The sequence below is a fragment of the Amycolatopsis sp. VS8301801F10 genome, assembly GCF_046195355.1.
Lineage (GTDB): Bacteria > Actinomycetota > Actinomycetes > Mycobacteriales > Pseudonocardiaceae > Amycolatopsis.
The window spans coordinates 2,487,358-2,543,443 of record NZ_CP176065.1 but is presented as its reverse complement, the minus strand read 5'-3'; the positions used below and the strand labels follow the sequence as shown (position 1 = coordinate 2,543,443).

Here is a 56,086-nt window from a genome sequence, read left to right as displayed (position 1 = left end):
GCTACGGCCTGCACGACCTGCAGGAAGCCGGGTTCATCCCCGGACTGACCACGCTCGCCTTCGACGCGTCGAGCACGCTGCCGGAGACCTCCTGGTACGGCGCGCTGCTCAAGGGGATCTTCAACTATTCGCAGCAAACCACTGTGCTGCAAGCGATCGCGTGGGTCGCCTACGTGGCGATCGTGCTGCCGCTGTTCCTCAAGCCCGCCCGCAAGAACAAGACCGAAGCGGCTCCGGCCGCTCCGGCCGCCGCCAAGGAGTGACCGTGCCCCAGTTCCGCAAAACCTCGACGGCTGTGCTCACCGGCCTCGGCGCCCTCGTGGCGCTGACCGCCTGCGACAGCACGAATTCCGCGTCCGGACCGTCGGGCGCGGCCTCGGGCGGGCCGATCAAGGTCGAGGCGTCCGACACCGCCTGTTCGGTTTCGGCGACGACCGCGGCCGCGGGCAACCTGACCTTCGAGATCGCCAACAAGGGCAGCAAGGTCACCGAGTTCTACCTCTACGCCGAGGGCGACCGGATCATGGGCGAGGTCGAGAACATCGCGCCGGGACTGAACCGGCGGCTCATCGTCGAGGTCCCGGCCGCGGGCAAGTACCAGACCGCGTGCAAGCCGGGCATGGTCGGCAACGGCATCCGCGGCGACTTCACCGTCACCGGCGGCGCGCAGAGCCAGAACAGCGCCAGCGCGCAGAAAGCCGCGGCCACCAAGAGCTACGCGACCTACGTCGAGAACAACAGCTCGGCGCTGGAGACCGAAACCGCGAAGTTCGTCGCCGCGGTCAAGGCGGGCAAGGTCGACGAGGCGAAGGCCGAATACGCCCGCACCCGCGTGTTCTACGAGCGGATCGAGCCGGTCGCGGAGAAGTTCGGCGACCTCGACCCGGCCATCGACGCGCGCGAGGCCGACCTCGAACCCGGCCAGCAGTTCACCGGTTTCCACCGGCTGGAGAAAGACCTGTGGAGCACCGGCCTGAAGCCGGACAGCCCGCAGATCGCGGACAAGCTGCTCACCGACGTGAAGGCGCTGGTCGCCAAGGCGAAGACGCTGCAGCTGAGCGTGCTGGACCTGGCCAACGGCGCGAAGGGCCTGATGGACGAGGTCGCCACCGGCAAGATCACCGGCGAGGAGGAGACCTTCTCGCACACCGACCTGTGGGACTTCCAGGCCAACCTCGACGGTTCCAAGGGCGCGATCGCGGCGCTGCGGCCGATCATCCAGGAGCGCGACGCCGCCCTCGTGTCCACTTTGGACAAGGAGTTCGCGAACGTGCAGGGACTGCTGGACAAGACCCGCTCCGGGGACGGTTTCAAGTACTACAACGAACTCTCCCAGGACCAGATCAAGGCGTTCGCCTCGGCGGTCGACGCGCTGAGCGAGCCGCTGAGCAAGGTCGCGGAGGTTGTCGCCAAGTGACCGAGGAGGGGACGCGGGTTTCCCGCCGGAAGCTGTTCGGGCTGGCCGGCGCGGGAGTGGCGCTGGCCGGCGCGGGCGCGGCGGCCGGGGTCGGCATCGACCGGCTCGGCGGCGCCCCCGCCTCGGCCGCGGCGTCCACTGTGGACTTCCACGGCGAGCATCAGGCCGGGATCGTCACGCCGACGCAGCAGAACCTGCATTTCGCCGCGCTCGACGTGACCACGAAGGACGTCAACAAGCTCCGCGAACTGCTGCGCACCTGGACGGCCGCGGCCCGGCGGATGACCGCGGGCCAGGACGTCGGCCCGAACGGCGCGCTCGGCGGCTCCGCGCAGGCCCCGCCGGACGACACCGGCGAGGCGCTCGACCTGCCTCCCTCCGACCTGACCCTGACGATCGGCTTCGGCCCCTCGCTCTTCGACGACCGGTTCGGCCTCGCCGCGAAGCGCCCGCCGCAGCTGATCGACCTTCCGGCGTTCCCGAAGGACAAACTCGACCCGGCCCGCAGCGGCGGCGACCTGTGCATCCAGGCCTGCGCGAACGATCCGCAGGTGGCGGTGCACGCGGTGCGCAACCTGGTGCGGCTGGGCTTCGGCGTCACCGAGGTGCGCTGGTCGCAGCTCGGATTCGGGCGCAGTTCGTCGACGTCGCGCTCGCAGCAGACGCCGCGCAACCTGTTCGGGTTCAAGGACGGCACCAACAACATCAAGGCCGAGGACACCGAGGTGCTCCGCGACCAGGTGTGGGCGCAGGCCGGCGACGGGCAGGCGTGGATGGCGGGCGGCACGTACCTGGTGGCGCGCCGGATCCGGATGCACATCGAAACCTGGGACCGCGAAACCCTCGCCGGGCAGGAAAAGATTGTCGGGCGCACCAAGGGAACCGGCGCGCCGCTCGGGCAGACCGGCGAGTTCGACCAGGTCGACCTGCAGGTCGGCGGCGAGGGCGGAGCCCCGCTGATCGCCGAGGACGCGCACATCCGGCTGGCCTCGCGCCAGACGCGCAAGGGCGTGCAGATCCTGCGCCGCGGCTACAACTTCGTCGACGGCTCGGACGGGGTGGGCCACCTCGAAGCCGGATTGTTCTTCCTGGCGTTCAACCGGGACACGCGCACGCAGTACGTCCCGATGCAGCAGGTGCTGTCCTCGAAGGACGCCATGATGGAGTACCTGCAGCACACCGGTTCCGCGCACTTCGCGATTCCGCCGGGCCTCACCCCGACGAGCAACTGGGGTGACGGGCTCTTCGCCTGACCAGTACAAACCTCCCCGCCCCGCCACTGCGTGGGACCGGTTGCCGGCGCCTTCCGGGCAAGCGACGGTGACCGCGTTCATCCGCGCGAGGTGAGGAGTTCGGTCGTGGTCGCAGTGGCACAGCCGCGGTTCGGGGTATGGGCGGTCGTCTACGGGTCGTGGGGCCCGTTCGATCATCCGGACGACCCGGTGGACGCCAGCTGGGAACGCAACCGGCGGCTGATCGTCGAGGCCGACCGGCTCGGGTTCGATTCGACGCTCATCGCGCAGCACGTGGTGAACCCGTTCGGCGACGAACTGGACCAGCTGGAGACGTGGACGTCCGCGGCGGCGCTCGCCGCGCTCACCGAGCGGATCGAGATCATCGCGGCGATCAAGCCGTATCTCGTGCATCCGGTGGTGCTGGCGAAGCAGGCGCTGCAGATCCAGGAGATCAGCGGTGGCCGGTTCGGGCTGAACCTGGTCAACGCCTGGTACAAACCGGAACTGGCGCGGGCGGGCATTCCGTTCGCCGAGCACGACGAACGGTACGAGTACGGCCGCGAATGGATCAGCGTCGTGCGCGGACTGCTGGCCGGCGAGCGAGTTTCGTTCCAGGGCAAGCACTTCCAGGTCGACGGGTACCAGCTTCGGCCCGCCGGTTCGGCACCGACGGTGTACGTCGGCGGCGAATCGGACCCGGCGCGGGCGCTGGTCGCGGACAAGGCCGACGTGTGGTTCATCAACGGGCAGCCGAAGGAGAACGTCGCCGGTCTGATCGCGGACGTCGCCGCTCGCCCGCGGGCTGGCGCACCGGTCCGGTTTGGACTGTCCGCGTTCGTGGTGGCCCGCGAAACCGATGCGGAGGCGGAAGCGGAACTGGCGGCGTTGTGGGAACTGGCCGAGGCGGGCAAGGCGCGCTGGGAGGCGCTGGTCGCGGACGCCGATCCGAAGGCGGTGATGTTCCAGACCTTCGCGAAGTACCCGCACATCGGCACGAACGGCGGCACCGCGGCTGGCCTGGTCGGCAGCTACGACACCGTCGCCCAGCGCATCCGCGAGTGGGCTGACCTGGGAATCGAGACGTTTATGCTGCAATTTCAGCCCTTCGAAGCGGAGATGCGGCGGTTCGCCGAGCACGTGATCCCCCGCGTGCGCTTGACTTCAAGCAGGCTTGAACTTGCACGGTAGGTGCATGTTCACCGAAGCGGAACTCAAGTACCTGGCCGACCAGCCCCTCGCCCGGGTGGCCACCCAACAGCCGAATGGAACTCTGCAGGTCAGCCCGGTCGCGTTCGCCTGGAACCCGGAGACTCAGACGATCGACGTGACCGGGTACAACCTGACGAAAAGCCGGAAGTACCGCAACGTCGAGGCCAACGGCAACGTCGCCATCGTGATCGACGACCAGCCCTCGACGAAGCCGATGCGCGTCCGCTGCCTGGAGATCCGGGGCCGGGCGGAAGCCGTGCCGGACGCGTTCGAACCGGACGGCCACCTCGACGGCGCGGTCATCCGCATTCACCCGCACCGCATCATCAGCTTCGGCATCGACGACCCCGACCATGAACCGCTGGAGGTCAAGCCGAACAACCGGAACGTCTGAAGCCGCGCCGGTCCGCAGTCCCGCCCCTGCCCGGGGGAGGGGCGGGGCTGCGCCCGGCTTGCCGGTTCGCCGTATCATCGACGAGCACCCGCCACTGTGTACGCCGCCGTTCCGGCCACGAACACCAGCCCGGCTGTCCACCACGCCGCCGCCGAGTCCGCCGGTGCCATCGGCCAGGCCACGATGTCGTGGACCTGACCGGCGGTGCGCGGTACGAAGACCGCCGTCATCGCCCAGCCGAAGGGCAGCGTCCAGCCAAACTGGCCGCCGAACAGCGTGGCCGCCAGCCCGGTCAGGCCGAGCAGCCCGGCCGCGTTGCGCAGGACCCAGCCGGTATCCATCGGAGGATCGACAAATCCTTGTGCCGCAAGCATTGCCCCGTCGGCCACCGCACCGATCAGCAGCAGATGCGCCAGTCGCCGGGGCGGCCAGCGGAAGGAGGCCGTGCGGTCCAGGTCGATGTCCTGTCCGCTAAGACCCACGCCTGCCACCGCGACCGCGGCACCGAGGCTGATGGTCGCGAGGAACGTCGACCAGTTGTCGCCGATCAGTGGCGGGAAAGCGGCGGCGCAAAGCAACATCGCCGCCAACGACACCGCGAGATGGCGCGAACGCACGTACAGCACTGTCCACCGCATCAGCGCGCACCCTCCGTGAGGATCTTCAACGGGTCACCGGTGCAGGTCAGCTCCGCCTGGCGAGCGGCGGCCATCCGAGCGGTCTGCTCCGCCTCCGGCGCTGCCTTCAGGGCCGCCCACGCTGGGTCTGTTTGGGGCTGCAGCGGAGGCTGCCGACGCGAAGACGGCGGCGTGTACGAGCCAACCAGCCATTGCGCCATCACCCAACGTGCGGCGTCCTCCCGGTCGTTCTGCTCGCCGCCGTAGGACGCGGCGTGGCAGGGGGACGTTCCGGCGCCACTCAGCAGCGCCAGGGTGAGGCTCGAACCGCTCTTGTCCTGCAGCGCGTAGTCGTCCTGATTGATCAGCACCCGGGACGGGTCTCGCGGCCCGGCCCGGTTGGTCCGGAACGGCTCTGTCGACTCCTCGACGCGGGTTGGAGGGTGCGGCAGTTTTTCCAGTCGCCGCAAGGATTCCTTGCCTGGTCCGGCCACAGTGGACAGCCAGTCCTCGTGCAAGCGCGTGACGCACACCGGACCGTCGCAGACGAGCGCGGCGGCCATTTTGTCCTGGACGTCATTGTCCGTCGACCAGGCGGGAAAGAGCGGCAACGCCACCGCCAGCCCGGCCGCTACCGGGAGCAGCGCGAACACCTTGGCGCGCGTCGAACTGGCCAGCAGCAACAGGATTCCCGCGGCGGTGAGGCCGAGCAGCCAGCTCAGCTGGCCGAGTTCGACCGCGGGACTCGGCAGGTCGAACGGACCGTGCGGCTGCACTTGCCCGACGCCCAGCAGCACCATCGCGTTCGGCCCCACTCCGTTCATGCCCGACACCTGCGCGTAGAACCCGCCTGCCAGCGCGAGCACAGCGAGCACCGGAGGGGTGATCGGATACGGCAGCAACCGGCCAAGGCCGAGCCCCAGTGCCACGCCCGCGATTACGGACAGCACGCCGAGCACCAGTTGCATCACCCACGCCGTGGTGAACAGCCCGCCCTTCGCGATGACCTGCCCGACCCCGGCGGCGACGAGCACCAGATAGCCCACCACCGCGGCGAACCCGAGCGCGAGACCGAGCGTGGCGGCTCGCTGCCCGGCGGGTCGCGGGGTGGAGCCGAACAGTTCGCCGACCCCGGCACGGGCGTCCCGCATGCCCTGGATCGCCGCCGCTCCGACGATGATCGGCCACATCAGCACCAGCAGGTAGCGCGGCCACCGCACCGCGGTCAGCCACGTCGCGTTCCAGGCCGCGGAATCGTAGTTCCACGGGCCGCGCGAGAACACCAGCAAGCCAAGGCTCACCGCCAGGATCGCGATCGGCACCCAAGGCGCGATGGTGCGCCGGAGTTCGATCCGGAACACGCTCCTCACCACGACCCCTTCCCCTGCGCGTGGCCGAGCAGCGCCGAATAGCCGCGCTCGATCGGGCTGTCGCCGACGTCCGACTCGCTGCCCGCCGCGGCCAGATCAGCTGGCGTGCCTTGGAAAACCAGCTTCCCGGCGGCGAAGAGGACGACGTCCGAGCACGCCGCGGCGACGTCTTCGACCAGATGCGTGGACACGACGACACACGCGTCCCGGCCGATTTCCTGCAGCAGCTCGCGGAACCGCAGCCGCTGCGCCGGATCGAGCCCGGCGGTGGGTTCGTCGAGCAGCAGGAGCACCGGGTCGTTCACGATCGCCTGCGCGATGCCGACCCGGCGGATCATGCCGCCGGACAGCGTCTTCAGCTTGTCGTCGGCGCGTTCGGCGAGACCGACCCGCTCGATCGCGCGCTGCACCGCGCCCGGCACCTCCCGCTGGGGCATTTCCTTGAGCCACGCCAGATATTCGACGAACTCGCGGACGGTGAACCGCTTGTAGTACCCGAAACTCTGCGGCAGATAGCCGATCCGGCGGCGCAGGGCGCGCTGGTCAAGGTGCCCCCCGACCGGCGCTCCGAGCAGCGTCAGCTTGCCTTCCGTCGGCCGCAGCACGGTGGCCAGGGTGCGGATCAAGGTGGTCTTGCCCGCGCCGTTGGGCCCCAGCAGCCCGTGCACGCCCGTGCCGAGCGCGAGGTCGAGTCCGTCGACCGCCATCTTCTTGCGGCCGACCCGCACTTTCAGTCCCTGAGCCTGGATTTCCCAGGCATAGGCCGCCGGAGCGACCTCGGCGGCTTCCACAGCCCGCATCGGTGTCCCCTCTCGTTTCCGTCAGTGCTGTGCAGCAAGCTGCGTGAAGGTGTTCCGGCGAAGCACTACGAACAAGGTCGCGACCGCGGCCGCCGCCAGCCAGCCCGGCCAGGCGACATCCTCGAGCAGGACCGAGCCCCCGAACGCGACGCTCGGCACCACCAGCGCGCCGAGCCACACGCCGACCAGGATCGACGCCGCCCAGGCGACCCCGATGAACGTGCCGAGCGCGAGGGTCCCGGTGGTGAACGCGAGACTCGGCAGCAGCCCGAATCCCATCCGCGCGCCGACCAGCCAGCCGGCGGCGAGCAGCACCGCCAGCACCGGCACCACGACCGCCGTGGTCCGCCGCAGGATCAGCTCCAGCCCGGCCCGCGGCGTGGCCGCGGTGAGTTCGTACGAGGGATCCAGCCCGCGGGACCACGCCGCCGCCACCCCGAAGACCGGCAGCACCGGGGAAAGCAACTGCACGAACGACAGTTCCTCGCGCAGCGACCGGTCGAGGTAGACCGACAGCGCGCCGACCACGAGGACCATCAACAGCCACGGCACCATCACCGGGGTCGCCCAGCAGTGCAGCCACGCCGCGGCCCGGCGCGGCCTCGGCCGCGGTGCTTCGGCGAGGTTCGGTTCCAGCCCGGCCCACACGATGTCCAGCAGACCGGACACCTCGGCGGTGGACGCACCGGCGAGCCGCGCCCGGCAGTGCGAGCACTTCTCCAGGTGCCCTTCGATCGCCCATGCCTCGTCCCCCGGCAGTTCACGCCCGGCGACATAGCCGGCGAGCATCCGGTCGGATACGTGGTGCACGGCTTGACCTCCTTCCGACGGTCCTGGTTTCACGACAACGCCTCCCGCATCGCGATCCGCGCGCGGCGGGCCCGGGTTTTGACCGTGCCCTCCGGCAACCCCAGCAAAATCGCGGTCTCCCGCACCGACAATCCGTCGAGCACCATCGCTTGCAGAACCTCGCGCAGTTCGGGCGCGAGACTGCGCAAGGCGTCGCCCACCGAATCGCCGACCGTGCCCGCCAGCGCCTCCTCTTCGGCGGCGGGCGCGGACAGCGATTCGTGCACTCCGGGCGGCGGATGCGCGTGGTGTGCCCGCCGCCGGAACGCGTCGATGAGCCGCCGCACCGCGATCGTCCACACCCAGCCCACGGCGGAGCCGCCGGCGACGACGCCCGCGAACGAACCCGCGGCACGCCACACGGCGAGGTAGGTCTCCTGCATCACCTCCGCGACGATCTGGTCGTCGGAACAGCGGTGGCGCAGGCGAATCGCGAGCCACGGCGACGTGCGGCGGTAAAGCTCTTCGAACGCCGCACGGTCGCCGCGGGCGGTGCGCCGGAGGAGGCGTTCCTCGTCCGGCTCCCTGGGTGGCTTGTGCTTCACACCCGGCAAGACGCCACCTCCGCGCTTCTGGTTCTCCAAAACAAGTGATCTAGATCACAGTGGAACCGAAGCGATTCGGCTGCCGGGGCCATCGTGCCCGGGCGACGACGGGGGCACGGGCGGTTGGACGAGGTCTCCGTCGTTCGAGTGAGGACGGGTCAGCACGTCAACGCATGCAGGCGGCAGCGAATTACCAGCACGCGAAGAGCAGGCCGATTAGCAAGCAGCGCACCAAAAACGGCTCAAGCCGAAGGCCAGAACTTCCGCCAGCCCTCAGCCTCCAGCGTCGACGGTTCGACCCCGGCCTTCCGCGCCGCCGCCTCCGCCGCGCGAATGTCGCGGGCGAACTGCTTCGCCACTGCCCGCAGCTCGCCCTCGGGGTCCAACCCGCCCCGGCGAGCGGTGGCCGCCGTGCGGAAAAGCTGGGCCGGGGCCGAGGAATCCTGCGGGAACAGGTCCAGCGGGATCCCGGCGCGGCCGCTGCGCTGCCCCAGCTTCCCGGCCAGGGCGACCGCGGGCTGGCCGAGCGCGACGCCGTCCACAATGGACTTGCGTTGCTTCTCGGCCTGCTTCAGCTCTTCCCACTTCAGTTCCTGGTGCTCGGCCGAGGCGATCCGGGCCGCGTCGGAGAAGACGTTCGGATGGCGGCCGACCAGTTTGTCCACCAGGTCGCGGGCCACGTCGTCGATGGTGAAGGGGGCTCGGCCGTGTTCGGCGGCCACGCGGGCGTGGAACAAGACCTGCAGCAGGACGTCGCCGAGTTCCTCGCGCAGGGCCGCGCGGTCGTTGTCCTCGATGGCTTCCAGCAGTTCGTACGTTTCCTCGACCAGGTACTGGCGCAGGGATTCGTGCGTCTGCCGGGCGTCCCACGGGCAGCCGCCCGGCGAGCGCAGGCGGTCCATGACCTCGACCGCTTCGACAAGCGGCGGCACCGGGGTTTCGATCAGCCGCGCCCCGGCTGCGAGCATCGCGGCCGCGGTCGGTTCGGTGCGGGAAGCGGCGAGCAGCACGATGTCCGCGTAGGACTCGCCTACCGGCGGAACCCCGAACTGCGCGGGGTCGACGTCGGTCGCGGCGTACACCGCGCTAGTGCGAAGCAGGGGCAGGGCGGCCGCGGGCAGCGTCGCGCCCCGGACCAGGACTACGGTGCCGGTCACTGCTGCGCCGGAGCACCGCCGCGCAGAGGCACGGCCACGCCCGTGACCTCGGCCGCACTGGGGGCGAGGTTCATGCCGACCGCGTCCCACACGCCGTAGCGGGGGTTGATTTTGAAGTCCACGTTGCCAACATACGGCTGGAGCATCCGCACGCCGATCGCGCCCAGCTGAGCCGCGGTCGGCTGCTGGACCTGGTCGGTGGCGACCTTCGAATCCGTGGTCCGCTTCCGCACCACGGCGGTGACCCACCAGGTCGGCGCGCTCGCCGGGTTCGGCTGGAACGCGATGGCGGTGTTCGCGGGCACGCCGAACAGCACGGTCGCGGCGTCCTGCGGCGACGACAGCGCGGGGGCCTGCTGGCCGACGTTGCCCTGCGCGCCGCCCTGGATGTCGGCCTGGATCTTGTTCGGGTCGTTCGCGTATTCCTCGGCCTTGGCGATGGCCTGGCTGCGCGCGGCCTTCGGGTCGATCGACGGGGCCTGGCTCTGCGAGGTCGGCGCGCCGATGCTGGTGTAGTCGAAGTTCACCGACAGGGTGGGCAGGTACTTCAGCGCGATCCGCTGCTGCAGATACTGATCGGTGATCGCCTCGCGGTGGTCGCGCAGCCGCCAGACGAGCTGGGTGACGGCCGCGGACTGGTCCTGCGTGACGGACTCGGGCACCGGCGACGCGAGCGGATCTTGTTGCATGGCCTCGCTGACGGTGGCCTCGTCGACCGAGATGCCTTCCTTCTGCGCGGCCTTCACGACGACCTGATGCAGCAGCGTCTGCCGGACGATCTCGCGCCCGACGAGGTCAAGCTGGTGCCGCGAGGCGAGCTGCCGGGCGTACGGCTGCTCCTGCACGGCGCGGTCGAGCAGCGCCTGAACCTGGTCGATGGTGGTGACCTGACCGTCGACAACCGCGGCGGTGCCCACCTGACTGGGACCGGCGCCGCATCCGGCGAGAAGAAAAGCTCCGGCGAGAACGGCGCCCAGCGCACGGCGGCGCCCCATGATCCGCATCACAGGCCCTACCCTCTCACATGGCCTCGAAACGCAACACCATCGAGGCATTCAGCGGGCTATTGTCGACATATGGACTCTTGGTTGTCGATCGAAGTCCTCGACGGGGCCTTCGCGGCGAGCGCGTGGCAACGTGCTCACGGCGACCGCCTGACCGAGGCCGCGCTGACCAACGGCGCCGAACAGTGGGCGTGGCACGTCCACCGCTGGGGCGTGACGCTGGAGATCGAGTTTTCCTCGGAGGAGAAACGGGACCGCTTCCGGAACCTGCCCGCCGTGACCGCCGCTCTCGACGCGGTACCGGACCCGGAATACGGCCTGCTCGTGTATCCGGGCCGCGGCGGCGGGTCGGGAGCCCGGGTGCCGCGACGTCCCCGGCCGTCGCCGATGTCCGGGTGCGGGGCACTGCCCGCGCCGGAGGAGGAGGTGTCGCTGCGGCTGGCTACGGCGGAACCGCCGGGGGTTGAGGTTTGCTCGGCGAACTGAACCCGCGAAAAGCGAGCCGTAGCCAAGCGAAAGCGGCAGAACCCCGCCATCCAGACCGCCGCGAGCACCGTTCCACACGGCACCCGCGGCGGCTCAGACGAGGCCCGCCGCACCGCTCATACCGCCGCCGGGGTTTTCGTCAGTTGTGCCAGCAGCTTCGTGCACCAGTCGAGCAGTTCCTGGTCACGCAGCACCGGCGCGCCCATCCGGCCCCCTGCTGGGCCTTCGGTCGGCTTCGGCACCGACACCGTGTTGGTGATCGCCTTGTACACCGCCTTGGGGTACAAGCGTTTCAGCCGCACCAGCTGCGAGTCCATCAACGGCAGCGGCGCGAACCGGATCGTGTTGCCCTGCGCCGCGACCTCGGTGACGCCCGCGGCGCGGCAGGCGTGCCGGAACGCCGCGACCGCGAGCAGGCGGGTGACCGGGGCGGGCGGCTGGCCGTAGCGGTCGACCAGTTCCTCGCGCACCGCGTCGAGGGCCGCGGTGTCCGGGGCCGACGCGATCTTGCGGTATGCCTCGAGCCGCAGTCGTTCGCCGGGGACGTAGTCGTGCGGGATGTGTGCGTCCACTGGCAGGTCGACGCGGACTTCGGCCAGTTCCTCGTCCTCCGCCGGCTCCGCGCCCGCGTGCCGGCGGAACGCCTCGACCGCTTCGCCGACTAGGCGGACGTACAGGTCGAACCCGACGCCCGCGATGTGCCCGGACTGTTCCGCGCCGAGGATGTTGCCCGCGCCGCGGATTTCGAGGTCCTTCATCGCGACCGCCATGCCCGCGCCGAGTTCGGTGTTCTGCGCGATGGTGGCGAGCCGGTCGTGCGCGGTCTCGGTGAGCGGCGCTTCCGGCGGATACAGGAAGTACGCGTACCCGCGCTCGCGGCCACGCCCGACGCGGCCGCGCAGCTGGTGCAGCTGGGCGAGGCCGAGCATGTCGCCGCGTTCGACGATCAGGGTGTTGGCGTTGGAGATGTCCAGGCCGGTTTCGACGATGGTGGTGCAGACGAGGACGTCGTACTCGTTCTCCCAGAAGCCCTGGATGATCTTTTCGAGCTTGTCCTCGTTCATCTGCCCGTGCGCGGTGACGACGCGCGCCTCCGGCACCAGCTCGCGGATCCGTTTCGCCGCCTTCTCGATCGACGACACCCGGTTGTGCACGTAGAACACCTGGCCGTCGCGCAGCAGCTCGCGCCGGATCGCGGCGCCGACCTGTTTGTCGTCGTACGCGCCGACATAGGTCAGGATCGGGTGCCGGTCTTCCGGCGGGGTGAGGATGGTCGACATCTCGCGGATGCCCGCCAGCGACATCTCCAGCGTGCGCGGGATCGGCGTCGCCGACATGGTGAGCACGTCGACGTGCGTGCGCAGCGCCTTGATGTGTTCCTTGTGCTCCACGCCGAACCGCTGTTCCTCGTCGACGATCACGAGGCCGAGGTCCTTGTAGCGGATGCCGGTCTGCAGCAGCCGGTGCGTGCCGATGACGATGTCGACCTCGCCGTCGGCGAGCTGTTCGATGACCTGGTCCGATTCGGCCTTGTGCGTGAACCGGGAAAGGCCCTTGATGGTGACCGGGAACGACCGCATCCGTTCGGTGAAGGTGCTCAAGTGCTGCTGCGCGAGCAGCGTGGTCGGCACGAGCACGGCCACCTGTTTGCCGTCCTGCACCGCCTTGAACGCCGCGCGCACCGCGATCTCGGTCTTGCCGTAGCCGACGTCGCCGCAGATCACCCGGTCCATCGGGACGCCGCGCTCCATGTCCGCCTTGACCTCGTCGATGGCCGCGAGCTGGTCGTTGGTCTCGGTGAACGGGAACGCGTCCTCCAGCTCGGACTGCCACGGCGTGTCCGGGCCGAACGCGTGCCCGGGCGCGGCTTGCCGGGCGGCGTAGAGCTGCACCAGCTCCGCGGCGATCTCCTTGACCGCCTTTTTGGCGCGCGCCTTGGTGTTCTTCCAGTCCGAGCCGCCGAGCTTGTTGAGCGTCGGCAATTCGCCGCCGACGTAGCGGGACACCTCGTCGAGCTGGTCGGTGGGCACGAACAGCCTGTCCCCGGGCTGGCCGCGCTTGGAGGAGGCGTACTCCAGCAGCAGGTACTCGCGGGTCGCCCCGGCGACCGTGCGCTGCACCATCTCCACGAACCGGCCGATGCCGTGCTGGTCGTGCACCACGTAGTCGCCCGCCTTGAGCGCCAGCGGGTCGACCGCGCCGCGGCGGCGCGACGGCATCTTCGTGTTCAAGTCCTTTGTGGACGATCCAGCGGTGGCGCCGCGGCCGGTCAGGTCGGCCTCGGACAGCACCACGAGCGCGCGCTCCGGCGAGACGAAGCCCTCCGCGAGCCCGCCGCAGGTGACCGTGACGACCCCGGCCGGCGGCACGTCCGCGAGCACCTCGACGTGTTTCGCCGGGACCTCGGCCGCCACCAGCTGCTCGACCGCGCGGCTGGCCGTGCCCTGTCCGGCGACGACGAGCACGCCGGTGCCGCCGGACGCGAGGTGCGCGCGCAGGTCGGTCATCGCGCGTTCCAGCTCGCCCCGGTAGCCGGGCGCGGGCTCGATGCCGACGCGGTACACGTCCGGGTCTTCGCTGGTCAGCTGGGTGAGCGTCCACCACGGACGCTTCGTCTCCTGCGCGTGCGACGCGATCTCGGACAGCTCGCGGTACGCCGACGCGCCGAGGTCGATCGGGGCCTGCCCGCCCGCCGCCGCGGTGGTCCAGGAGGCTTCGAGGAACTCCTGCCCGGTGCGGACGAGGTCGGCCGCGCGGGCGCGGATCTTCTCCGGATCGGCCAGCAGCACGTGGCTGCCCCGCGGCATCGCGTCGGTGAGCAGGGCCAGCTCGCCCTCGCAGAGCACCGGGATGAGCGCCTCCATGCCCTCGACCGGTACGCCGCCGGACAGCTTCGTGAGCATTTCGGCCAGGTGCGCGTCGGCCTCGTACGTGGTGGCCAGCTCGGCCGCGCGCGCCTTGACGTCCGGGGTGAGCAGCAGCTCGCGGCACGGCGGCGCGGTAACCCGCTGGATCTCGCCGGGCAGCGAACGCTGGTCGGACACCGCGAACGCGCGGATCTCGCTGACCTCGTCGCCCCAGAACTCCACCCGGACCGGATGCTGCGCGGTGGGCCCGAACAGGTCGAGGATGCCGCCGCGGACCGCGAACTCGCCGCGTTTCTCGACCATGTCCACGCGCGTGTACGCCAGCTCGACCAGCCGTTCGAGCAGGCCCTCGAAGCTCTGCTCCTCGCCGACGACCAGGTCGATCGGCGCGAGCGAGCCGAGCCCGGGAGCCATCGGCTGGATGAGGCTGCGCACGGTCGCGACCACGACCCGCAACTGCTCGTCGCCGGTGTGCAGGCGGTGCAGCACTTCCAGCCGCCGTCCGACCGTGTCCGCGCGCGGCGACAGACGCTCGTGCGGCAGCGTCTCCCAGGACGGGAAATCCGCCACGCGCTCGGGGCCGAGCAGCGCGCCGAGCGAAGCGGTCAGCTCGTCGGCCTCGCGCCCGGTGGCGGTGACGGCCAGCACCGGACGGCCCGCGCCGCCGCGCTCGGGGTCTTCGGCCAGCGCGGCGGCCACGAGCTGCCGTACGGCGACAGCGCCTTGCAGTTCGAGCAGCGGGGCACCGGCGCGCTCGACAACACCGCGCAGCGCCGGGTCGGGAAGGATGGCTTGGAGGAGTCCGGACAGTACAGCGTCGGTCACCATCCCAGCCTACGTCGCGGCACCGACAAGTTTTCGCTCCCCGGCGATCACCTCCGCCAACAGGGGCAGTTGCCGCTCGACCGCGCCGGGTTCCAGGGAGCCGACGCGCAGCAGCACGTGTTCGGCTCCGGCCTCGGCGTAGCGGCGCACGGCCGCCGCGACCTCCGGGATCGATCCGGTGACGGTCGCCTGGATGGTGCTGATCTGCGCCAACGGCCGCTGGTAAGTCGCCTGCGCGTAGTCCTCCAGGACACGATGGCCGCGACGCGGGTCGGCATCGACGTAGACGGTCAAGAACAGCGAGGGGGTCACCGGGCGGTCGGCGGCGGCGCGGATCGTCGCGAGACCGGACGCGTAATCCGCCGGATCGGGTGGATACGGAAGCCAGCCGTCGTAACGGAGAGCGGTGCGGCGAAGCGCGGCCGGCGTCGCGCCGCCCAGCCAGATCGGCGGACCGCCGGGGCGCGCGGGCCGGACCGCCGGCGGCAGCCAGTCGTAGTGCAGGACCTTGCCGTGGAACGAGCGCGGCTGCCCGGTCCACAGCTCGCGCCAGAGCGCGACCACGTCGTCCAGATGCGAGAACCGCGTCCGGAAATCGACGCCGGCCAGCTCGAACTCCCGCTCGCTGAAGCCGGGGAAGCCCGCGCCGACGCCGACCGCCAGCCGTCCTTCGGAGATCAGGTCGACCGACGCGAGCGTCATCGCGGTCTGCACTGGATTGCGGTGCGCGGGCAGCAGCACGGCGGTTCCGACGGTGACCCGTTCGGTTGCCTGCGCGACCGCGGTGAGCAGGGTGAGCGGTTCGATCCGGGGGCGGGAAAGCGAGTCGCCGGCCCAGATCGAATCGAAGCCGAGCCGTTCGGCTTCGCGGGCCAATGCGACGAGGGCACGCGGGGTGCCGCCAGCTTCGAGCTGTGCCTGTCCGGCGGGAAGAAGAAGTCCGAATTCCACGCCGTCGACAATCCAGCGCGGCCCGGCGTCCCGGCAATTCCCTCCAGGGAATGGCCCGGCGTCCGGGCCCTCGGCCAGAATCGCTCAGGTGCCCGCTTCGTTCGCCGACGCCTTGCGCGACGCCCGCTCCCGCCGCCGGCTCAGCCAGCTCGACCTCGCGCTGAAAGCCGGGACGACGCAACGCCACGTCAGCTTCATGGAACGCGGCCGTTCGCTGCCCGGACGCGGCATGGTGGTGCGCGTCGCGGAGGCGCTCGGGCTGCCGCTGCGCGAGCGCAACGCCTTGCTGCTGACCGCCGGATACGCGCCGGTCTACCCGGAAACCCGGCTGGACGACCCCGCGCTGACGCCGGTGCTGGACTCGCTGCGCGCCCTGCTCGCCGGACACGAGCCGTACCCGGCGCTGGTCGTGAACCGCTACGGAGACCTGGTCGCGGCGAACGACAGTTTCGGCCTGCTCACCGAGGGCGTCGCCGAGGACCTGCTCGAACCGCCGGTCAACGTGCTGCGGCTGGCGTTGCACCCGCGCGGGCTGGCGCCGCGGATCCGGAATTTCGCCGACTGGGCGCAGCACGTGCTCGAACGCCCTCGCCAAGGTCTGGCGCAGGGTCCAGATCCCCGGCACCAGGCGTTGCTGGACGAACTCACCGGCTACCTGCCGTCGCCCGGCGAACCGTCCGGCGACCACCTCGGGTTCGCCGTGCCGCTGCAGTTGTCCAGCTCTGCGGGCGAATTGCGGCTGCTCACCGCGATCACGCACTTCGCCACCGCGGTCGACGTGACGGTCGCCGAGCTGAGCCTCGAAACCTTCCTGCCGGCCGACGCTTCGACTGCGGAGCTGCTCAAGGCGCGACCCACCCGGTGAGCTGACCCATCGTCAGCTCCACCCCTGCCCAGAGCACCGCCGCGCACAGGCTTCCGACGAAGAAGCGTCGGTACGACAGTCCGGCAGAACCGGCGACGCGGGGCACGAGAGTGCGTACGCCCGCGAGGCACCGCCCTAGGACGACTGCTGGCACGCCGTAACGCGCGATGGTCGCTTCGGCCTTGTCCCACTTCGCTTCGCCGATCCGCTGCCCTACGCGCGACCGTCGCAGCTTCGGACCCCACAGCCGGCCCTCCCAGTACGCGAGCTGGTCCCCCGCCAAAGCCGCCGCGACGCAGATTGCGAGAGCTGGCCACAGCTGTAAAGTCCCGCGCTGCACAAGGAAACCCATGAGCAGCAAGGTCGACAGCGTCGGCAGCACGATGCCAGGCAACAGCGCGGTCTCGGCCATGATCACCAACGCGCAGATCAAGTAGACGAGCGGCGCGGGAGCGTCAAGAAGCGGCTGAAGCAGGCTGTCCATAGCGGTCCAGTCCCGACCGCACGGGCAAAGCGGCGCGGTACACGTACGCCGGCGGCAGGTTCCGCCAAACGACACTGGTGCGTTCGACAACCGCGAAGCGGCTGCGCAGCAACCGTGCGAAGTGGCGCGCTGGCGGTGTCCAGGCGGTGTGCGCGTACGCGAAGGTGGTGAAGCGGCCTTGTGGAGACAGCACCTCGCAGACAGAGTTCAATACCGCCGCCTGTGGTGCAGCGTGCATAGCTGTCCACGGCAGACCGGAGACGACCACGTCGACCGGCATGGTCACGTACGCAGCGACGTGTTCTGCGGAGCCTTCCGCAATGTGCAGCGACGGAAAGCGTTCGCGTAGCTCTTGTACGAGATGCGGGTTGATTTCGACTGCGGTGAAGTGCGCGTCGCGCTGAAGCATGCGAAGCAGTACTTCGGTGAAGACACCCGTTCCCGGCCCTAGCTCCACGACGCTGTGCGCGCTCTCGACGCCCAGCCCGGCAGTCATCACTCCGGCCAGCCGTGCCGAGCTGGCCGCGATCGCGCCGGTACGCATCGGGTGCCGGAAGAACTCCCTGGTAATCGACATGTTTTCGACGGTAGGAAGCGGCCTGGTCATCGCGGATCGGCTCGGGCGGCGGGAAAAGTCGTCCGCTCGGAGGACCACAGCCATCCTCCGGAACGACGCGCGCGACGACGGCCGCGCGTTACGTTCGTTCGGTGCGTGGACTGGTGATGTGGGTACGCAAGCAGCATTGGTTGCTGGACTTGCCGCTGTACGCCGTCTTCGTCGCCTTCGGCCCCAACATCGCGGACCAGGACACGTGGCTGATCCGCATGCTCTCCATGCTGTTCCTGCTGCCGCTGTTGCTGCGTCGCCGCTACCCTCGCACAGTTGCGCTCCTGATCCTCATCGGCGTAGCTGTCGTCTACACCAACGAGATATGGGCCTACGACCGCGGCCGCAGCGACCTCGCGATGGCCGTCGTTCTGTACACGCTCGTAAAAGCCGGCGACAGATGGTTCATCGGCTTCGCGGTAGCTATCGCCGGGCTGGAAACGTTCTGGGGATTCACCTGGGGCACTCACACCCTGAACCCGACGCTCACCATCTTCGGCGCAGCGCCGCTGTTCCTGGCCGCATGGGCGCTCGGCGCGTTCTTCCGCACGAAGGAGCAACTCGCCGAAGAAGAGCGGTTAAGAGCGGAACTGGCAGCCTCCGAGGAACAAGCCCGCAGCCGCGCTTCAGTCGCCGAAGAGCGCACGCGGATCGCGCGCGAGCTTCACGACGTACTCGCACACAGCATGAGCGTGATCGTCCTGAACGCCGAAGGAGCGAAGCTCGCGCGCCATCACGACCCGGACGCTGTCGACCGTACGCTCGACACCATCAGCAAAACGGGCCGTTCCGCGCTCGCTGAACTACGGCGGCTGTTAGAAGTGATGCATGCTGGCGAACCCGCGCGCGCTCCGCAGCCGACGCTCGACCAGTTGCGCACGCTCGTCGCGCAATCCGGCCGCGACATCACCCTCGAAGTCAACGGCGACATCGCCGACCTTCCCGCCGGAGTCGCGCTTCAGGCGTACCGCATCGTCCAGGAGGCCTTGACCAACATGCTCAAACACGCGCCGGCCGACGCGAGCGGCCGGGTCCGGGTCACCTTCGCCGGTCCGGAAATCCACGTCGAAGTCACCAACTCCGGCGGACGGCAACCGGTCGCGGCGGGGCTTCCCGGGTCGGGACGCGGGCTCACCGGCATGGCCCAGCGCGTCGCGATGTACCACGGCAAGCTCGAAACCGGCACGCTGCCGGACGGCGGCTACCGCGTGTCGGCCACGCTGCGGACGGACGCCGCATGACGTCCGTGCTGATCTGCGACGACCAGGAACTGGTGCGCGTCGGGCTGCGGATGATCGTGGACAGCCAGCCCGACCTGGAGGTGGTCGCCGAGGCGGGCGACGGCGCGGAAGCCGTCGAACTCGCCCGCGCGCACCGGCCGGAGCTCGTGCTGATGGACGTCCGGATGCCGGTGCTCGACGGCGTCGCGGCCACCGCGCAGATCTGCGCCGAACTGCCGGACACCTCGGTTCTGGTGATCACGACGTTCGACCTCGACGAGTACGCCTACTCCGCGCTTCGCGCCGGGGCGAGCGGATTCCTGGTCAAGGACGCGCCGTCGGACGAGATGCTGGTGGCGATCCGCGGCGTGCTGCGCGGTGACGCGATGGTGTCGCCGTCGGTCACGAAACGCCTGCTCGACCGGTACCTCAGCGCCCATCGGACGCCGCTGGACGAGCAGAAACTGGAGACGCTGACCGAACGTGAGAAGGACGTGCTCGGCCTGATCGCGCGCGGATTGTCGAACACCGAGATCGCCGGGACGCTGTTCATCGGCGAGACGACGGTGAAGACGCACGTCGGGCGGTTGCTGAACAAGCTCGGGCTGCGGGACCGGGTTCACGCGGTCGTGTTCGCGTATGAGTCCGGATTGGTACGTCCCGGCGGCTGAACCGGGGCATGCTGGACCCATGCGTCTCGTCACGTTGGTCGCCGCCGTCCTGCTGCTCGCCGCCTGCTCGGCCGCGCCCGCGAAGTCCGAGCCCGGCCGGTTCACCGTGCACGAGGTCGCGGACGGCCTCGAGCACGGCTGGGACGTCGGCTTCCTTCCCGACGGTTCCCTGCTCGTGCCGCAGCGCCCCGGCAAGCTCGCGCTGGTCCGCGACGGCCGGACGACCGACGTGCGCGCCGATTTCTCCGACGTCCTGGTGCAGGGCGAAGGCGGCTTGATGGGCCTGGTCCTGGCGGCGGATTTCGCGACCTCGCGCGAGTTCACCACCTGCCAGACTCACCAGCAAAACGGCCGCGCGGTCGACGTCCGGCTCGTCACCTGGCGGCTCGCCGACGACGGCGCGAGCGCGGCGAAGGTGCGCGACCTGCTGACCGGCCTGCCGGTGAACCCGAGCGGACGGCATTCCGGCTGCCGCCCGACGCTCGCTCCCGACGGCGCGCTGCTCGTCGGCACCGGCGACACCGCCCGGTCCACCGTGGCCCAGGACCGGCACAGCCTCGGCGGCAAGGTGCTGCGGATCCACGCGAAGACCGGGGAACCGTTGCCGGACAACCCCTTCTCCGCGTCCGCCGACCCGAACGAGCGGCGGATCTACACCTACGGCCACCGCAACGTGCAGGGCGTCGCGATCCGGCCGGGCACCGGCCAGGTGGTCACCTCCGAACACGGACCGGCGTTCGACGACGAGGTGAATCTCCTGCGGCCGGGCGGGAACTACGGCTGGGATCCGTCGAAGGGCGGCGTCGATTCCAGCTACGACGAGAGCGTGCCGATGACCGACACCACCCGGTTCCCGGACGCGGTTCGTCCACTGTGGACCAGCGGGCAGGTCACCGAGGCGACCAGCGGCGACGCCTTCCTCACCGGCAAGCAATGGGGCGCGGACGAAGGCGCGCTGGTCGTGGTCGCGCTGAAGGGGCAGAAACTCCTGCTGCTGCACCTGGACGCGGCCGCGAAGGTCACCAGAGTCACGCTGCCCGCGGAATTCAACGACAAATTCGGCCGGTTGCGCGCGGCCCGGAGCGGACCGGACGGCTCGCTGTACGTGACGACTTCCAACGGCAGCAACGACAAAGTGCTGCGCGTGACCCCCGGCTGACCTCAGCCGACGTACGCGCCGCCGTTCACGTGCACGACCTGCCCAGTGACGTGCCCGGCCTCCGGGGACGCCAGAAACCGCACCACTTCGGCGACGTCGTCCGGTTTGCCCGCCCGTTTCGTCATCGTGTTCTCGATCAGCCATTCCCGGCGCTCGGCGGAAAGTTTCCCGCGGAAGAATTCGGTGTCCACGATCAGCCCCGGCGCGACGATGTTCGCGGTGATCCCGCGCGGCCCGAATTGCCGCGCGGTTTCGGTATTCCACACTTCCACCGCCGCCTTCGCCCAGCCGTACGATTCGGCTCCGGTGTGCCCGGCGATCGAACCGATGGTGACGATGCGGCCGTTGTCGGCCAGCCGGTCCTGCAGCGCCGTGGTCACGAACGCGGCGCTGAACAGGTTCGCCCGGAGGTTGGCCGTCCAAGCCGCGTCGAGCGCTTTGAGGCCTCCGTCGTCGGTACGCAGGAAATCCGTGTTGCCGCCAGCGTTGTTGACCAGCACGTCGACCCGTTCCGGCAGCTGGTCGAGCGCCGCCTCGACGTCCTCGGGATCACTCGCGTCGAAGCTCACCGCACGCGCGCCGAGCAGCGTCGCCGCCTCGGTGAGCACCTCCTCGCGCCGCCCGGTGATCGTGACCTGATCGCCCGCCCGGGCAAACGCCGCGGCGATCGCGTACCCGATTCCGGTACCGCCGCCGGTTACTACGACTTCCCGTTTCATCGCATGTCCTTTACTGCTAAAGTACCTCTCGTGAGCGACGGTACCGGCGGCGGCGAAAACCCGTCAAGCGACGAGGTGGACGAGATTCAGCGGGCGTGGCTGCGCGAGCGGCCGGGCACGCCGGTGTCGTCCATCGGCGTGATCACGCGGATCTGGCACATCGCGAAACTGCTCGAAGACGACCGGCGCGCGACCATGCTCGAACTCGGGATGGACGCCTCGACCCGCACCCTGCTCAGCACGCTGCGCCGGGCCGGGCCGCCGTACCGGCTCAGCGCGGGTGAACTCGCGAAACGCTGCCGGGTCAGCCCCGGCGCGATCTCCCAGCAAACCGCCCGCGCCGAACGCGACGGACACGTCCGCCGGGTCAAGTCCACTTCGGACCGTCGCGGGGTGTACGTCGAGCTGACCGAGGCCGGGCACGAGCTGATCGAGCGGACCGTCGGCGATCTGCTGGAACACGAGGAAACCCTGGTGTCGGCGTTGTCCCCGGAACAGCGCGAGCAGCTGGCCGATCTCCTGCGCATCCTGCTCGCGGACCTGGACCGGCGGGCGCGGCGGTAGGGTGGCGGACATGTCCACCATCGACAAAGTCGCCTGGCTGCACCTGGTCGACGGCAAGCTGCTCGCCGCGCGCTCGGCGGGCAAGGACACCTGGTACCTGCCCGGCGGGAAACGCGAGGAAGGCGAATCGGACGTCGAGACGCTGGTCCGGGAGATCGCCGAGGAACTGAGCGTGACGCTGGACCCGGCTTCCGCGCGGCCGGCCGGGACCTGGGAAGCGCAGGCGCACGGCAAAGCGGACGGCGTCGTGGTGCGGATGACCTGCTACACCGCCGAATACACCGGCGAATTGAAGCCGAGCAGCGAGATCGAATCGTTCGGCTGGCTCGCCCACGCCGACCGCGACCAGGTGTCGGCGACGGTCCAGCTGATCCTCGACGACCTGCACGCACAAGGAAAACTGGCCTGATGCTGCGGCTCGGAATCACGGTGCTCGGGGTCGCCGACGTCGAACGCGCGATGCGGTTCTGGTCCGAGGCGCTCGGGCTTGTCGAAGACCCGGAATGGGCGAGCGCGACGTGGCGGACGCTGGCCCACCCCGACGGCACGCACGCCCTCGGGTTGCTGCGCAGCGAATCGCCCGCCGAACCGCGGCCGCGGCTGCACCTGGACCTCTACACCGACACCGCGGACGAGCAACGGGCCGAGGTGGAACGGCTGATCGGGCTAGGCGCGAAACGGGTCGACTGGCCGCACTACCCGCCGGAACCGGACTTCGTGGTCCTCGCCGACCCGGACGACAACCTGTTCTGCGTCGTGGACCTGAGCAACGCGCCCTCCGGCGGCTGAAGACTCAGCCGAGCAGCCGCGGCTTGTTCTCCAGATGGGACAACCCGTTCCAGGCGAGATTCACCAAATGCGCGGCGACCTCGTCGCGCTTCGGCTTGCGCGCGTCCAGCCACCACTGCCCGGTCAGCGCGACCATGCCGACCAGCGCCTGCGCGTAAAGCGCGGACAGCTTCTCCTCGTACCCGCGCGCGGCGAACTGCTGCGCGAGGATGTGCTCGACCTGGCTCGCGATGTCGTTGAGGACAGTCGAGAACGTGCCGGTGGAACTGGCGACCGGGGAATCGCGGACGAGAATGCGGAAACCGTCGTGGGAATCCTCGACATAGCTCAGCAACGCGATGGCCGCCTGCTCCAGCATCACCCGCGGGTGTCCACCGTGGAGCGTCGAGACCATCCGGTCCAGCAGCAGCTGCGTCTCCCGGTCGACCACGACGGCGTAAATGCCTTCCTTGCCGCCGAAGTGCTCGTAAACCACCGGTTTGGACACGTTCGCCCGCGCGGCGATCTCCTCGACCGAGGTGCCGTCGAACCCCTTCTCGGCGAACAGGGCGCGCGCCACGTTGAGCAATTGCTGCCTGCGCTCGGTGCCGGTCATGCGCACCCGGGCGACCGGTGCGGCCGGCCGCGCGCCGGTGACCGCTGCTTCTCGCTTCGCCCGTCGTCTCCCCGCCATTCGCAGCAGGGTAGCGGGCCTCGCCCCGGCCGGCTCCAGGGAGCCGCCGGTCGAAACGAACGAACCCCGCCGCGGCGACGGGGTTCATTCGGCGGAACGGGCCGGGAAACCAAGCCCGGCAAGGGAAAACTACTTGGCCTGAGCGGCGATCCGGGCCAGCCGCTGCGGCGTCGGCCACCGCACGTCGTGCACCCAGCCGAACTTCTCGAAGATCCAGATCAGCCGCGCCGACATGTCGATCTGGCCGCGCTTCACGCCGTGCCGGGCCGAGGTCGGGTCGGCGTGGTGCAGGTTGTGCCAGGACTCGCCGAAGGAGAAGATCGCCAGCGGCCAGAAGTTCGCCGAACGGTCGCGGGCGGCGAACGGGCGCTCGCCGATCATGTGGCAGATCGAGTTGACCGACCAGGTCACGTGGTGCAGCACGCAGATCCGGACCAGGCCGGCCCAGAAGAACGCGGTCACCGCGCCCCACAGCGACCACGAGAGCAGGCCGCCCAGCAGCGCCGGGCCGAACAGGCTCACCAGCGACCACAGCCAGAACAGGTCGTCGACCTTGCGGATCGCCTTGTCCTTCACCAGATCCGGCGCGAACCGGCCCTGGTTGCTCTTGTCGCGCTCGAACAGCCAGCCCATGTGCGCGTGCCAGAACCCCTTGGCGATGGCCAGCGGAGAGGTGCCGTACGCCCACGGCGAGTGCGGGTCGCCGTCGCGGTCGGAGAACGCGTGGTGGCGCCGGTGGTCGGCCACCCAGGTGATCACCGGGCCCTGCAGCGCGATGCTGCCCGCGATCGCCATCGCCACGCGCAGCCACGGCTTGGCCTTGAACGAACCGTGGGTGAAGTGGCGGTGGTAGGCGACGGTGATGCCCAGCCCGCTGATCCCGTAGAACACGACGAACAGCGCGACGTCCAGCCAGGTCAGCCCCCAGCCCCAGGCGAACGGAACCGCGACCAGCAGCGCCACGATCGGCAGCAGCACCCCGAAGTACACCGACAGCTGGACCCCGATCGACCGCTGTCCTTCGATGATCGGCTTGGGCCCCTTCGGCGGGTCGCCCGCTGACTGAGAACGATCGAGGGTGGCCGTCATGCGCTCACTTCTTTCCTCTTACAACCCCTTGCCAAGGGTGCCCTTACCTACGGTGTCGTAAGTTACGGTACAGGAGGTTTCCGGCGCTGTGGAGGCCCGAAAAGTCCGATTGCCCAGTGCGCGGGACGGCTCTGTGACGCACGGCTCCCCCTCCTGGCGCCCCCGTCCTCGATCATCGCTATCCTGACCAGGACCGATCCGCCGTAGTGTAATCGGCAGCACTTCAGATTTTGGTTCTGACAGTTCAGGTTCGAATCCTGGCGGCGGAGCTGCACATCCGGCGAGGGCGATGGGAGTGGGGGCGGCTGAGCGAGCAACCGAGCGACCCCGGGGGCGCCCGTCGCCCGACCCTGGTCGAGATGTCGGACGCGTGGCTGGTCGGGCGCGCGCGGGAGCTCATCGCGGCCGTTCAGCGCCAGGAACACGAAAACCAGCTCGAGATCGTCAAGATCATGGACGAGCTGCTCGAAGAAACCCTCCGCCGGGGTGAACCCACCCTCGTCGCCCAGCTGCTGCGCGCCTCCGCCTTCGCCCGGCTCGTCACCCGCGGCCTCGCCGCCGAGGCCGAACCCCGGCTCGACGAGATGCTCGCGCACACCCGCCGGCACGGGCTGTCGCTGCTGCGCGCGGACGCGCACGCGCTGCGCGGACGCCGGCTCGTGCTCGCCGCGCAGGAGGACGCCGCGCTCACCGAGATCGCCCGCGCGCTCGCGATCCTCGACGATTCCACCATCCCGGACCGCCAGGTCGGCGTGCGCAACTGGAACCGCATGCAGTCGATGGCGCTCATCGACTGCTGGATCGTGCTCAACCAGCTCGGCGTCTACGAGGCCGCCGAAGAGGTGATCGGCCGCGCGCACCAGGCGATCCGGGAAAGCGCGAGCCCGCACGAGATCACCCTGCAGCTGATGAACCGGGTCAAGATGCTGCTCGGCTGGGGTCTTCGGCTCGAGCGGATCGAGCAGTACGACGAATCGGCGGAGAAGTTCCGCACCGCCGCGTCGATGGCGGTCGCCGCCGAGGGGCCGTTCGCCGAATCGCTGTTCCCGCGCAAGATCGGGGTGTCCGCGGTCGACCAAGTCGGCGTGCTAGCCGCCGCGCTCGCGCTGCACGATCCGTCCGCCGAGCACGTCGAACGGCTGCAGAGCATGCATCTCGGCCACCATTTCCCGCACGAGCAGGAACTGGTCGCGATCGCGCTGGCCCGGTGTCTCGACGCGGCCGGCCGCCGCTCCGACGCGCTGCGGGTGCTGCGCGAATCCCGCGACCTGCTGGCCGAGGACGTCTCGCAGCCGTCGATGCGGCTCACTCTCTCCCGCGAACTCGCCCGGCTCGACCCGGAAGCCGCGAGCCAGTCGCTGATCGACTACGCGACCGCGCTGGAAACCGAAATGTGGGCGCTGCGCGAATCGCAGATCGCCACGCTGAACGCGCGTCGCGAGCATGAACGGCTTTCCGCCGAGCACGGCGCGATCACCCAGCAGGCACTGCAGGATCCGCTCACCGGCCTGCCGAACCGCCGCGCGCTCGACGAACGGCTGCGCGCGCTGGCGTCGTCGGCGGACGCGCAGCCGCTCGCGGTCGCGCTGGTCGACCTCGACGGGTTCAAGGGTGTCAACGACAAGCAGTCGCACGCCGAGGGCGACAACGTTTTGCGTGTTGTGGCAAGTACTCTGCGCGACGCTTTGCGCGGCGACGACGTGGTGGCCCGCTACGGCGGCGACGAGTTCATCGTGCTGCTGCCCGGCGCGCCGGCGTCGGCGGCGAAAATGGCGCTCGGCCGCGCGGCCAAATCCGTCGCGACGCTGCCGCACCACCTTTCGCACGGGGTGACGCTGTCCATCGGGCTCGTGTCGCTGCGTCCGCAGGAGCGGGCCGAGCAGGTGCTCGCGCGCGCGGATGCGGCGATGTACGAAGCGAAACGCGGCGGCGGCAACCAGGTCGCGTCGGCCAATTCGATGGCAGGCGACGGCACCGGCGGCTGGCCTGGGGAAACCGCTCCGACCGACCCCGCGTGGAGCGCTGAGGACCCCACGTAGGATCGTTGGTGCTCGTCAACGCACCGGTGAATCGTTGGGAGACTCGTGAGCGGCCCGCTGAGCACGCTGATCCTCGCTGCGGGTGAGGGCACCCGCATGCGTTCCTCCACTCCTAAGGTGTTGCACCCGATCGCCGGAAGGCCGCTGGTGGAACACGCTGTGCGCGCCGCTGCCGGCCTCGAGCCGCAGCATCTGGTGGTCGTCATCGGGCACGGCCGCGACGCCGTGCGCGCCGAGCTCGAACGGGTCGGGCAGGCGCTCGGCCGCGAGGTCGCCACCGCCGTGCAGGAAGAGCAGAAGGGCACCGGGCACGCCGTTTCGTGCGCGCTGGCCGAGCTGCCGGAAGGACTCACCGGCACCGTCGTCGTCAGCTACGGCGACGTTCCGCTGCTGGACACCGAAACCCTCGAAGCACTGCGCGCCGAGCACGTCAAGACCGGCAACGCGGTCACCGTGCTCACCGCCGAGGTCGCCGACCCGACCGGCTACGGCCGCATCGTCCGTGGCGCCGACGGTTCGGTCAGCGCGATCGTCGAGCACAAGGACGCGACGCCGGAGCAGCGGGCGATCACCGAGATCAACTCCGGGGTTTACGCCTTCGACGCGGCCGTGCTGATCGACGGCCTGTCGCGGCTGTCCACCGACAACGCGCAGGGTGAGCTTTACCTCACCGACGTCCTCGGCATCGCGCGCGAGGACGGCAAGGGCGTCGGCGCGCTGGTGGTCGACGACCCGTGGGTGACCGAGGGCGTGAACGACCGGGTGCAGCTCTCGGTGCTCGGCGCCGAGTACAACCGCCGGATCGTGCGCCGCTGGCAGCGCGAAGGCGTCACGGTCACCGACCCGAACACGACCTGGATCGAGGCGGACGTCACGCTCTCCCGCGACGTGCTGATCGAGCCGAACACCCAGCTCAAGGGCCATTGCTCGGTCGGCGAGGGCTCCGTGGTGGGCCCGGACACCACCCTGACCGACGTGCGGATCGGAGCGGGCGCGTCGGTCGTCCGCGTGCACGGTTCGGGCTCTGAGCTGGGCGACGGCGTGAATGTCGGTCCGTACACGTACCTGCGGCCGGGCACGAAGCTCGGCGCGAAAGGCAAGCTGGGCGCGTTCGTGGAGACGAAGAACGCGCAAATCGGCACCGGAACGAAGGTGCCGCATCTCACGTACGTGGGCGACGCCATCGTCGGCGACCACAGCAACATCGGCTGTTCCAGTGTCTTCGTGAACTACGACGGGGTGAGCAAGCACCAGACCGTTGTCGGTTCGCATGTCCGGCTTGGGGCGGACAACACGCTGGTCGCGCCGGTGCGGATCGGGGACGGCGCTTACAGTGGAGCCGGTGCGGTGATCCGCGACGACGTTCCGCCTGGCTCCTTGGCGCTGTCGGCCGGTCCGCAGCGCACCATCGAAGGCTGGGCGGTCCGGCGCAGGCCGGGTACGCCCGCGGCGGAGGCGGCGGAAGCCGCGCTCGCCGCCCAGCAGCAGGACACCGTTGTGTCCGAGTCAGCAGCAGGAACCGACGGGGAGTCGCCAGCATGAGTCCGAAGTCAGGTACGCCGAAGAAGAATCTGATGCTCTTCTCCGGGCGTGCGCACCACGAGCTCGCGGAAGAGGTCGCCAAGCACCTCAACGTGACGATCACCCCGCAGACCGCGCACACGTTCGCCAACGGCGAGCTGTTCGTGCGGTTCGAGGAGTCGGTGCGCGGTACCGACGCGTTTGTGATCCAGGCGCACACCACGCCCATCAACGAGTACGTGATGGAGCAGCTGATCATGGTGGACGCGCTCAAGCGCGCGAGCGCCAAGCGGATCACCGTGGTCATGCCGTTCTATCCGTACGCCCGCCAGGACAAGAAGCACAAGGGCCGCGAGCCGATCTCGGCGCGGCTCATCGCGGACCTGTTCAAGACCGCGGGCGCGGACCGGATCATGACGGTCGACCTGCACACCGCGCAGATCCAGGGCTTCTTCGACGGCCCGGTCGACCACCTGATGGCGCAGACCGTGCTGGCCGACCACATCAAGGCGACCTACGGCGACGCGGACATCACGGTCGTTTCGCCGGACTCGGGCCGCGTGCGGCTGGCCGAGAAGTGGGCCCAGCAGCTCGGCGACCGGCCGATCGCGTTCATCCACAAGACCCGCGACCCGGACAAGCCGAACCAGGCCGTGGCCAACCGCGTGGTCGGCAAGGTCGAGGGCAAGCTCTGCGTGCTGATCGACGACATGATCGACACCGGCGGCACCATCGTGAAGGCCACCGAGGCCCTGCTCGAGGAGGGCGCGGCGGACGTGGTCATCGCGACCACGCACGGCATCCTCTCCGACCCGGCCACCGAGCGGCTCTCCCAGTGCAAGGCCCGCGAGGTCATCGTGACGAACTCGCTGCCGATCCCGGAGGAGAAGCACTTCCCGGGTCTGACGGTGCTGTCTATCGCCCCGATGCTCGCGGAAGCCATCCAACAGGTCTTCGAGGACGGCTCGGTCACCTCGCTCTTCGACGGCAACGCGTGACACGGACGGCATCAGCCTGACTGACGCAGTCACATCCGGGCTCTTGGCGGAAACGCCAGGGGCCCGGTTTGCTGTCGGGCTCAATCCCGGCGATCCGAGAGCGACGGGCGACGCCGCGGTACGTTCAGGCCAGCCGGGTTGGCCAGCCCAGGAAGTCGCGCTCCGGGCGCGACGCCTCATTTCAGCGGTGCCCACGAGGACCGGACAGTTTATGCCTGTCTTGAGGGCACCAATGATCCAAACACCACCTCCTGTCTAGTTGTGACGCTCGGTTGACACCGTTGTTGTGCGGGCCCTGACTGCCGCGCGGACCGGCCTCGTCCGGCACACCAGCGTGCCGACGGCTCACCCGCGTGGGTGAGGGGAGTGGGTGACGGACGTGGGGTGAGGGGTGCGGGGTGGGCTGGGTGCGGGGTGGGCTGAGTGAGAAGTGTGGGTGAGAGGAATGGGCGACGAACGGGGGTGAGGTGCGCGGGGGCGGGGTGAGTGCGCGGGGTGGGCCGGGTGCGCTGGGTGCAGGCCGCGAGGTGGGGAGCGTGGGATGAAGGGCACGAGGTGGCGAGCGCCGGGTGAAGGGCGCGGGGTGGGCCGGGTGCGCTGGGTGAGAAGCGTGGGTGAGAGGAGTGAGCTGAAAGCCGCAGGGTGACGGGCGCGAGGTGGCGAGCGTGGGAAGAAGGGCGCGGAGTGACGGGCGCAGCCCACCCCGCGCTCCGCCTAGCGACGCTCACCCGCCTCCCTCACGCCACACCGCTCATTTGTCACCCCGCACCCGTCACCCACGCCCTCCATCCACGCTTCTCACCCAACCCACCTCGCGCACCGCAAAGCGGCACTCAGGCGCCTCCCTTACGCCACACCGCTCACCCGCGCCCCACACCCCTCACCCTCACTTCTCGCCCAACCCACCTCACGCACCGTCAAGCGGCACTCACCTGCCTCCCGCACGCCGCACCCCTCACCCGAGCCCATCACCCACTCCCCTCACCCACAGTTCCCACTCAACCCACCTCGCGCACCGCCAAGCAGCACTCACCCGCCTTCCTCACGCCACACCGCTCACCCGAGCCCATCACCCACTCCCCTTCACCCACACTTCCCACCCAACCCACCCCACGCCCCGCCAAGCAGCACTCACCCGCCTCCCTCACGCCAAACCAGCTCACCCACCGTCCTCACGCAGCTCCCATATCCGAAGACAACCACCTCTCCGGCCGCATGTGGATCGCCATGTGCTCGCCCAGCTGTGTCCGCTCGAACTCCACATACCCGGCCACCTTGTCGGCGGGCAGATACCGCGACGCCATCTCCCACGTCAGCTCGGCGCTGCCCGGCCGGGTCCGCACGACCGGGCCCTCCACCGACACGTACCGCACCGTTGGTTCGACCCGTTGCACCATCAGGCTGAACCGTCCCGCCGCCTCGATCGCCTTTGCCTTGCGCGAGTTCGGTTCCGTGATCACCCACAGTTCGCCGCCCGGCGTGTACTGGTACCAGATCGGCACCGTGAGCGGTGCGCGGTCCGGGCGCTCGACCACGGAGAGCGCGCCGATGTGCGGTTCGGCCAGAAACTGTTCCCGTTCTTCCTTCGACAACACCATGCCCCCGAAGCTAACGAGGGGGTACGACAAAAACCGGGTTCCGCCGGCGGCGAAAATCCGTGCGTCACCCGTCCGGGACTGGATAGCGTCACGGCCATGGGGAACTTCGAATTCGGCGTCAGCCTGCGGCTCACGGCCACCGGCACCGAGTGGGGCCGAAAAATGCCGGCGGGCCGAGGAGCTCGGCTACGACCACCTGACCGTGCCCGACCATCTCGGGCCGGGGCGGCTGTCGCCGTTTCCCGCGCTCACGGCCGCCGCCGCGGTGACCGAGCGGGTACGGGTCGGCACGTTGGTGTCCAATGTTCCCTTCTACAACCTGGCGCTCTTCGCACGCGATGTCGCCACTGTCAACAAACTCACCGAAGGCCGCTTGGAACTCGGTCTCGGTTCGGGCCACATGAAGCACGAGTTCGACGACGCCGGGCTGCCGTGGCGCAAAGCCGCCGACCGGATCGCCTACCTCGCCGAGGGTCTCGACGAGTTGCGCACGCGCGTGGAGGACGAAGGCGGCATGCCGAAGCTGTTGATCGCGGGCAACAGCGACGGCGTGCTGAAGCTCGCCGCGGAACAGGCGGACATCGTCGGATTCGCCGGTCTGCGCCAGGATCGCGGCCGCCCGCCGGGCACGTTCGTGCTCGACAACGACGTGGCGATGGACGAGCGGGTCGCGTATTTCCGTTCCCTGGCAGGGGATCGCGAGATCGGCTACAACATGCTGATCCAGCGCGTCGTGGTCACCGACGACCGCCGCCAGGCCGCCGCGGAATGGCACGCCGAGACCGAGGAGCGCAGCGCGGCCAACGTCGACGAACTGCTGCGGGCACCGCAACTGCTCTTCGGCACGGTGGACGAAATGGTGCAGCAACTGATCGCACAGCGCGAACGGTACGGCTTCTCCTACTTCACCGTTTTCGAGGCGATGATGGAGACTTTCGCTCCGGTGGTGGCTGAACTGCGGGGTCGCTAGCCGCCGCCCGCACCTTCGCGACGGCGTCTCCGGCGATGAGCGTGAGCACTCGGCCGAGGAGACCGTCCGGCACCGCTTCGTCGTCGATGTCGGCTTCCACCGCCAACCCATTGCTCAACGCGAGCAGCACGACGGCGAATTCCTCGGCGGGCAACGGAAGTTCGAGGTCCAGTCCCTCGGCGAGCCGGCGCAAAGCCCGCGCGATCGTGTCGCGGACCTCCCGGCGGCGCCGGCGCAACGCGTCGCGCCGCCGGTCGTCCTGGTGCGCCATCGCGAAAAACTCGGCCAGCAGCCGGTGCCACACCGCGTCGGCGCGCATTTCGTACATCAGCACGGCGGCGACGTTCGCCAGTCCCGCCCCGCCGTCGTCCGCTTCGGCGAAACTCGCCAGGCTCGCCTCGAGCCGGTGCGCGGCGTGTTCTTCCATCAACGCCAGCACCAGTTCGTCTTTCGACGCGAAACTCGAGTAAACCGCGCCTTTCGTCAACCCTGCCGCCGCGGCGACCTCGGTCAGTTTCGTCGCGGCGATGCCCTGTTCCCCGAACACGGCGAAGGCCGCGTCGAGGATGCGCCGCCGGGTCTCCGCCCGCGTCGGCCGCGTCCGGCCGGTCATCGGCTTCTCCCTCATCCGGGGGTTGACACTGCCTCAGCCCGCTCAATACCTTCAGGTATCCAATACCCCCGGGTATCCAGTGTCAAGGACTCTGTCAAGGACGACAGGGAAGGACCGCTCCGATGAGGTTGCGCATCGTCCTGGCCGCCGCGGCATTGCTGACCGCCGCGTTCGCCGCCCCCGCAGCAGCCGCCCCGACCGGCGGCGTCAACGATCCGGCATGCCGGCCGAGCGCGGCGCATCCGCGTCCCGTGGTGTTCCTGCACGGACTCGGCGCGACGTCCTATGAGGACTTGAACTATCTCCAGGACCACGTCGCCGCCAAGGGATACTGCACCTTCAGCCGGACCTACGGCGCGTATCCGCGATTCCCGCTCGTCGGCGGGCTTCGCCCGATCGCCGACTCCGCCACGGAAATCAAGCAGTTCGTCGGCGAGGTGCTCAAGGAAACCGGTGCGGCGCAAGTGGATCTGGTCGGCCACTCCGAGGGCGGCTTCCAAACCCTTTACGTCACCAAGACGCAAGGCATCGCCGACCGCATCGGCTCGGTCGTCGCCATCGCGCCGCCCACGCACGGCACCACGTTCGCCAATCTGACCAAGCTGGCGTATCTGCTGGGAGTGCGCGACGAGGTCGGCAAGGCGCTCACCGCGTTCGGCTGCCCGGCGTGCGACAACCTGATCACCGACGGCAGCGCGGTCCAGACGCTCACGAACGGTCCCATCGCACAGCCCGGGGTGCGCTACACCGTGCTCACGTCACGGTTCGACGAACTGGTCACGCCGACCGAAACGTCCTTCGTGCGCGAGCCGGGCGTCACGAACGAGTACGTCCAGGACACCTGCCCGTTCGACCCCGTCGGGCACATCGGCGAAGCCTACGACCTCAACGTCTGGAACCTGGTCACCAACGCGCTCGACCCGGCGCACGCCACGAAATTCGCGTGCACCGCCGGATCTCCTGGCTGACGAACACCCCACAACCCGGTGGTGCCAACGGAAACCGCACCACCGGGTCCGGTGTTCAGTACGCCAGCGTGAACCGGGCGCGCGAGTGCTTCGGCTCCTCGATCTCGTCCAGGAACGCGATCGCCAGGTCCGCGCCGCTGATGTGCGAGCGGCCGTCGGCGTCGCTGACCAGCACGTCGCCGCCGAGCCGGAAGGTGCCGGTGCGCTCGCCGGGAATCCAGGAACCGAACTCGGCCGCCGGGCTGACGTAGAACCAGTCGACGTCGTCCGGCAGCTCGCGCAGCGCCTCCAGGACGAGGACGTGGCTGCCCGCCTCCGCCTTGTACTCCTCCGGGAACTCCGGGGTGTCGATCAAGCGCGGCCCGTCCTCGCTGACTCGCAGCGAACCGGCGCCGCCGACGACCGCGAGCCGGGCGCCGTTCGCGCGGGCCGCCTCGACCAGCGTCGGCAGCGCGTCCACCAGGCGGCGGCCCTCCTCGTCCGCGCGGCCCGGCGTCGCGATCACGAGCACGTCCGCGCCCTTGGCCACCGAAGCGACGAATTCCGCGTCGTGCATCGACCCCGCCCGCGCTTCGACCTCCGACGGCAGCCCCTCGGCCTTGCGCGCGACCCCGGTCACGGAGTGCCCGCGCCGCAGCGCCTCGTCGACGATCCGGCTACCGGCGAATCCCGTCGCGCCGAATACCACCAGCTTGCTCATTTGCCGCTCCTCGAAAGAAAGTCCGTCTCAACGCTCTCGACACAGGCGATGGTAGGGACGGATCTTCGGCTACTTCAACGGAAGCAACGCACCCCGAGGTGAGCGTGCAGGTCAGCCGCCGAGCGCGGCGAACGCGGCGGCCAGCTTCGCCTTCAGCGCGTTCGCGTCGACCGGCGAGCGCACCTCGGCGACCGCCGTCGGCTTCGCCAGCACCTGGTAGCTCGCGGTGCGGTTGGGCAGGGTGAACTTGACCGAGCAGGACATCGTGATGGTCGCGTCCGCGGCGGCGTCGCCCTCCGTCGCGCAGCTTTGCGAGCCGAGCGTGTCCGCGCTGATTTCCACCGAAAGCTTGATGTGCACGCTCGGTTTCGAACCCGGCTGGTTGCCGACGACGCTGTTCGAAACGTCCACAGTGGTCTTGCAGGAACCGACGTAGTCCTGGCAGTCGAGTTTGTCGTTGAGCACCGTGACGCTCGCCTGCGCGAGGCCGTCGAACGGCTGCCCGAGCGCGTCGACCGCGGCGTCGAAATCGGTGTGGAACTGCTTGATCTCGGCCGCGCCCAGCGGCCGGACCCGGAACGCCGCGCCCAGCTTCGGGCCGCCGCGCGGATCGAGCAGCGCCGGCGCGAACCCGGTGACCCGGTGCGGTTCGGCCGTGGTCACCTGCAGCGCGCCGCCGAGGTCGTACACCTCGGTGCCGTCCGGCAGCTTCTGCTTCCGCGGCGCGCCCGAACCGAGGCCGCCGAGCGCCTTGCGCAGTTCGCCGGCGAGCTTCGCCGGGGTCATCCGCGCGGCCGGGTCGACCGGCAGTTCGCTGCCGACGGTGTGCACCCATCCGGAGCCGAACTGGGTGCTGTTCTCCTCGAGGCCGTGCGACTTCCAGTAGTCCGCGTCGGCGGCGAGGTACAGCTGCCCGTTCGGTTCGGTGATCCGCACCGGCTTGCCCTCCAGCGGCAGCGCGCCGAAGCCGTTGCCGTCGCGCGCGACGCGGTAGGTCAGCGTCGCCGGGGTGCCGGCGCCGTCCTTCAGCGTCGCGTCGTACTGCAGTGCCGGCGCCTGCTCCAGCGCCCGCAGCGCGGCGTCGATCGCCGTCTGCTGCTGTGCACGCTGAGTAGCCAGCTGCCGGTCGGCATCGGACAGTCCCGCCGTGCCGGTCACCGCGACCTGGCAGCCCGCGAGAAGCCCGCCAACCAGCACCAGCGCTGTCGCTGTCCATCGAGCCCGCATGTCGGCCGCCCCTCTATCCGCGGAAATCATGCCACCCCCGCCGGAACGGCGAGCGGGACGGGAATTGTGTCGTCACCCACCCGGCCGGGGGAGGCCGCCCCGACCCGGTGCACGCCGGTGCGGACCGGCTGGTTTACACTTCTCGGGTTGTCTCGGCGAGGCGGGTGCGCCGGTAGGTGCCCGGCGTGATCGACGCGGCGGCTCGAGAAGCCCCGTGGTCCGCTCACGCCCGCAATCTCGCCGCCGTGCACAGCCGCCCCAAGCAGAGATCGACGATCCCGCCGCCCCCTGCCGCACGTCGTGTGATTTGAAGGAGTGCTAAACCGTGTCCGAGGTACGTCTTTCCGTCGAACCGCGCACCGAGTTCGGAAAGGGTGCCGCCCGCCGCACCCGTCGCGCCGGCAAAATCCCCGCGGTGCTCTACGGGCACGGCTCGGACCCGCGGCACTTCGCGCTGCCGGCCATCGAGTTCGCCCGCGTCGTGCGCGAGAACGGCACCAACGCCGTCATCACGCTCGACCTGCAGGGCAACATCGAGCTGGCGCTGACCAAGACCATCGTGGTCCATCCGCTCAAGAACTACATCGAGCACGTCGACCTGCTGGTCGTCAAGCGCGGCGAGAAGGTCACCGTCGACGTTCCGGTCGTCGTCTCCGGCACCCCCGCCCCGGGCACCCTGGTCGCCCAGGACATCGACACGATCCAGGTCGAGGTCGAGGCGCTGCACATCCCCGAGCAGTTCGAGGTCTCCGTCGAGGGCATCGAGGCCGGCACCCAGATCAACGCGGGCCAGATCAGCCTGCCGTCGGGCGCCGAGCTGGTCACCGACCCGGAGGCGCTCGTCGTCGCCGTCAACGAGGCCCCGCGCGGCGCCGCTGACGAGGACGCCGAAGCCGAGGAAGCCGCCGCCGAGGCGGCCGAATAAACTCGCTTTCGTGAGTGAAGACCTGCCCGGGGCCGGCGAGCTGATTCTGCTCGCCGGCCTTGGCAATCCCGGGCCCCAGTACGCCGGGAACCGGCACAACGTCGGGTTCATGGTGCTGGACGAACTGGCCGGCCGGATCGGCGGGAAGTTCAAGGCCCACCGCAGCGGGGCCGAGGTGCTCGAGGGCAGGCTGGCCGGGTCCCGCGTGGTGCTGGTGAAGCCGCGGTCGTTCATGAACCTCTCCGGCGGCCCGGTGGTCGGCGCGGCCCGGTTCTTCAAGGTCCCGCCGTCCGGCGTCGTGGTGGTCCACGACGAGCTGGACGTGGACTTCGGCGCGCTGAAGCTCAAGCTCGGCGGCGGCGACAACGGCCACAACGGACTGCGGTCCATCACCAAATCGCTCGGCACGCGCGACTACTACCGCGTGCGGTTCGGCATCGGGCGGCCGCCGGGACGGCAGGATCCGGCGGATTTCGTGCTGAAGGACTTCTCGACGGTCGAGCGCAAGGAGCTCCCGTTCGAGATCGACCGGTGCGCGGACGCCACCGAGGCGCTGATTTCGCGGGGACTGGCCGCGGCGCAGAACGCGTTCCACGCCGCCTGACCCCGCCATGCCGGGTTTCACCCGGATGCGGCCTCAAGGACCGCTTCGGCCCGGGGTGCCTGTGGGTGAGCCGTTGTGGCGGTGCGTGATCGATTTCTCACTCGATGGGTGGCTTATGGGGCCCTGATCGAGTCGTCCGGGCGGGCGCGGGCTTCCCGGGGTGGCTGGGACCAGTTAGGACGGAGTTCAGGAGTTCGCACCACCCCGACCCTGAATCGGAGAATGATCCATGCCGTTTACCGCCGAGGATCTCGCTGAGGTCGCTTTCGGTAACGCCCCGATCGGCCGCCGCGGCTACGCCAAGCAGGAGGTCGACGACTTCGTGCGGCGGATCGCGAAAACGCTCGCCGACGAGGACGATCTCACCGCGGCCGAGGTCCACCACGTGCTGTTCTCCAAGCCGTTGATCGGCAAGCGCGGGTACGACGAGCGCGAGGTCGACGAGTTTCTCGACGAGGTGGAGGCGCAGCTCGCCGAGAGGTCCGGAAGGAGGGCTCCGGTGATTCCGGGGAGCCGGGACCATACCGAGGCCACTGCTGGACGGGCTTCTTGGCCGGTGGTCGCTGAGGCGCCGGTGGAGGGGTTGTCTGGGAGGTGAGGTCCCCGACGGCTCGTGCTTCGCACCTCGCGGGGCGGTGGTTGCGTGGGGCACCCCGAAGCTGAGTGTGACGACGGTCTGGGGGTGCTTGTCAAGGCGGGAAAGATGCCTTGACAAGCACCCCCAGACCGCGTTTTTGGCTTCGTATCGGGGTACGGGGCCGGGGCTGGGTGCCTCGTTGCTCGGGTGCAGCGGCGGCGGTTAGGCGTCTGCGTTTTTCGCGATCTTGTCCGCGTACTGCACTGCGGTCGCTGCCCGCTTGACCTTGCCGGAAGGGGTTTTCGGCAGGCTTCCGGCGGGGAGGACCACGACGGCGAAGGGGCGCATGTCCACTGCGTCTCGGACCCGGGCGGCGATTTCCTTGGCCAGGCGGTTTTCCTCGGCGGCGTCACCGGCCAGTTTGGACTCCACGACCACGGCGAAGCGTTCGCGGCGGCTGCCCGCGTCCAGGCGGACCGCGACGGCGTTGCCTGCCCGGACCCCTTCGACCGAACCGGCGGCGCGTTCGATGTCGGTCGGGTACAGGTTGCGGCCGCCCATGATGATGACGTCCTTGCGGCGGCCGCAGATCACGATCTGGCCGTCGACCAGGTAACCCAGGTCGCCGGTCTTCATCCAGCCGTCCGCGTCCTGGGTATCCAGTGGGCCGTTGACCGTCAGGTAGCCCGGGGTCACCGCCTCGCCGCGCAGGCGGATCTCGCCGACCTGGCGTTCGCCCAGTACCGCACCGGATTCGTCGACGATGTCCGCTTCCAGACCGTCCAGTGGGCGGCCTAGCAGGGCGAACGAGCGGACCGCGTCCGTGCCGCGGCGGGGGTCGTCCTCGGGCACCGGCACCGCGCGGTTGTCGGCTTCCAGGGCGTCCGCTTCGACGACGTCCAGCGTGAGGCCGGTGAACAGCGGCGCGAACGAGACCGCCAGCGTCGCCTCTGCCATGCCGTAGGCGGGGAACACGCACTCGGGCGGCATCTTGAACCGCTTTCCGGCGTCCACGAAGGTCGCGACGGCCGTTTCGTCGATCGGCTCCGCGCCGTTGAGCGCGATGCGCAGCTTCGACAGGTCGTAGGCGTTGTCGTCCTCGACCCGGGCCATGCGCTTGCCGACGATGGCGTACGCGAAGTTCGGCGCGGCCGTCGTGGTGCCGCCGTACTTGCTGATCAGCTCCGGCCAGATCAGCGGGCCGGTCAGGAACTCGACCGGGGTGATCTTGATCAGTTCGACGCCGAACGTCATCGGCACGGTCAGGAAGCCGACCATGCCCATGTCGTGGAAGGTCGGCAGCCACGACACCATCACGTCGGTGTCGAACTCGAACTCGGCGCGGTCGACCATCGCCTTGACGTTGGTGTACAGGTTGCCGTAGGTGATCCGGACGGCCTTCGGTTCCGCGGTGGATCCGCTGGTCAGCTGCAGCAGCGCGGTGTCGCTCTCGGCGGTCTCCACGATCTCGGCCAGCGGCTGCGCGGCCGCGAGTTCCGAGATCAGCCGGTAGCCGATGCCCTTGCCTTCGAGCACCGGGGCGAGCTGGTCGAACGGTTCGCCCAGCACGACCAGTTCGGCCCCGATCATCGCGAGCACCTTCACCGTGTCCTCGGCCCATGCGGCGAGGTCGGTGCGCGGAGTCGGCTGGTGCAGCATCGTCACGCTGCCGCCTGCGAGCCACACCGCCTGCACGGTCGGCGCGATGAGCACCGGCGCCGCGGCCAGCACCGCCACCGCGCTCCCCGGCGCCAATCCGCCGCTGACCAGCCCGCCCGCGATCCGGCGCGCTTCGTCGTGCACCTGCGCCCAGGTCCGGCGCACCGGCTCCTTGGGCTCGCCGGTCACCATGCCGCGCCGTTGCCCCCGGTCCGCCGCGTTCCCGACGAGTGTGTCCACAAACCGACTCATGTGCGTCAGATTACTGTCCGGTTTTTCCGGGCCCGCCCGCGGCGGCGTGAACAGCGGATGTCCGGCGGCAGACAGCGTGCGGACGGGTCACTCAGCGAGTTCGGACGTCTCCAGCCACCGCGCCTCGACGTCGTCCTTCTCCGCCAGCACGGCCTTCAGTTCGGTGTTCAGCTCGATCAGCTTCTCCGGGTCGGTGGCCGCCTCCGCCAGCGCCGCGTGCAGCTTCTCCTCGCGCTTCGCGAGCTGGTCCAGCTTCCGCTCCAACCGGCCCAATTCCTTTTGCGCCGCACGGGTTTCCGCCGCGCTGCGCTTGGCCTCGGTCTTCTCCGCCGGGGGTGCCTCGCGACGCGGCGCGGCTTCCTTCGCGCGGGCGCGGCGCTGCAGGTACTCCTCGATGCCGCCCGGCAGGTGGGTGACCTTGCCGTCGCCGAGGAGCGCGTACGTCGCGTCGCAGACCCGCTCGACCAGGTACCGGTCGTGCGAGACCACCACCATCGTGCCCGGCCAGCCGTCGAGCAGGTCTTCGAGCTGCTGCAGGGTGTCGATGTCCAGGTCGTTCGTCGGCTCGTCCAGCAGGAGCACGTTCGGCTCGGCCATCAGCAGCCGGCACAGCTGCAGCCGGCGGCGTTCGCCGCCGGAGAGGTCGCCGACCGGCGTCCACTGGCGGGCGGCGGGGAAGCCGAGCTTCTCGCCGAGCTGCGACGCGGTCATCTCCTGCTTGCCGAACACGACCCGGCCCGAAACCTGCTCGATCGCTTGCAGCACGCGAAGATCGGCGGGCAGGTCGTCGAGTTCCTGGCGCAGGTGCGCGAGCGCGACCGTCTTGCCCTGCACGCGCCGCCCGGTCGACGATTCGACGTCGCCGCCCAGCAGCTTCAGCAGCGTGGTTTTGCCGGAGCCGTTCACGCCGACCAGACCGATCCGGTCGCCCGGGCCGATCCGCCACGTCACGTGGTCGAGCAACGTCCGGTCGCCGACGGACAGCGAAACGTCTTCCAGCTCCAGCACCGTTTTGCCGAGCCGGCGTTTCGCGAACGCCATCAGTTCCACGGAATCGCGCGGCGGCGGCACGTCCGCGATCAGCGCCTCGGCGGCCTCGACGCGGTAGCGCGGCTTCGAGGAACGCGCCTGCGGGCCGCGGCGCAGCCACGCCAATTCCTTGCGCGCCAGGTTCTGCCGCTTCTCCTCCGCGGTCGCGGCGAGGCGGGCCCGTTCGGCACGCGCGAAAATCCAGTCGGCGTAACCGCCTTCGTACTGTTCGACCCGGCCGTTCGCGACCTCCCAGGTGAGGCTCGCGACGGTGTCGAGGAACCACCGGTCGTGCGTCACGACCACGACCGCGACCCGGCGGCCCAGCAGGTGGTCGGCGAGCCAGCGGACGCCTTCGACGTCAAGGTGGTTAGTGGGCTCGTCCAGCACCACCAGGTCCAGTTCGCCGGTCAGCGCGGCGGCCAGCGCGACGCGCCGGCGTTCGCCGCCGGACAGGTTCGCGGTCGGGGTGTCGAGGCCGATCGCGGTGATGCCCAGACCGTCCACAATAGACCGGACGCGTGCGTCGGCGGCCCATTCGTGCTCGGCTCCATAGCGCTGCAGCACGACGTCGCCGACCGTGCTTCCGGCCGGCAGTTCGGTGCGCTGGGTGACGACGGCCATCCGCAGCCCGCGCACCTGGCTCACCCGGCCGGAATCCGGCTCGCTCAGTCCGGAAAGGACTTCGAGCAGCGTCGTCTTGCCGCCGCCGTTGAGCCCGACGACGCCGATCCGCTGCCCCTGCGCGACCCCGAGGGAAACGTTGTCCAGCAACGGCTTCACGCCGTAGGACTTGCTCACCGATTCCAGGTTGACCAGGTTGGCCATCCGGATCCTTTCCACTGTGGACTATTGATTCAGGCGTGCACGCGCGGCGGCGCGTTGCGCGGGGCGTCGTCGCCGCCCACCACGCGCGCGCCGGGCACCGGGCCGTGCGCGACCCGCACCGTCCGGCACACTCCGGCTCCGGAGAGTTCGGCGGCCACCTCGACCGCGGTTTCCGCGTCGGAGCACAGGAACGCGCAGGTCGGCCCGGAGCCGGACACGCATCCGGCCAGCGCGCCCGCGTTCACCCCGGCACGCAGCGTGCGGCGCAGGCCGGGCCGCAGCGACACCGCGGCCGCCTGCAAGTCATTCCCGAGCAAGAGGGCGAGCTGGCGAGGATCTCCCGACGCGAGCGCCTCCACGACCGGCGTGTGCGACCCGATCCGCGGCGGCTTGCCGTCGGCGCGCAGCCGGTCGAGTTCGCCGAACACCTTGGGCGTGGACAGGCCTTCCTCGTCGAAGGCCAGCACCCAGTGGAACGTGTGCCGCGCGAGCACCGGCACGAGCTGCTCGCCGCGGCCGGTGCCGAGTGCGGTGCCGCCATACAGCGCGAACGGCACGTCGCTGCCCAAGCGGCCGGCGATGGCGGCCAGCTCGTCGCGCGTGACGTCGAGCTTCCACAGCGACGAGAGCCCGACCAGCGCCGCCGCCGCGTCCGCGCTTCCGCCCGCCATGCCGCCGGCGACCGGAATGCCCTTGCGCAGCACGATTCGCACCTTCGGCTCATCCGCGTCCGGCCGTCCGGCGTAGGCGGCCAGCTCCCGGGCCGCGCGCCAGGCGAGGTTGGCGCCGTCGGTGGGCACCGTGCGCTCCCCCTCGCCGTACACCTCGAGCCCGGGCTCGTCGGCGGCCGCGACGGTCACCTCGTCGGTGAGCGAAAGCGCCTGGAAGACGGTGACCAGCTCGTGGAATCCGTCCGCCCGCAGGTCTCCGACGGCCAGGTGCAGGTTGACCTTGGCCGGGACCCGGACGGTGACTGGTGGTGGAACTACGGCGAGCACCCGTCCAGCCTACGTGGCTGGCCCGCGCCAGGTCCCGCCAGGAGAAAACGTCGGCACGGAAGTTCCCCCGGTCGTCGCCGCGGAGTGGCCGGACGAGCTAATTTGGAACTACTTTGTAACTATGCGCGCGCCCGAGGTGAACCTGTCCGAGCTGTCCCTGCACCCGCGCCGGGTGGTGGAGCGGCTCGAGGCCGCGCCGAGCCGTTCGGTGCGGATTCGCCGACGGGAGAAGGACAAACCCGATCTGCTGCTCGTCACCGCCGAGCGCGCGGAACAGGCGGTGGCCGGGTTTTCGGCGACCGTCACGCTCCTCGTGAAGCTGATGCGGCGCAGCGCCGAGACGGCCGCGCTCGCCGCCGAGGCGCTGCCCGCCGCGTTCCCGTGGGCGCGGTACCTGTCGACGGAAGAGCTGCACGCGTTCGCCGGCGAATTGGTCGAGACCTTGGAACGAGCCGAATCCCTCGGCAGCCCGGTGCCGTTCGCCACTCTCGTGGCGAAGTGGAAGCAGACCGCCGAGGCACGCGCGGATCCGGAACTCGCGGCGATCTTGCGCCGGAACGACCACAGTGGACAGTATTCAGGACAGCTGTCCTGAAACTTTGCCCGTGTGTCCTGATTCCTCGGGCGGCGCGTCCCGCGGAGACGGCGAGGGCCGCCCCATCTGGATGGGGCGGCCCTCGAAAAACGGTTCGGCGTAAGGGAAATCAGGCGGCGACGACGCTCTGCGGCCCGCGAGCCGGCTGGATCACGTGCGCGCCCCGGTCGGAGATCCAGGACAGTGCGGCGTCGGCCCGCTCGCCGCGGACGCCGAGGCGGAACCGGGCGATCGGGGTGTCCCCGACGCGGGTGAGGCCGCCGCCGATGGTGGCCAGCTCCACGTCGAAGCGGCTGGCCGCCTCGGGCAGCAGCGCGCCCACCGACGCGAACCCGATCAGCACGACGTCGACCGCGCGGTCGTACTTCGCGGCCTGGGCGCGCGAGGTCTCGATCGACGGCAGCACCGCCTGCGCCGTCCAGCTGTCCGGCGTCGAAATCAGGTCGAGCACCGTGCCGCGCTCGACGACCACGCCGTTGTCGAGCACCGCGACGTCGTCGCAGACCCGGCGGACGACGTCGGCGTCCGGGGTGGTGACGACGACCGTCACGCCCAGTTCGGCGCGCGCCCGGTCGAGCACGGCGAGCACCGCGCCGGCGTCCTCGGCCGCGATCCCCGCGGTCGGGTCGTCGGCGAGCAGCACGGCGGGCCCGGCGGCGAGCGCCTTGGCGACCGCGACCCGGCGGAGCTGGCCGTCGGTGAGTTCTTCCGGCTTCTGCGCGGCGCGGGCGGTGAGGCCGACCAGGTCGAGCAGCGAGCCGACCCGGCTGCGCCGCTGCGGTCCGTCGACGCCGAGCTGCTCCAGCGGGCTGGCGATGTTGCCGGCGATGGTGCGCTCGGCGATCAGCTCCGGCTTGGTCCCGACGACGCCCAGCTGGCGGCGGATCTCCCGCAGCCGCTTGCCGTCGAGGGTCGCGGTGTTGAGGCCGTCGAGCCGCACGACGCCGCGGTCGGGACGCTCCTGCAGCGCGATGCAGCGGGCGAGGGTCGACTTGCCGGAACCGGACGGACCCACGACCCCCAACAGCGAGCCGGCTTGCACGTCGACGCTCACGTCGCGCAGCGCGGCGACCCGGTTTCCGTGGAAGGGAAAGGATTTGGACACGTTTTCGACAGTGATCACGAAAGGGCTCCAGGCAAACGAGGCGCGGCGGGAGTTTCCGGGCGCGCCAGGCGTCATCGAATTACCGTCCACAGTGGACGGCGCGAGAAAGTGCGGAAAAAACGATCAGGCGATGACCATGGAGCGTCGACACGCACATACCGAGCGGCGACCTTCGTCGACTACGCGCCGGCGGGTCAGCAGGAGCGGGCGGGTGACCCTCTTCATCGAAAACAGCCTCCATCGGTCCTGGCGGTAGCACCTGCCCTGCGGAGGGTGGTTGCTGCGACTTCGGCGAGCCAGGTCTCTCAGTCGCTCGGGATGGACGCTTTCGAGTAAAGCCGATCCCATTGGCTGAACGCAAGCGCGTTGGTGCAGATCACACGTCTGGTGGTGCCCGCATCCCGGGACCCGGCGTCCAGGACCCGGAAACCCGGAACCTCGGTCGCCGAACAGTGCCTCGACCTGCGAAACCCGGGCGGCGGGCCACGGCGGCGAACTAGTTCGTTCCACTGTGGACGATCAGAGAGCTTTGTGGAACAAGAGTTTTCTCGTTGTCAAGTGGTCGCTTGACGCGGGGCGCGCGGCAGGGCTGCCCGCGGCCGAAGCGGGGTCGAGATAGGTCAGGGAAGCGAAGCACCTTCGGGCGGCACCGCTGAACAATCGGGGTGCGGAGCACTCAAGCTCCCCCGAATGCCGAGGGGGTGGCGAGGCGCTCGGCACAGGTGGAGGGCGGTTTCCGCGGGCCGCGCGCGATCACCGAGAGTAGCTGTCTGTCCATGAAAGCCCCACACTCAGCGACGACGCAAGATCATCGGACAACACAGTGAAACCAGTGGCTCGCATCCGGAATACCTGCCGCGAGGCCGCCGTTAGAGGTCACAACGCACGGGGAGTTCCGCGACTGGGGAGGTGCTCGCGTTGCCTTGCTGCCACTGGTATCGCTTCTTGGACGCGAAGTAGGCCACTGGAATCCCGACCAGGACTCAGGCGAAGGAGAACCCCGCGACGTACGGGCCGCCGACGAGCTGGGCCTTGCGGCCGAACCTAGCCCGCCGTCGCGGACGGGGTCCCGGTCAATGACCGGCAGCCGCGATCCGCGCGAACGCGTGCACGTCCAGCTGTTCCCCGCGTGTCTTCGGGTCGATTCCCGCCTCGGCGAGCAGCTCGCCGGCCCGCTCGGCGGAACCGGCCCATCCGGCCAGCGCCGCCCGCAAAGTCTTGCGCCGCTGCGAGAACGCGGCGTCGACCACCGCGAAGAGGCGGGCGCGATCCACTCCGGCTACCGGGTCGGTCCGGGTGAACGAGACCAATGCGGAATCGACGTTCGGCACCGGCCAGAACACCGCGCGCGGCACCGCGGCGACCTTCCGCGCCGGGCCGTACCAAGCGAGTTTCACGCTCGGCACGCCATAGGTGCGGCTGCCCGGCCCCGCGGCCATCCGGTCGGCGACCTCGGTCTGGACCATCACGAGCCCGCTGCGCAGCGACGGCAGCTCGGCCAGCAGGTGCAGCACCACCGGCACCGCGACGTTGTACGGCAGGTTCGCCACGATCGACACCGGCTCAGCCGGGAGGTCGGCGGCCCGCACCCGCAGCGCGTCGGCTCCGACGACCGTCAGCCGGTCCGCTGCCTCCGGGGCGCGCTCGGCGACCGTGCGCGGCAGGCGGGCGGCCAGCACCGGATCGATCTCCACCGCGACGACCTGAGCGCCCGCGGCGAGCAGGCCCAGCGTCAGCGACCCGAGCCCGGGTCCGACTTCCAGCACGACGTCCCCCGGCCGCACGCCGCCGAGTTCGACGATGCGGCGGACCGTGTTGGGATCGTGCACGAAGTTCTGCCCGAGCTTCTTCGTGGGCCGCACATCGAGTTCGTCGGCCAGCCCGCGGATTTCGGCAGGCCCCAGCAGTTCCACCACCGGACGAGCCTACCCAGCGGCGACGCGGCGGACGAAAACAGGCGGCCGGGAGCGCGAGGCTCCCGGCCGCCTGCCGGAAAATCAGAGCGTGCTCAGGCCTTGTAGCCGCAGCCCCAGGCGCTGTAGCCGCCGCGCGCGTCGCGCACCCGCTCGGCGATCGCGATCTGCTGCTCCCGGGTGGCCTTGTCCGCGGTCGGGGCGTACTGCCCGCCGCCGTAGGCGTTCCAGGTCTGGCGGTCGAACTGGAGGCCGCCGTAGTAGCCGTTGCCGGTGTTGATGGACCAGTTGCCGCCCGATTCGCACTGCGCGATGCGGTCCCACACGCCGGTGTCGCCGATCGCCGGCGTCGGCGGCTTCTTGGTGCCGACCTTGATGATCTTGGCCTTGGCCTCGACGAGGACCTTCTCCGAGACCTGCTCGCGAGCGATCTCCTCGCCGTTTTTCTTCGTGACCTTGTAGGTCACCAGCTTCTTGCCCGGCGTGCCCGGGTCCTCGACGCTCTGCTGGCCCTGCAGCTGCGTCGGGTCGTCGACCTTCTGCACCTCGGGGTCGATGGTCTCTTCCTGGTTGACCATCGACACGCCCATGCGGCTGACGTGGACCTCGGCGCCGTTCTTGAGGCTGACGTCGAGGCCGCCCTCGATCGCGTCGTCCGGGCCCAGGTTCAGCTTCAGGTCGGAGACGAGCTCCTTGGTGGTCACCGCGTTGGTGCTCACCTGGCGGGGCGCGTTGGTGCCGTCGAAAAGCGTGATGTGCTTCAGGGTCTTGACCTGGACGGTCGAGCCCTCCAGCGGCAGTTCGCCGGACGACGGCATCGACGTCCACGCGCCCTGGGAAAGCATGCTGCCCATGCCGAGCTGGTTCATGGCCTCGCCGAGCGTGGTCGCGCGGACCCAGGAGGGCCGGGACACGCCGTCCACGACGAGGTTCAGCTGACGGCCGCGCTCGAGCTTGATGACGCCGCCGTCGCCGACCGCCGCCTGCGGCGAGGGCGAAAGCGCGTCGTGCTCGCCGACCGACAGGCCCGCGTCCTCGAGCACCTCGCCGACGGTGCCGCCGAAGCTGTGCACGGTCTGCTGGTGGCCGTCGACGTCGACGGTGATGCTCTTGTTCATCGCGAGCGCCGCCGCGCCGCCACCGCCGACGGTGACCAGCAGCGAGAGCACGGCGCCCTTGAGGAAGCGGCGCTTCCAGGTCTTGGTCGCCTCGCGCAGCCCTTCCTCGACCGCGGCCTTCTTGGCCTGCGGGGAGGCGGTGCGGTCCTGCTCGACCTCGTCCGGGAGGACGAGCGGCGGAAGCATCGTGGTTTCCGCGTTGATGAGCCGGATCAGCTCGTCCACGTCAACGTCGATTTCCGACATCAGCGCGTCGGCGTCCGGGCCGAGCGCGGCGAGCACGTCCTGCTCGGTCACGCGGAGTTCGTCGGAGAAGTCAAGCTGCCCGTAGGCGGTGTCCTCGAGCTCGCGGTCGAGCACGGCCACCGAAGATTCGGAGGAGGAGAAGTACGCCGTACCCGCGTCAAGACGCGAGTCATCCTGCCGACTACCAGTCACCGGGTCGTTCCCTTTCCCAAGACACCGCGCGTCGTGCGCGCGTCGTCCTTCGTTCGCGACGCGCCCTCGGGCGCGCCTCTCAAGTCCGACACCCCCAGCCAGCGCCATCGTCACGGTTCCGAGTCGTACCAACCCCGGTTCCGCTTCCCCGACGTGCACTGACGTGACTGGTGGGCGTATCAGCCGGCTTCGCTGCGCGATACCGACCGGCACGATCACGGGACAGTAACGGGTGTTGGCAGGTTGCGCAAACACCCCCCGGAGTGTCGTGACTTGCGTCACTCATCAGGTGGACGAATGCGGGGTCTCGAATGTCGCAATCCGTGCAACCCGTTGTGACACTACGGAATCACGCAGGCAGCCGATATGCGCGTTCGGCAGTGGTCCGGACCGCTTCGGCCACCTCGTGGACGGCTTCGCCGCGAAGCTGAGCGAGGAACCGAACGGTATAAGCAGTGCAAAACGGCTCGTTCGGCCGCCCCCGGTAGGGATGAGGCGTCAGAAACGGTGCGTCAGTCTCCGCGAGAAACTGCCCGCGCGGCACGATCCGCGCGGCCTCGTGCAGCCCGCGCGCGTTCTTAAAGGTGACAGTGCCCGCGAAGGACAGGATGTAGCCCTTGTCGATACAGCGGCGCGCGATGTGCTCGTCGCCGGAGAAGCAGTGGAAGACGACCGTCTCGGGCGCACCTTCCTCGTCGAGGATGCGAAGCACGTCCTCGTGCGCGTCGCGATCGTGAATCATCAGCGCCTTGCCCAGCCGCTTCGCAAGATCGATGTGCCAGCGAAACGCGGCTTGCTGCGCATCGTGCGGCGAGTAGTCCCAGTAGTAATCGAGCCCGGTCTCGCCCACCGCGACGACCCGCTCCCCCCGCGCCAGACGCTCCACTTCGGACTGTTCGGCAACCCCGAATTCCTTGGTACGAGTAGGATGAATCGCCACCGCGGCGAACACCCGCGAGTCCCAAGTGGACGCCTCCGCAGCCCACCGAGCAGCAGCGAGATCATCCGCGACAGTGACCACCCGAGCAACCCCAGCCCGCTCGGCACGATCAACCATCTCGGCAACGTCGGCGGCAGTCTCCGCACCACACGCGTCGAGATGAGTGTGCGCGTCAACCACCGTCACCGGCAGCCGATCAGGAATCGGGGGAAGTTCGCGCTTCTCGTCACCCATAACCCCAAAGCTACTGCGCCCCCAGAACCGCAGCCGACGCACCCAACCAGCGAGGCACCCACACCTCCCCCGCCCCCGATACAAAGCCAAAAACACGGCGCGGGGGTGCTTGTCAAGGCATCTTTCCCGCCTTGACAAGCACCCCCGCGCCGTAGTCACACTAAAAAATCGGGGTCCCCGCCTCCACACCGAGGCGCAATGTCGCCGCCAGGCGACGAGCCGCCCCCGAGACCTCAATCAGTAACGATAGGAGCCCACTCCGGCCCAGTCTCCCCCAACTTCGGATCCAGCTTCGCGAACAACGGAGTCGGCTTCTCCAACGGCCGCCCAACCTCAACCGGCTTCGACTCCCACTTGGCCTGCTCACTGGCATAGTCCCCGGTGAGGATGGGGTTGATCCGATCCGGCAGGTCAAGATCCTCAACCTCCCGAAGCTCAGGCTGCGCAGCCCAAACCCCGGTCCCGCCAAGCGCCTCGTGCACCTTCTGCGCCGAATGCGGCAGGAACGGCGTCAGCAACGTATTGGCGTCACTGACCACCTGCAACGCCGTGTGCAACACCGCATCCCGCCGATCCGGATCGTCCTTGAGCTTCCACGGCTCCTGATCCGACAGATACCGGTTGGCCGCGGTAACCACCCGCATCGCCTCAGCCGCCGCCAGCTTGAACCGCGACCGAGCCAGATGCCCCCCGGCAGTCTCGAACGCCTGCCGGGACAACGCCTTCAACTCCTCATCCGCGGGCGCAGGCGCGGTAGGAGCCGGAATCGCCCCATTGTTCTTGTGCGCCATGGAAATCGACCGGTTGACGAGGTTCCCCCACTCGTTGGCCAGCTCGAAGTTGGTCCGCCGCACGAACTCGTCCCACGTGAAGTCCGTGTCCTGCGTTTCCGGCCCGGCCACCGAGATGAAGTACCGCAACGCGTCCGGCCCGAACTCCCGCAGGAAGTCGTGCACGTAAATGACGGTCCCCCGGGACGTGGAGAACTTCGACCCGCTCATGGTGAGGAACTCGCTGGACACGATCTCGTCCGGCAGGTGCAGCTTGCCGTACTTGCCCGGCTCGCCGCCGCGGTCTCCCGCCCCGTTCTGGCCGAGCAGCAGCGCGGGCCAGATCTGGGCGTGGAAGGTGATGTTGTCCTTGCCCATGAAGTAGTAGGCGCGTGCGTCCGGGTTGGTCCACCACTCCTGCCAGGCGTCCGGGGTCCCGTTGCGCCGGGCCCACTCGACGCTCGCCGAGAAGTAGCCGATGACCGCGTCGAACCAGACGTAGAACCGCTTGAGCGGCTGGTCGCGCCAGCCGTCCAGGGGGATCTTGACGCCCCAGTCCAGGTCGCGGGTGATCGGCCGCGGCCGCATGTCGTCGATCAGGTTCTTGGTGAAGTTGAGGACGTTCGGGCGCCAGTCGGTCTTGGTGCCCAGCCAGTCGCCGAGGGTCTGGGTGAACGCGGGCAGGTCGAGGAAGTAGTGCTCGGTCTCGACGAACTTCGGCGTCTCGCCGTTGATCCGCGACTTCGGGTTGATCAGCTCGGCCGCGTCGAGCTGGTTGCCGCAGTTGTCGCACTGGTCGCCGCGCGCGCCGTCGTAGCCGCAGATCGGGCAGGTGCCCTCGATGTAGCGGTCGGGAAGCGTGCGGCCGGTGGACGGGCTGATCGCGCCGCGGGTGGTCTTCGGGACCACGTAGCCGTTGCGGTTGAGCGCGAGGAAGATCTCCTGCGTCACCGCGGCGTGGTTGCCGGTGGTGGTGCGGGTGAACAGGTCGTAGGAAAGGCCGAGGCCGCGCAGGTCCTCGTCGATCTGGCGGGTGTACTTGTCCGCGGTCTGCTGCGGGGTCATCCCCTCTTTGTCCGCCTGGACGGTGATCGGCGTGCCGTGCTCGTCGGTCCCGGACACCATGAGCACCCGGTTGCCGGCCATTCGCTGGTAGCGGGAGAAGACGTCGGACGGGACGCCGAATCCGGACACGTGGCCGATGTGGCGGGGGCCGTTGGCGTAGGGCCAGGCCACCGCAGTCAACACAGGGGTGCTCATACCTGTTTAGCCTACGGATGCGCTCCAGGGCGTTTTCCGGACGGTCGGGGAAGGGAGAGCCGGTGTCGGCGACGCGTCTGCTGGTGCTCGGGGTCGTGCGGATGTTCGGCCGCGCGCACGGCTACCAGGTGCGCCGCGAGCTGCTGTCGTGGTCGGCGGACAAGTGGGCGAACGTCCAGCCCGGTTCGATCTACCACGCGCTCAAGAAAATGGCCGCCGAGGACCTGCTGGAGAAGGTCGACGTCGAACCGGGCGACGGGGGTCCGGACCGGATCGCCTACCGGCTTTCGCCCGCGGGCGAGCAGGAGTTCCAGGTCCTGCTCTCGAAGGGGCTGTCCGACCCGGGCGCGAGCAACGCGGAGCTGTGCGCGGCGATCAGCCTGATGCCCGCGCTGCCCCGCAGGCACGTGATCAGCCTGCTCCGGCAGAACCTCATCCACTTCGAGGCGGAAGAGCGCCGGTCCCGGCTGGGCCTCGAGGACGACACCTGGAACAAGCCGCCGCACGTGTCCGAACTGTTCCGGCTGTGGGGCGGGATCGCCAGCGCCAGCCGGGAATGGCTCAACGGGTTGATCGGCAGGCTCGAAGCGGGCGAGTACGTCATGGCCGACGATCCGGACTCGGCGTTCGGCCCGTCAGCCGAGTAATCAAATTTGACTAACCCGGCGTCCTCGGGCACAGTGTGCGCGTCAACTAGTCAAGATTGACTAGCTGATCTTCTGGGAGGAGAGGGGATTTCATGATCACGGCACGCGGACTCGAGCGGCGGTTCCGCCGCAAGGGCCGAGCCGGCGGCGAGGTGCACGCGGTGAAGGGGGTCGACCTCGACGTCGAGGCGGGCGAGCTGGTCGGGTTCCTCGGCCCGAACGGCGCGGGCAAGACCACCACGCTGCGCATGCTCACCACCCTGCTGAAACCGACCGCGGGCACGGCGACCGTCGGCGGGCACGACCTGCTCACCGACGCGGCCGGGGTGCGCCGCAACATCGGGTACGTCGCCCAGGGCGGCGGCACCGCCCCCGAGGCGCGCGTGGACGAGGAGCTGGAGCTGCAGGGCAGGCTGTACCGGATGAGCAAGGCCGACGCGATCGCGCGCGGCAAGGTGCTCACCGAGCAGCTCGACCTGACCGGACTCGGCCAGCGGACCACCAAGACGCTGTCCGGGGGCCAGCGGCGCAGGCTCGACATCGCACTGGGGTTGATCCATTCGCCGGGACTCGTCTTCCTGGACGAGCCGTCCACCGGGCTCGACCCGCAGAGCCGGGCGAATCTGTGGGAGCACATCCGGCGGCTGCGCGCGGAGCAGGGCGTCACGATCTTCCTGACCACGCACTACCTCGACGAGGCGGACGCGCTGGCCGACCGGCTGATCGTGATCGACGATGGCCGGATCGTCGCCGAGGGCCATCCGGACGCGCTGAAAGCACAGGTGTCCGGCGACGGCGTGGCGATCGAGGTGGATCCCGAATTCGCCGCGGAGGCCGCGGACCTGGCCCGGCAGCTGCCCGGCGCGCAGGAGCTCGCGGTGTCCGAGGGGTCGATCCGGTTCCGGGTGCCGCGCGGCGACACCGCGATGCCGGAGCTGCTGCGCGCGCTCGACGCCAAGGACATCCCGGCCCGCTCGATGCAGGTCACGCGACCGACCTTGGACGACGTATTCCTTACCCTCACCGGCCGGTCGCTGCGCGAAGCCGAGCAGCCCGCGCCGGCCGGACCGGAGGTGTCCGATGCTGCGTGACACCTGGCTGATCTTCCGCCGCGACATGGCGGGAGCGCTGCGGAATCCGGCGTGGCTGCTGATCGGCCTCGCCCAGCCCCTGCTGTACCTGTTCTTCTTCGGCCCGCTGCTGGTCAAGTCGCTGGGTGCGCAGGGGATGTCCGAGGTCGACGGCTGGATGGTGCTGACCCCCGCGCTGATCGCGCAGCTGGCGCTGTTCGGCAGTTCGTTCGTGGGCTTCGGGCTGCTGGCCGAATTCCGGTCCGGCGTGGTCGAGAGGCTGCGCGTCACCCCGGTGCACCGGTCCGCGCTGCTGCTCGGGAAGGTGCTGGCGAACGCGTTGCAGGCGGTCGTGCAGGCGGTTCTGATCATCCTGCTCGCCTACCTGGTGTTCGACCTCAACGCGCCGATCGGCGGCGTGCTGCTGAGCCTGGCGATCGTCTTCCTGCTCTCGCTCACGCTGGCGTCGTGCTCCTACGCGCTGGCGCTCACGCTCAAGAGCGAGGAAGCGTTCCCGGCGCTGCTCAACGCGGTGCTCATGCCGTTGCTGCTGCTGTCCGGGATCCTCATCCCGATCACGTCCGGGCTGGCCCCGAAGTGGCTGTACACGATCTCGCAGATCAACCCGTTCCGGCACGTGGTCGACGTGGAGCGCAACAGCTTCCGCGGCGACTTCTCGATGGACGCGTTGTTCACCGGCGGCGTGGTCGTGCTGGTCATGGCCGTACTGGCGGTCTGGTGGGGAACCCGCACCTTCCAACGGGAAAACGCCTGATCAAACCCTATCGACACGCCGGGAAAGGTCACCCCGCTCCGGAATTCCGGACGTAGGGTGGCCTTTCACCCGTCGTGGGGCTTGTCAGGGGTGCGAGGTGGCGGAACCGGAGAGTGGGCGAGGGCTCACGCTCACTCATCGCGAGCAAGTGCTCGACTGGACGGCGGTGCGCGGCGCCGACGTGCGGTTCGCCTCGGTCACGATCAGTGAGAACGTCAACTGGAGCGACCCCGGCGCGGAACGGATGCTGGCCGCGGCCCAGCACGCGGGCATCCACACCGGGGCCCGGCACTACGCCCGCCCGGGCGCGGTGCACGACCAGGCCGAGCATTTCGTCCGGACGGCGAGCAGGCTCGGGGCGTTCGCGCCCGGATCGCTCGCCCCGGCGCTGGAGGTGGACGCGCAGAGCGTCGACGACCGGTTCGTGAAGGCGTGGATCAAGCACGTGCGGCACGCCGCGAAGATCCGCCGGGTGCTCGTGTACGCCGGGCACGACTGCTGGGCGCACCGGCTGCACCCGGACCGCTGGGCCGATTCCGACGTGGTGCTGTGGCTCGTGCGGCACAACGGCATTCCCGGCAGGCCCGGCTGGTTCCATGCGCGGCTCGGGCTGCACCAGCACGCCTTCGCACCGGACGTGCCGGGCGTCGACGGGCCGGTGGCGCAGGACGCGGTGGTGTATCCGTTCGCGCTGTCCGATGTGCTGCTCTGATCACCTTTTCCGCTGGTCACCGCCGGATTCCGGCACAATGGCGCGATGCGTTTCCAGCGGCTGCGGACCAACCTGTCACCTTCGCGGGTGCTCGTTCTGCTGTCCGCCTACGCCCGCGCGCACGGCCTGCCGGAACCGGCCGCGGTCTGCGGGGACTGGTTCGGTTCGCGGGCAGTGATCGCCCCGTTCGTGGCGGTGGCCCCGCAGCCGTTCCCGTCCGTTCTTCCGGCTTCGGGTCCGCCCGGCCGGGTCGGCGGCGGGTGGTTCGGATTCCTGGCTTACGACCAGGCGGATCCGTCCGGCCGCTCGACCGGGGTTCCGGCGTCGGCCTGGGGCTGGGCGGACCACGTGCTGCGCTGGGACGCGGCGGGAGTGTGCTGGTTCGAGTCGCTCGAAGGGGACGCCGACGCGCAGCTCGCCGTGGTGGAGCGGGCCCTGGCTGGGTCTGCCGGGTTGTCGTGGTCCGCTAGCGAGCTGGACCGGCCGTCCGGGCACGAACAGGCGGTGAAGGCATGCGTGCACGCGATCGAAGCGGGCGAGTTGTTCCAGGCGAACATCTGCTCGCGGTTCACCGGGACCTTCGAGGGATCGCCCGCCGCGCTGTTCGCCGAGGGGGTGCGGCGGCTGGCTCCGCGCCGGGCGGCTTACGTCACCGGTGACTGGGGTTCGGTGGTTTCGCTGTCGCCGGAGCTGTTCTTGGCCCGCCACGGCCGCCGGGTGCGGTCGTCGCCGATCAAAGGCACGCTGCCGCGTCGCGGTCCGGCGGACGACGGCAACGCGGCCCGGTTGCGGCGGTCGGCGAAGGACGTCGCGGAGAACGTGATGATCACCGACCTCGTGCGCAACGACCTCGGCCGGGTGTGCGAGGTCGGCAGTGTCGTGGTGCCGGAGCTGCTCGCGGTGCATCCGGCTCCCGGGGTGTGGCATCTCGCGTCCACTGTGGAGGGTGAGCTGGCGGACGGCGTGCCCGACGCCGGGCTGCTGGCGGCGACGTTCCCGCCGGGTTCGGTCACCGGCGCGCCGAAGATCCGGGCGCTGGACCTGATCGCCGAGCTGGAACCGGCCGCGCGCGGGGTGTACACCGGCGCGGTCGGGCTGGTGTCGCCGCTGGCCGGGCTGGAGATGAACGTGGCGATCCGGACGTTCGAGATCGCCGGGGACCGGATCGCGCTCGGGGTCGGCGGCGGGATCACCGCGGATTCGGACAGCGCCGCGGAATGGCAGGAGTGCCTGCACAAAGCCGCGCCGCTGGAAGACCTGCTGGCCAGCCCTCGTGAGCGTTAATCCCGGTTAGAACCGGGATTACCACTCACGAGACCTACTTGCGCGGGTCGAGCAGCAGCTTCCCGGTCGTGCCCCGCGATCGCAGCGCCTCGTGTGCCTTCCTCGCGTCTTCCAGCGCGTACTCGCCGCCCGCGATCGCGCGGAGCTTCCCGTCCCGCACCATCGAGAACAGCTCGCTGAGCGCGGTGCCGAACACGTTGCCCGGCAAGCGGAACACGTGCGGCAGCCACATCCCGGCCACGGTCGTGCTGTGGCCGAGCAGGTTGCGCAGCTCGATCGGCTTCGGCGAACGGCGGCCGGCCATCCCGTAGAACACCAGGCGGCCGAACGGGGCGAGCGCGGCGATGCTCTGGTCGGTCGTCGGGCCGCCGACCATGTCGAGGACGACGTCGACCCGCTTGCCGCCATTGGCTTCCCGGAGGACCTCGGTCATGTTCTCCGCCCGGGAATCGACCGCGACGTCCGCGCCGAGTTCGATCGCCAGCGCGCGCTTTTCCTCGCTGCTCGCGGTCGCGATGACGCGGCCCGCGCCCCACGCGTTCGCCAGCTGCACCGCGATCGACCCGACCCCGCCCGCCGCGGCGTGCACGACCACGGACTCGCCGGGTTCGAGATGCGCGTTCTTGCGCAGCATGATCCACGCGGTCGCGCCTTGGACCAGCATCGAGAGCGCGTGCAGGTCGTCCACGCCGTCGGGCACCGGGAACGTCATGGCCTCGTCGGCCGCGACGCGCTCGGCGTAACCGCCGCCGTCGTTGAGCAGCGCGACCACGCGCTTGCCGTCCGCGGTGCGCCCGACGACCTCGCCGCCCGGCACGAGCGGCAGCTTGCTCGGGGCGAGATACGAGTCTTCCGCCTGATGCGTGTCCGCGTAATTCAGCCCGACGCGGTCGACCTCGATCAGCACCTGCCCCGGCCCGGCCACCGGATCGGGCAGCTCGACCGGCTTCAGCACCTCGGGACCGCCGAACTCGGTCACCTGCACAGCACGCATCTTCGCGGCTCCTCTCGTCGTGAGACATTCTGGCATATGTCTCATCCATGGGACACTCTCTGCTAACGTCTCACCCATCGACACGCCACTGTCCACCCGCACCTCGCGACCCGACGCCGTCGCGGCGTTCCGCCACGCCCGCGCCCGGTTCCTCGCCGG

At 69.7% G+C, this 56,086-nt stretch carries 53 protein-coding genes, 1 tRNA gene, 1 pseudogene and 1 riboswitch (1 of these 56 cut by a window edge); of the genes and pseudogenes, 28 read left to right on the top strand and 27 right to left on the bottom strand.

The window, feature by feature from the left end; all coding sequences use genetic code 11:
• The 5 genes from efeU to F9C11_RS12375 form a co-directional block, all read left to right on the top strand.
• A protein-coding gene (gene efeU / locus F9C11_RS12395) for an iron uptake transporter permease EfeU (RefSeq protein ID WP_409185006.1) crosses the window boundary here: on the top strand, positions 1-263 show its 3' end. The gene continues 589 nt to the left of window position 1, outside the view; 263 of the gene's 852 nt are visible here — the last part of the coding sequence; its start codon lies beyond the left edge, outside the window; the stop codon is at positions 261-263.
• A 2-nt stretch (positions 264-265) separates the two neighbouring features.
• Complete coding sequence (gene efeO / locus F9C11_RS12390) at positions 266-1,417, top strand: iron uptake system protein EfeO (RefSeq protein WP_409185005.1); 1,152 nt, start codon at positions 266-268, stop codon at positions 1,415-1,417.
• Complete coding sequence (gene efeB, locus F9C11_RS12385; protein WP_409185004.1) at positions 1,414-2,670, top strand: iron uptake transporter deferrochelatase/peroxidase subunit; 1,257 nt, start codon at positions 1,414-1,416, stop codon at positions 2,668-2,670. Before efeO ends, efeB begins: the two co-directional genes overlap by 4 nt.
• Positions 2,671-2,775: 105 nt before the next feature.
• On the top strand, positions 2,776-3,840 hold the full coding sequence (locus F9C11_RS12380; protein ID WP_409185003.1) for an LLM class flavin-dependent oxidoreductase: 1,065 nt from the start codon (positions 2,776-2,778) through the stop codon (positions 3,838-3,840).
• Positions 3,841-3,844: 4 nt separating this feature from the next.
• Positions 3,845-4,255 (top strand): PPOX class F420-dependent oxidoreductase, encoded by a 411-nt coding sequence (locus F9C11_RS12375; RefSeq protein ID WP_409185002.1) that lies wholly within the window; start codon positions 3,845-3,847, stop codon positions 4,253-4,255.
• A gap of 74 nt (positions 4,256-4,329) precedes the next feature.
• On the opposite strand, the gene F9C11_RS12370 is transcribed toward F9C11_RS12375, so the two are convergent.
• The 7 genes from F9C11_RS12370 to F9C11_RS12340 all read right to left on the bottom strand — a co-directional run bounded on the left by F9C11_RS12370 (position 4,330) and on the right by F9C11_RS12340 (position 10,588).
• Positions 4,330-4,893: a hypothetical protein gene (locus F9C11_RS12370; RefSeq protein WP_409185001.1), complete on the bottom strand. Its 564-nt coding sequence runs from the start codon at positions 4,891-4,893 to the stop codon at positions 4,330-4,332.
• Positions 4,893-6,242, bottom strand: coding sequence for a hypothetical protein (locus F9C11_RS12365; protein WP_409185000.1), 1,350 nt, complete (start codon positions 6,240-6,242; stop codon positions 4,893-4,895). The genes F9C11_RS12370 and F9C11_RS12365 overlap by 1 nt, the downstream gene beginning before the upstream one ends.
• Positions 6,239-7,042, bottom strand: coding sequence for an ABC transporter ATP-binding protein (locus tag F9C11_RS12360; RefSeq protein WP_409184999.1), 804 nt, complete (start codon positions 7,040-7,042; stop codon positions 6,239-6,241). Before F9C11_RS12360 ends, F9C11_RS12365 begins: the two co-directional genes overlap by 4 nt.
• Before the next feature lie 21 nt (positions 7,043-7,063).
• Positions 7,064-7,852, bottom strand: coding sequence for a zf-HC2 domain-containing protein (locus F9C11_RS12355; RefSeq protein ID WP_409184998.1), 789 nt, complete (start codon positions 7,850-7,852; stop codon positions 7,064-7,066).
• A gap of 29 nt (positions 7,853-7,881) precedes the next feature.
• Positions 7,882-8,436 (bottom strand): RNA polymerase sigma factor, encoded by a 555-nt coding sequence (locus tag F9C11_RS12350; RefSeq protein ID WP_409184997.1) that lies wholly within the window; start codon positions 8,434-8,436, stop codon positions 7,882-7,884.
• 242 nt (positions 8,437-8,678) lie between these two features.
• The gene (locus F9C11_RS12345; RefSeq protein WP_409184996.1) at positions 8,679-9,593 is read right to left on the bottom strand and encodes a MazG family protein; all 915 of its coding nucleotides are present in this window, start codon (positions 9,591-9,593) and stop codon (positions 8,679-8,681) included.
• Complete coding sequence (locus F9C11_RS12340) at positions 9,590-10,588, bottom strand: hypothetical protein (protein ID WP_409184995.1); 999 nt, start codon at positions 10,586-10,588, stop codon at positions 9,590-9,592. Before F9C11_RS12340 ends, F9C11_RS12345 begins: the two co-directional genes overlap by 4 nt.
• Positions 10,589-10,669: 81 nt before the next feature.
• On the opposite strand from F9C11_RS12340, the gene F9C11_RS12335 reads away from it, so the two are divergent.
• The gene (locus F9C11_RS12335; protein ID WP_409184994.1) at positions 10,670-11,083 is read left to right on the top strand and encodes a hypothetical protein; all 414 of its coding nucleotides are present in this window, start codon (positions 10,670-10,672) and stop codon (positions 11,081-11,083) included.
• Positions 11,084-11,199: 116 nt separating this feature from the next.
• Here F9C11_RS12335 and mfd read toward each other — a convergent pair whose 3' ends face one another.
• Both mfd and F9C11_RS12325 read right to left on the bottom strand, forming a co-directional pair.
• On the bottom strand, positions 11,200-14,778 hold the full coding sequence (mfd, locus tag F9C11_RS12330; RefSeq protein ID WP_409184993.1) for a transcription-repair coupling factor: 3,579 nt from the start codon (positions 14,776-14,778) through the stop codon (positions 11,200-11,202).
• A 6-nt stretch (positions 14,779-14,784) separates the two neighbouring features.
• Positions 14,785-15,726 carry an LLM class flavin-dependent oxidoreductase gene (locus tag F9C11_RS12325; protein WP_409184992.1) on the bottom strand — a complete coding sequence of 314 codons (942 nt, stop codon included), beginning with the start codon at positions 15,724-15,726 and terminating at the stop codon, positions 14,785-14,787.
• 88 nt (positions 15,727-15,814) lie between these two features.
• Here F9C11_RS12325 and F9C11_RS12320 point away from each other — a divergent pair, with 88 nt between their 5' ends.
• Complete coding sequence (locus tag F9C11_RS12320) at positions 15,815-16,591, top strand: helix-turn-helix domain-containing protein (RefSeq protein WP_409184991.1); 777 nt, start codon at positions 15,815-15,817, stop codon at positions 16,589-16,591.
• Here the strand turns inward: F9C11_RS12320 and F9C11_RS12315 are convergent.
• Together F9C11_RS12315 and F9C11_RS12310 are read right to left on the bottom strand one after the other, a co-directional pair.
• Complete coding sequence (locus F9C11_RS12315; protein ID WP_409184990.1) at positions 16,569-17,075, bottom strand: DedA family protein; 507 nt, start codon at positions 17,073-17,075, stop codon at positions 16,569-16,571. The genes F9C11_RS12320 and F9C11_RS12315 overlap by 23 nt on opposite strands.
• The gene (locus F9C11_RS12310) at positions 17,047-17,682 is read right to left on the bottom strand and encodes a class I SAM-dependent methyltransferase (RefSeq protein ID WP_409184989.1); all 636 of its coding nucleotides are present in this window, start codon (positions 17,680-17,682) and stop codon (positions 17,047-17,049) included. Before F9C11_RS12310 ends, F9C11_RS12315 begins: the two co-directional genes overlap by 29 nt.
• 116 nt (positions 17,683-17,798) lie before the next feature.
• Between F9C11_RS12310 and F9C11_RS12305 the strand changes: the two genes are divergently transcribed.
• Genes F9C11_RS12305 through F9C11_RS12295 form a run of 3 tightly spaced genes read left to right on the top strand, consistent with a single transcriptional unit; the run spans position 17,799 to position 20,732 of the window.
• The gene (locus F9C11_RS12305) at positions 17,799-18,923 is read left to right on the top strand and encodes a sensor histidine kinase (protein ID WP_409186886.1); all 1,125 of its coding nucleotides are present in this window, start codon (positions 17,799-17,801) and stop codon (positions 18,921-18,923) included.
• Positions 18,920-19,573, top strand: coding sequence for a response regulator (locus F9C11_RS12300; RefSeq protein ID WP_409184988.1), 654 nt, complete (start codon positions 18,920-18,922; stop codon positions 19,571-19,573). The genes F9C11_RS12305 and F9C11_RS12300 overlap by 4 nt, the downstream gene beginning before the upstream one ends.
• Positions 19,574-19,592: 19 nt before the next feature.
• Positions 19,593-20,732, top strand: a complete 1,140-nt coding sequence (locus F9C11_RS12295) for a PQQ-dependent sugar dehydrogenase (RefSeq protein WP_409184987.1) — start codon at positions 19,593-19,595, stop codon at positions 20,730-20,732.
• A gap of 2 nt (positions 20,733-20,734) precedes the next feature.
• Here F9C11_RS12295 and F9C11_RS12290 read toward each other — a convergent pair whose 3' ends face one another.
• The gene (locus tag F9C11_RS12290) at positions 20,735-21,451 is read right to left on the bottom strand and encodes an SDR family NAD(P)-dependent oxidoreductase (protein WP_409184986.1); all 717 of its coding nucleotides are present in this window, start codon (positions 21,449-21,451) and stop codon (positions 20,735-20,737) included.
• A gap of 30 nt (positions 21,452-21,481) precedes the next feature.
• Here F9C11_RS12290 and F9C11_RS12285 point away from each other — a divergent pair, with 30 nt between their 5' ends.
• Genes F9C11_RS12285 through F9C11_RS12275 form a run of 3 tightly spaced genes read left to right on the top strand, consistent with a single transcriptional unit; the run spans position 21,482 to position 22,804 of the window.
• On the top strand, positions 21,482-22,015 hold the full coding sequence (locus F9C11_RS12285) for a MarR family winged helix-turn-helix transcriptional regulator (RefSeq protein WP_409184985.1): 534 nt from the start codon (positions 21,482-21,484) through the stop codon (positions 22,013-22,015).
• 10 nt (positions 22,016-22,025) lie between these two features.
• On the top strand, positions 22,026-22,424 hold the full coding sequence (locus F9C11_RS12280; protein ID WP_409184984.1) for an NUDIX hydrolase: 399 nt from the start codon (positions 22,026-22,028) through the stop codon (positions 22,422-22,424).
• Complete coding sequence (locus F9C11_RS12275; protein ID WP_409184983.1) at positions 22,424-22,804, top strand: VOC family protein; 381 nt, start codon at positions 22,424-22,426, stop codon at positions 22,802-22,804. Before F9C11_RS12280 ends, F9C11_RS12275 begins: the two co-directional genes overlap by 1 nt.
• A gap of 4 nt (positions 22,805-22,808) precedes the next feature.
• Here the strand turns inward: F9C11_RS12275 and F9C11_RS12270 are convergent, their stop codons facing one another.
• Together F9C11_RS12270 and F9C11_RS12265 are read right to left on the bottom strand one after the other, a co-directional pair.
• Complete coding sequence (locus tag F9C11_RS12270; protein WP_409186885.1) at positions 22,809-23,399, bottom strand: TetR family transcriptional regulator; 591 nt, start codon at positions 23,397-23,399, stop codon at positions 22,809-22,811.
• Positions 23,400-23,606: 207 nt separating this feature from the next.
• Positions 23,607-24,566 carry an acyl-CoA desaturase gene (locus F9C11_RS12265; protein WP_409184982.1) on the bottom strand — a complete coding sequence of 320 codons (960 nt, stop codon included), beginning with the start codon at positions 24,564-24,566 and terminating at the stop codon, positions 23,607-23,609.
• A 197-nt stretch (positions 24,567-24,763) separates the two neighbouring features.
• Here F9C11_RS12265 and F9C11_RS12260 point away from each other — a divergent pair.
• From F9C11_RS12260 to F9C11_RS12245, 4 genes are all read left to right on the top strand, one after another.
• Positions 24,764-24,835: transfer RNA gene (locus F9C11_RS12260), tRNA-Gln, on the top strand.
• Positions 24,836-24,925: 90 nt separating this feature from the next.
• Entirely contained in the window at positions 24,926-26,605 is a 1,680-nt protein-coding gene (locus F9C11_RS12255; RefSeq protein ID WP_409184981.1) for a diguanylate cyclase domain-containing protein, read from the top strand.
• A gap of 45 nt (positions 26,606-26,650) precedes the next feature.
• The gene (gene glmU, locus F9C11_RS12250) at positions 26,651-28,147 is read left to right on the top strand and encodes a bifunctional UDP-N-acetylglucosamine diphosphorylase/glucosamine-1-phosphate N-acetyltransferase GlmU (protein WP_409184980.1); all 1,497 of its coding nucleotides are present in this window, start codon (positions 26,651-26,653) and stop codon (positions 28,145-28,147) included.
• Entirely contained in the window at positions 28,144-29,124 is a 981-nt protein-coding gene (locus F9C11_RS12245) for a ribose-phosphate diphosphokinase (protein WP_409184979.1), read from the top strand. The genes glmU and F9C11_RS12245 overlap by 4 nt, the downstream gene beginning before the upstream one ends.
• Positions 29,125-30,296: 1,172 nt before the next feature.
• On the opposite strand, the gene F9C11_RS12240 is transcribed toward F9C11_RS12245, so the two are convergent.
• Positions 30,297-30,722, bottom strand: coding sequence for a pyridoxamine 5'-phosphate oxidase family protein (locus tag F9C11_RS12240; protein WP_409184978.1), 426 nt, complete (start codon positions 30,720-30,722; stop codon positions 30,297-30,299).
• 96 nt (positions 30,723-30,818) lie between these two features.
• Here F9C11_RS12240 and F9C11_RS12235 point away from each other — a divergent pair.
• Positions 30,819-31,692, top strand: a pseudogene (locus F9C11_RS12235) (TIGR03621 family F420-dependent LLM class oxidoreductase).
• Here F9C11_RS12235 and F9C11_RS12230 read toward each other — a convergent pair.
• The gene (locus tag F9C11_RS12230) at positions 31,628-32,305 is read right to left on the bottom strand and encodes a TetR/AcrR family transcriptional regulator (RefSeq protein WP_409184977.1); all 678 of its coding nucleotides are present in this window, start codon (positions 32,303-32,305) and stop codon (positions 31,628-31,630) included. The pseudogene F9C11_RS12235 and the gene F9C11_RS12230 overlap by 65 nt on opposite strands.
• A gap of 122 nt (positions 32,306-32,427) precedes the next feature.
• Here F9C11_RS12230 and F9C11_RS12225 point away from each other — a divergent pair, with 122 nt between their 5' ends.
• On the top strand, positions 32,428-33,273 hold the full coding sequence (locus F9C11_RS12225; RefSeq protein ID WP_409184976.1) for an esterase/lipase family protein: 846 nt from the start codon (positions 32,428-32,430) through the stop codon (positions 33,271-33,273).
• Positions 33,274-33,328: 55 nt separating this feature from the next.
• On the opposite strand, the gene F9C11_RS12220 is transcribed toward F9C11_RS12225, so the two are convergent.
• Together F9C11_RS12220 and F9C11_RS12215 are read right to left on the bottom strand one after the other, a co-directional pair.
• Complete coding sequence (locus F9C11_RS12220; RefSeq protein ID WP_409184975.1) at positions 33,329-33,973, bottom strand: NAD(P)-dependent oxidoreductase; 645 nt, start codon at positions 33,971-33,973, stop codon at positions 33,329-33,331.
• A gap of 111 nt (positions 33,974-34,084) precedes the next feature.
• Positions 34,085-35,200 (bottom strand): hypothetical protein, encoded by a 1,116-nt coding sequence (locus tag F9C11_RS12215; protein WP_409184974.1) that lies wholly within the window; start codon positions 35,198-35,200, stop codon positions 34,085-34,087.
• Positions 35,201-35,525: 325 nt separating this feature from the next.
• Here F9C11_RS12215 and F9C11_RS12210 point away from each other — a divergent pair, with 325 nt between their 5' ends.
• The 3 genes from F9C11_RS12210 (at position 35,526) to F9C11_RS12200 (ending at position 37,327) form a co-directional block, all read left to right on the top strand.
• Positions 35,526-36,125, top strand: a complete 600-nt coding sequence (locus tag F9C11_RS12210; protein ID WP_409184973.1) for a 50S ribosomal protein L25/general stress protein Ctc — start codon at positions 35,526-35,528, stop codon at positions 36,123-36,125.
• Between the two features lie 10 nt (positions 36,126-36,135).
• The gene (gene pth / locus F9C11_RS12205; RefSeq protein WP_409184972.1) at positions 36,136-36,729 is read left to right on the top strand and encodes an aminoacyl-tRNA hydrolase; all 594 of its coding nucleotides are present in this window, start codon (positions 36,136-36,138) and stop codon (positions 36,727-36,729) included.
• Positions 36,730-36,958: 229 nt separating this feature from the next.
• Positions 36,959-37,327, top strand: a complete 369-nt coding sequence (locus tag F9C11_RS12200) for a DivIVA domain-containing protein (protein ID WP_409184971.1) — start codon at positions 36,959-36,961, stop codon at positions 37,325-37,327.
• A 201-nt stretch (positions 37,328-37,528) separates the two neighbouring features.
• Here F9C11_RS12200 and F9C11_RS12195 read toward each other — a convergent pair whose 3' ends face one another.
• From F9C11_RS12195 to F9C11_RS12185, 3 genes are all read right to left on the bottom strand, one after another.
• Entirely contained in the window at positions 37,529-39,217 is a 1,689-nt protein-coding gene (locus F9C11_RS12195) for a fatty acyl-AMP ligase (RefSeq protein WP_409184970.1), read from the bottom strand.
• Between the two features lie 87 nt (positions 39,218-39,304).
• On the bottom strand, positions 39,305-41,074 hold the full coding sequence (locus tag F9C11_RS12190) for an ABC-F family ATP-binding cassette domain-containing protein (protein WP_409184969.1): 1,770 nt from the start codon (positions 41,072-41,074) through the stop codon (positions 39,305-39,307).
• Between the two features lie 29 nt (positions 41,075-41,103).
• Positions 41,104-42,072 (bottom strand): 4-(cytidine 5'-diphospho)-2-C-methyl-D-erythritol kinase, encoded by a 969-nt coding sequence (locus F9C11_RS12185; RefSeq protein WP_409184968.1) that lies wholly within the window; start codon positions 42,070-42,072, stop codon positions 41,104-41,106.
• Between the two features lie 121 nt (positions 42,073-42,193).
• Here F9C11_RS12185 and F9C11_RS12180 point away from each other — a divergent pair, with 121 nt between their 5' ends.
• Positions 42,194-42,667 carry a hypothetical protein gene (locus F9C11_RS12180; RefSeq protein WP_409184967.1) on the top strand — a complete coding sequence of 158 codons (474 nt, stop codon included), beginning with the start codon at positions 42,194-42,196 and terminating at the stop codon, positions 42,665-42,667.
• Positions 42,668-42,776: 109 nt separating this feature from the next.
• On the opposite strand, the gene F9C11_RS12175 is transcribed toward F9C11_RS12180, so the two are convergent.
• The 5 genes from F9C11_RS12175 to metG all read right to left on the bottom strand — a co-directional run bounded on the left by F9C11_RS12175 (position 42,777) and on the right by metG (position 50,445).
• Positions 42,777-43,790 carry a methionine ABC transporter ATP-binding protein gene (locus F9C11_RS12175; protein WP_409184966.1) on the bottom strand — a complete coding sequence of 338 codons (1,014 nt, stop codon included), beginning with the start codon at positions 43,788-43,790 and terminating at the stop codon, positions 42,777-42,779.
• A gap of 216 nt (positions 43,791-44,006) precedes the next feature.
• Positions 44,007-44,097: riboswitch (SAM riboswitch) on the bottom strand.
• A gap of 748 nt (positions 44,098-44,845) precedes the next feature.
• Positions 44,846-45,688 carry a 16S rRNA (adenine(1518)-N(6)/adenine(1519)-N(6))-dimethyltransferase RsmA gene (gene rsmA, locus F9C11_RS12170; protein WP_409184965.1) on the bottom strand — a complete coding sequence of 281 codons (843 nt, stop codon included), beginning with the start codon at positions 45,686-45,688 and terminating at the stop codon, positions 44,846-44,848.
• A gap of 92 nt (positions 45,689-45,780) precedes the next feature.
• Positions 45,781-47,241, bottom strand: a complete 1,461-nt coding sequence (locus F9C11_RS12165; protein ID WP_409184964.1) for a transglycosylase family protein — start codon at positions 47,239-47,241, stop codon at positions 45,781-45,783.
• Between the two features lie 349 nt (positions 47,242-47,590).
• Complete coding sequence (locus F9C11_RS12160; protein WP_409184963.1) at positions 47,591-48,415, bottom strand: TatD family hydrolase; 825 nt, start codon at positions 48,413-48,415, stop codon at positions 47,591-47,593.
• A 233-nt stretch (positions 48,416-48,648) separates the two neighbouring features.
• Positions 48,649-50,445, bottom strand: coding sequence for a methionine--tRNA ligase (gene metG, locus F9C11_RS12155; protein ID WP_409184962.1), 1,797 nt, complete (start codon positions 50,443-50,445; stop codon positions 48,649-48,651).
• Between the two features lie 62 nt (positions 50,446-50,507).
• Here metG and F9C11_RS12150 point away from each other — a divergent pair, with 62 nt between their 5' ends.
• The 5 genes from F9C11_RS12150 (at position 50,508) to F9C11_RS12130 (ending at position 54,933) form a co-directional block, all read left to right on the top strand.
• Positions 50,508-51,092: a PadR family transcriptional regulator gene (locus tag F9C11_RS12150; protein WP_409184961.1), complete on the top strand. Its 585-nt coding sequence runs from the start codon at positions 50,508-50,510 to the stop codon at positions 51,090-51,092.
• Between the two features lie 92 nt (positions 51,093-51,184).
• Positions 51,185-52,183, top strand: a complete 999-nt coding sequence (locus tag F9C11_RS12145) for an ATP-binding cassette domain-containing protein (RefSeq protein ID WP_409184960.1) — start codon at positions 51,185-51,187, stop codon at positions 52,181-52,183.
• Positions 52,173-52,937, top strand: a complete 765-nt coding sequence (locus tag F9C11_RS12140) for an ABC transporter permease (RefSeq protein ID WP_409184959.1) — start codon at positions 52,173-52,175, stop codon at positions 52,935-52,937. Before F9C11_RS12145 ends, F9C11_RS12140 begins: the two co-directional genes overlap by 11 nt.
• Positions 52,938-53,034: 97 nt before the next feature.
• Complete coding sequence (locus F9C11_RS12135; protein WP_409184958.1) at positions 53,035-53,649, top strand: glycoside hydrolase family 25 protein; 615 nt, start codon at positions 53,035-53,037, stop codon at positions 53,647-53,649.
• Between the two features lie 45 nt (positions 53,650-53,694).
• On the top strand, positions 53,695-54,933 hold the full coding sequence (locus F9C11_RS12130) for an aminodeoxychorismate synthase component I (RefSeq protein ID WP_409184957.1): 1,239 nt from the start codon (positions 53,695-53,697) through the stop codon (positions 54,931-54,933).
• 34 nt (positions 54,934-54,967) lie between these two features.
• Here F9C11_RS12130 and F9C11_RS12125 read toward each other — a convergent pair whose 3' ends face one another.
• Positions 54,968-55,927: a zinc-binding alcohol dehydrogenase family protein gene (locus F9C11_RS12125; protein WP_409184956.1), complete on the bottom strand. Its 960-nt coding sequence runs from the start codon at positions 55,925-55,927 to the stop codon at positions 54,968-54,970.
• Between the last annotated feature and the right edge of the window lie 159 nt (positions 55,928-56,086).

Bases quoted from the DNA above. Each gene is read 5' to 3' on its own strand.
- F9C11_RS12375 (WP_409185002.1), top strand. From the start codon at position 3,845: ATGTTCACCGAAGCGGAACTCAAGTACCTGGCCGACCAGCCCCTCGCC.
- F9C11_RS12370 (WP_409185001.1), bottom strand. From the start codon at position 4,893: ATGCGGTGGACAGTGCTGTACGTGCGTTCGCGCCATCTCGCGGTGTCG.
- F9C11_RS12360 (WP_409184999.1), bottom strand. From the start codon at position 7,042: ATGCGGGCTGTGGAAGCCGCCGAGGTCGCTCCGGCGGCCTATGCCTGG.
- F9C11_RS12340 (WP_409184995.1), bottom strand. From the start codon at position 10,588: ATGGGGCGCCGCCGTGCGCTGGGCGCCGTTCTCGCCGGAGCTTTTCTT.
- F9C11_RS12335 (WP_409184994.1), top strand. From the start codon at position 10,670: ATGGACTCTTGGTTGTCGATCGAAGTCCTCGACGGGGCCTTCGCGGCG.
- mfd (WP_409184993.1), bottom strand. From the start codon at position 14,778: ATGGTGACCGACGCTGTACTGTCCGGACTCCTCCAAGCCATCCTTCCC.
- F9C11_RS12315 (WP_409184990.1), bottom strand. From the start codon at position 17,075: ATGGACAGCCTGCTTCAGCCGCTTCTTGACGCTCCCGCGCCGCTCGTC.
- F9C11_RS12310 (WP_409184989.1), bottom strand. From the start codon at position 17,682: ATGACCAGGCCGCTTCCTACCGTCGAAAACATGTCGATTACCAGGGAG.
- F9C11_RS12305 (WP_409186886.1), top strand. From the start codon at position 17,799: ATGTGGGTACGCAAGCAGCATTGGTTGCTGGACTTGCCGCTGTACGCC.
- F9C11_RS12300 (WP_409184988.1), top strand. From the start codon at position 18,920: ATGACGTCCGTGCTGATCTGCGACGACCAGGAACTGGTGCGCGTCGGG.
- F9C11_RS12295 (WP_409184987.1), top strand. From the start codon at position 19,593: ATGCGTCTCGTCACGTTGGTCGCCGCCGTCCTGCTGCTCGCCGCCTGC.
- F9C11_RS12290 (WP_409184986.1), bottom strand. From the start codon at position 21,451: ATGAAACGGGAAGTCGTAGTAACCGGCGGCGGTACCGGAATCGGGTAC.
- F9C11_RS12280 (WP_409184984.1), top strand. From the start codon at position 22,026: ATGTCCACCATCGACAAAGTCGCCTGGCTGCACCTGGTCGACGGCAAG.
- F9C11_RS12275 (WP_409184983.1), top strand. From the start codon at position 22,424: ATGCTGCGGCTCGGAATCACGGTGCTCGGGGTCGCCGACGTCGAACGC.
- F9C11_RS12270 (WP_409186885.1), bottom strand. From the start codon at position 23,399: ATGACCGGCACCGAGCGCAGGCAGCAATTGCTCAACGTGGCGCGCGCC.
- F9C11_RS12265 (WP_409184982.1), bottom strand. From the start codon at position 24,566: ATGACGGCCACCCTCGATCGTTCTCAGTCAGCGGGCGACCCGCCGAAG.
- F9C11_RS12255 (WP_409184981.1), top strand. From the start codon at position 24,926: ATGTCGGACGCGTGGCTGGTCGGGCGCGCGCGGGAGCTCATCGCGGCC.
- F9C11_RS12245 (WP_409184979.1), top strand. From the start codon at position 28,144: ATGAGTCCGAAGTCAGGTACGCCGAAGAAGAATCTGATGCTCTTCTCC.
- F9C11_RS12240 (WP_409184978.1), bottom strand. From the start codon at position 30,722: ATGGTGTTGTCGAAGGAAGAACGGGAACAGTTTCTGGCCGAACCGCAC.
- F9C11_RS12230 (WP_409184977.1), bottom strand. From the start codon at position 32,305: ATGACCGGCCGGACGCGGCCGACGCGGGCGGAGACCCGGCGGCGCATC.
- F9C11_RS12225 (WP_409184976.1), top strand. From the start codon at position 32,428: ATGAGGTTGCGCATCGTCCTGGCCGCCGCGGCATTGCTGACCGCCGCG.
- F9C11_RS12220 (WP_409184975.1), bottom strand. From the start codon at position 33,973: ATGAGCAAGCTGGTGGTATTCGGCGCGACGGGATTCGCCGGTAGCCGG.
- F9C11_RS12215 (WP_409184974.1), bottom strand. From the start codon at position 35,200: ATGCGGGCTCGATGGACAGCGACAGCGCTGGTGCTGGTTGGCGGGCTT.
- F9C11_RS12200 (WP_409184971.1), top strand. From the start codon at position 36,959: ATGCCGTTTACCGCCGAGGATCTCGCTGAGGTCGCTTTCGGTAACGCC.
- F9C11_RS12195 (WP_409184970.1), bottom strand. From the start codon at position 39,217: ATGAGTCGGTTTGTGGACACACTCGTCGGGAACGCGGCGGACCGGGGG.
- F9C11_RS12190 (WP_409184969.1), bottom strand. From the start codon at position 41,074: ATGGCCAACCTGGTCAACCTGGAATCGGTGAGCAAGTCCTACGGCGTG.
- F9C11_RS12180 (WP_409184967.1), top strand. From the start codon at position 42,194: ATGCGCGCGCCCGAGGTGAACCTGTCCGAGCTGTCCCTGCACCCGCGC.
- F9C11_RS12160 (WP_409184963.1), bottom strand. From the start codon at position 48,415: ATGGGTGACGAGAAGCGCGAACTTCCCCCGATTCCTGATCGGCTGCCG.
- metG (WP_409184962.1), bottom strand. From the start codon at position 50,445: ATGAGCACCCCTGTGTTGACTGCGGTGGCCTGGCCCTACGCCAACGGC.
- F9C11_RS12145 (WP_409184960.1), top strand. From the start codon at position 51,185: ATGATCACGGCACGCGGACTCGAGCGGCGGTTCCGCCGCAAGGGCCGA.
- F9C11_RS12140 (WP_409184959.1), top strand. From the start codon at position 52,173: ATGCTGCGTGACACCTGGCTGATCTTCCGCCGCGACATGGCGGGAGCG.
- F9C11_RS12130 (WP_409184957.1), top strand. From the start codon at position 53,695: ATGCGTTTCCAGCGGCTGCGGACCAACCTGTCACCTTCGCGGGTGCTC.
- F9C11_RS12125 (WP_409184956.1), bottom strand. From the start codon at position 55,927: ATGCGTGCTGTGCAGGTGACCGAGTTCGGCGGTCCCGAGGTGCTGAAG.